The following is a 57671-nucleotide window of genomic DNA, read 5'->3' on the forward strand; positions in this document are numbered from 1 at the left end:
GACCATCAACCGGGAGGTGATCGCCGCGACGGCCGTCAACCACCGTTCCCGCGTCCGTGATTCCTCGAACAGCCGGGAATTCTCCACCGCCACGCCGGCCGACGTGGCGAGCGCGCGCAGAATCACCTCGTCCTCGTCGGTGAACTCCGGTCCGCTGAGTTTCTCGGTCAGATAGATGCTTCCGAAAACTTTGCCCCGCATCATGATCGGCATGCCCAGGAAGCTCTGCATCGGTGGATGGTTGGGCGGGAAGCCGAGCGACCCCGGATGATCGGCCAGGTTGGCGAGGCGCACCGGGCGGGGGTCGTGGACCAGCAGTCCCAGCAGCCCGCGGCCCTCGGGCAGGTGGCCCATGTGCGCGCGATCTTCCGGCGTGATGCCCTCGTAGACGAACTCCGACAGGCCGCCGTCGGGGGCGTGGACACCGAGCGCGCCGTAGCGGGCGTCGAGCAGGGACGTGGCCGAATTGACGATGCGCTGCAGGGTGGAATCCAGCTCGAGCCCCGACCCGACCACCAGGACCGCCTCGAACAGGCGCTGCAGACTCCGGCGGGTGGGAATCACATCGGCGAGCCCCTCCCGGAACTCGCTGATCCTCGCCTCGTGCCCACCGTCCGCTCCCATGTCAGCAGCATAGGTGTGGGGGAGGCGTAACACCGCCAACCACGGCGTCGATAAGAGCTCGAGTGTTTACTCATCCGAACTAATGCTTACCCATTGACGTGACGAGGGAGAAGAAGAATGAATCGACGGCACTTCGCACGACGGGTCGCAGCAGGTCTGACCGCTGCAGTGGCAGCGACGATGATGTTCACCGGTGTCGTGTCGGCGCAGCCCGCGGATTCCGCACCCGTCGTCGACCCGGCGACCGCGATCGCGAAGCTGCGCACCGTGGCCGCCGGAAACCCCGAGGCCGAGGCCGCCATCGAGCGACTTGCCGCATCGCCGACCGACACGGCGGCGGCGACGAACATCGCCCTGCCGGGCCAGATCTTCCAGGTCCCCGCGTACTCCGACACCGGGCAGGGCGGTCCCGTCCTCGGACAGCTGTACGGCGCGGGTGTGGCGACCAACATGAGCAACCAGTTCCGCTTCGGCTTCTTCGGCGGACCGGGCGTCATCGCGAACGACCAGGCCGGCGCCGAACTCGACGTCGTGTACTACAGCTTCGCCACCGGTGCCAGCGGCATCGTCAAGCTGGACCAGAACAACGTCGCGGTTCCCACGGTCGTGTCCACGGCCCCGGTCGCCGGGCTCGGCAGCGGCCTGGTCGTCGCGGCCGTGTACGGCTCGCTGAACCACCAGGTGGGGCCGAACGTCGTCAAGAGCACGATCTGGTGGCCCACCCTGGGCACCGTGCTCGCCTGACCGGTCGAGAACTCAGGTGGCAGGTTCGGCCCCGGGCCGGGCCTGCCACCACTCCGTCCAGCGCTGTTCGAGTTCGGCCCACTCCTCGTCGTCCAGGTCGTAGGCCGCGAGCAGGATCTGCGCACCGCCGTTCGGGCGTGCGGTGTTGACGGGCTGCTCGCCGAACTGCAGCAGTCCCGGGCCGAGGTCGTCGACACTCACCGCGGTCTGGTGCTCGCCGACGAAACACACCACCCCGTGCAGCAGATCGCCCATCTCCGCGACCGCGGTGAAGTGATCGCCCACCTTCATGCCCGTGAGCTTGTCGAGGCCGAGCAGGTGCTGCGCCGAATCGCCGTCCGCGACCGGGCCTTCGAGGAACAGTGTGCGACGCTCGTCGAGCCCGTGCCGTTCGATGCCGAACTTGAGGAACTGCAGGAACGTCGTCCAGCCCTCGGTGACGTCGTCGTACCAATCGTCCGCGGCGGGATCGCCGCCCCGTGGCGGCCGCGTGATCCGCACCAGCGTGGTGCCGTCGTGCTCGTGGAGGCTGAACCGGTCGGCGCCGCCGAGGGTGAGGGTGAAGGCCTCGGAGTCCTCCGTCACGTCGTCGCCGAAGTAGATTTGCCGGATCTCGTCGTCCAGGCCTTCGACATCCCAGCCGTGCCAGCGTCGAAGCAACTCCGGGTCGCGCAGGGCAGGCCACACGACCGACGGCGCCGCAGCCACCGATACCTCGATCACGGGCGGGGTTTCCGTCATGCGCTCTCCTGCGTCTCCGCTGCTACCGGTCCGACCTGCACCGCCGACCGCCAGAGATGCACCACCATGACGACGAACGTCACGCACCACACGGTGAATGCACACCACAGTTCGGCACTACCGACCATACCCACGAGCGGAAGGTGGTCCGCCCGGCCCAGGAGAAGACGGCGACCGCGTACATGCCGAGGGGGAAGATCAGCAGCAGAACCGAGAGCAGGTCGAAGCCGCTCAGTTCGTACCCACCGAGATGATGCCGCCGGCCATGACGATCGCGAAGTAGCCCGGGTTCAGGCTCCGAACAGAATCGGCGAGCCGATCACGCACGACCGTCACATGGCGACGGTGAGCAGGAACGCGACGTCCTCGATGGCCTCGACGCTGTGCCGGTCCGTCGGGAGGACCAGCAGGTCGCCGGTGGAACCCTTCCACGAGTCCTCGCCGGCCACGAGGTTCAGTTTGCCGCTGAGAATGAACAGGGTGGCCTCGCCCGGGCTCTCGTGTTCGGCCATTTTCTGACCCGCGGCCAGGGCGATGACGGTCTGCCTGAGGCTGCGCCGATGCCCGCCGTACACGGTCTGCGAACTGCGGCCGCTGGACGTCCCGCCTGCCAACTTCAGTTGCTGACGGGCAAGGGCGGTCAGTGACTTCTTGTCCATGAGGTGAGTATGAACCACTGCGCGCACCGTCACCCGTCGAATGGGGTAACGGTGCGGTGGCAAACAGGTGGCCGGTCAGCGCTTGATGTAGGTGATCCAGCGGTACCGGGTGCCGTTCTTCGCCGACGTGAGCCACTCACCGGTGTCCTGCGGGTGCCAGGACTCGTCGATCGCGGGTGCCCAGGCGTCGCCGTCGATCGTCACGTCGATCTCGGAGACCAGCAGCTGTGTAGCGAACGGCATTGCCGCCGTGTAGATCTGACCGCCGCCGATGACGCAGACGTCCTCGTCGGTGAGCGCGAGCGCCGAGGCGAGGCCGTCGGCGGACTCGGATCCCTCCGCAGCCCAGCCGGGCTGACGGGTGATCACGATGTTGCGCCGTCCCGGCAGGGGCCGGAATCGCGGGGGCAGCGAGTCCCACGTCCTGCGGCCCATGATCACGGGGTGGCCCTGCGTCACCTTCTTGAAGTACGCCATGTCCTCGGGGACGTGCCACGGGATCGTGTTGTCGCGGCCGATGACGCCGCCGGCACCCTGCGCCCAGACCAGCTTGACCTGCCGGGCCGCCACTAGACGGCCACCGGCGCCTTGATGGCCGGATGGTGCCGGTAGTCGACGATCTCCACGTCCTCGAACGTGTAGTCGAAGATCGAATCCCGTCGGTTCAGTTTCAGCGTCGGATACGGCAACGGCTCCCGGCTCAACTGCTCGGTCACCTGGTCGACGTGGTTGTCGTAGATGTGGCAGTCGCCACCCGTCCAGATGAAGTCGCCCGGTTCGAGCCCTGCCTGCTGCGCCACCATGTGGGTGAGGAGCGCGTAGCTCGCGATGTTGAACGGCACGCCGAGGAACATGTCGGCGCTGCGCTGGTACAGCTGGCACGACAGCTTGCCGTCCGCCACGTAGAACTGGAAGAACGCGTGGCACGGCGCCAGCGCCATCTGCGGGATGTCGCCGACATTCCACGCCGACACGATGATGCGACGCGAATCCGGGTTCGACTTCAGCGTCTCGATGGTCTGGCTGATCTGGTCGATGTGCTCGCCCGACGGGGTCGGCCAGCTGCGCCACTGCACGCCGTAGACCGGGCCCAGTTCGCCGTCCGCGTCCGCCCACTCGTCCCAGATCGTCACGCCGTTGTCCTGGAGCCACTTCACGTTGGAATCGCCGCGCAGGAACCACAGCAGTTCGTAGACGATCGACTTGAGGTGCACCTTCTTCGTGGTGATCAGCGGAAACCCGTCGGCGAGGTTCCAGCGCATCTGATGACCGAAGACGCTCTTCGTGCCGGTCCCGGTGCGGTCGGCCTTCGGGGTGCCCGTGTCCATGACGAGTCGGAGCAGGTCTTCGTACGGGGTCGGCACAGATGTCACGGTACGAGCATAGGCGCTCCGCGCCCGTGCGCCTTTTTGGTAGCTGGAGCAACCACAAAGGCGCACGGGCGTTAGCCTGCCCGCATGCGTGAACTCTTCGTGATCGGCATCGGCGCCGGCGACCCCGACCAGGTGACGGTCCAGGCGATCAAGGCCATGAACAAGGCGGACGTGTTCTTCGTCATCGGCAAGGGCGACGAGAAGCAGGACCTCGTCGATCTCCGCACCGGCATCCTCGAGGAACACGTCACCGGTCCGTATCGCGTCGTGGACATCGTCGATCCGCCGCGCAACCGCACGCCGTCCGACTACGAGGGTGTCGTCGACGACTGGCACGAGCGCCGGGCGGCGCTGTTCGAGGCCGAGTTCGCGTCGGAGCCGGGGGTCGGGGCGATCCTCGTGTGGGGCGACCCGTCGCTGTACGACAGCACGCTGCGGATCGTCGAGCGGGTGCTCGCCCGCGGCAACGTGTCGTTCGACTACTCGGTGATCCCGGGTGTGACCAGCGTGCAGTCGCTGGCGGCCCAGCATCGGATCGTGCTCAACCGGATCGGCGAACCCGTCCACGTCACCACCGGGCGCCGCCTCGCCGAGGGCCTGCCCGACGGCGTCGACAACGCGGTGGTCATGCTCGACGCCCACTGCACGTTCACGCAGGTCCCCGGTGACGACGTCCAGATCTGGTGGGGCGCGTACCTGGGCACCCCCGACGAGGTGCTGATCTCCGGTCGCCTGCGGGAGGTCGAGGACGAGATCCAGCGGGTGCGCGCCGAACTGCGCGAACGCAAGGGCTGGATCATGGACACCTACCTCCTCCGCAGGTGAGTGGGAAAGTGTGGAGGAGCACACTTTCTCGCTCACATGCCGTTAGCCTGGGGACATGCCCGAGCTGCCCGAGGTGGAGGCGTTAGCCGAGTTCCTGCGTGAACACGCCGTGGGAGCGGTCGTCGGCCGGGTGGACGTGGCGGCCCTGAGCGTGCTGAAGACGTTCGACCCCCCGATCACCGCCCTGCAGGGCCGCGACGTCACGGGTGCCGCCCGGTTCGGCAAGCACCTCGCACTCGACTGCTCCGGATTGTGGCTCGTCACCCACCTCTCGCGTGGGGGCTGGCTGCGCTGGACCGACAATCCGTCGGTTGCGCCGCCGAAACCGGGGAAGGGGCCGCTGGCGCTGCGGGTGCACTTCTTCACCCCGGAGGGGGCGACGCCGGCGTTCGACCTGACCGAGGCCGGCACGAAGAAGCGGCTCGCGGTGTGGCTGGTGCACGACCCTCAGGAGGTGGAGGGGATAGCCCGGCTCGGGCCCGACGCCCTGGCCGTCACCGAACCCGAGTTCGCGGCCCTGCTGTCCACCACGTCGGCGCGGATCAAGAACGCGCTCGTCGACCAGTCGCTGCTCGCCGGCGTCGGCAACGCGTACTCCGACGAAATCCTGCACACCGCAAAGATTTCCCCCTTCGCGACGTCGCGCACCCTGCCGGAAGACCAGGTGCACGTGCTGTACGACGCGATGCGGTCCGTGCTCACCGACGCCGTCCAGAGGTCGCTCGGGCAGGACGCGGCGCGGCTGAAGGGGGAGAAGCGATCCGGGATGCGCGTCCACGCCCGGACCGGTCTGCCCTGCCCCGTCTGCGGTGACACCGTCCGGGAAGTGTCGTTCGCGGAGAAGTCTTTTCAGTACTGCGCGACGTGTCAGACCGGAGGCAAGGTGCTCGCCGACCGCCGGATGTCGCGGCTGCTGAAGTAGGCGCGGGCGCGAACGCGTGCCCGCATATAGTTGTGACCATGCGTGAACAGGCACCCGGACGGTTCGGTACCCCTCTGACGGCAGGCGCGACCCGCGTCATGCTGCTCGGGTCGGGTGAGCTGGGCAAGGAAGTGATCATCGCCCTCCAGCGGCTGGGGGTCGAGGTGATCGCCGTCGACCGCTACGACAACGCGCCGGGCCACCAGGTGGCGCACCGCGCGCACACCATCGACATGAGCGACCCGGAGGCGCTGTTGCGGCTCGTCGACGCCGAAAAGCCGCACTTCGTGGTGCCCGAGATCGAGGCCATCGCCACCGATGCGCTGGCCACGGTCGAGGAGCGCGGCGCCGCGGTCGTGGTGCCCACCGCGCGGGCGACGCAGCTGACCATGAACCGTGAGGGAATCCGGCGCCTCGCCGCGGAGGAACTGGGACTGCCCACGTCGCCGTACGAGTTCGCCGAATCGCTCGAGGAGGTCCGGGCGGCCGCCGGACGCATCGGCTTTCCCTGCGTGGTCAAGCCGGTGATGTCTTCGTCCGGCAAGGGCCAGTCGACGGTGCGCGCCGCCGACGACGTCGAGAAGGCCTGGGACTACGCGCTCGCGGGCGGCCGCGTCAATTACGGCCGCGTCATCGTGGAGGGGTTCGTCGACTTCGACTACGAGATCACCCAACTCACTGTCCGGGCGATCGGCGCCGACGGCGCGGTGGGCACGTTCTTCTGCGAGCCGATCGGGCACCTGCAGGATTCGGGTGACTACGTGGAGTCGTGGCAGCCGCAGCCGATGAGTGACACGGCTCTCGCCCGGTCCCGCGAGGTCGCGGAGAAGGTGACGTCGGCGCTGGGCGGCCGCGGGATCTTCGGTGTGGAACTGTTCGTGAAGGGCGACGACGTGTACTTCTCGGAGGTCAGCCCCCGCCCGCACGACACGGGACTGGTCACCCTTCGGACGCAACGACTCTCGGAGTTCGAACTGCATGCCCGCGCGATCCTCGGCCTGCCCGTCGACACGACCCTCACGACACCCGGTGCGTCCGCGGTGATCTACGGCAAACTGGATGCCGCCGGGATCGGCTTCGAGGGTGTCGCCGACGCGATGGCCGTCCCCGAGACCGACCTGCGGCTGTTCGGCAAGCCGGAGAGCTTCGCGCGGAGGCGGATGGGCGTCGCCGTGTCCACGGGGCCGGACGTCGAGACCGCGCGCAGTCGCGCGCGGGAGGCGGCGTCCCGCGTCGAGCCCGTCGCGTGAGTCCCGGCGCAGAAGTTCTTGTCGGCCTGGCCATCGTGGTCGGGCTCGTCGGGATCGTCATCCCGATCCTGCCCGGCACCATCCTCATCTTCGCGGCAATCCTGGTGTGGGCCATCATGACCGGTGGTGCGACGGCGTGGACGGTGTTCGCGGTCGCCACGGTGTTCCTGGTGATCAGCGGCGTCGTCAAATACACGTGGCCGGGCAAGCGGATGCGCACCGCCGGCGTGCCCAACGTGTCGCTAATCGTCGGTGGACTGCTCGGGATCGTCGGGTTCTTCGTCGTTCCCGTGGTGGGGTTGTTCCTCGGGTTCCTCGCGGGAACGTATGTCGCCGAGCTGTACCGGTTGCGTGCCCACAACCGGGCGTGGGCGTCGACGTGGCACGCCTGCAAGGCCGTCGGACTGTCGATGCTGATCGAACTGCTCGGCGCCCTGCTCGCCTCGGGGGTGTGGCTGACCGCGGTGGTCGCGACGTAGGTCGCCGAAATCGTCGCCGGGGGTATCCAGGAGCGACCTCCACCTGCGATGATGAAACGCGGATGTTGATCTTCCCGGCTAGCGGAGGAATGCGCCGTGAACAAGAAGACGACCTGGATCCTGGCCCCGCTCGCTGCCGCGACCCTCGCACTGAGTGGCTGCGGCAACGACTCGTCCGACTCGTCCGCACCGAGCGCCACCAGCGCCGCGGAGGCCACGAGCAGCGGCGCAGCGGCGCCCGCGTCGAACATGATGGAGAAGATTCCGTCACCCTTCGTGATGACCCCGCAGATGGACCCGACGTACGTCGGGTCGGTCGACGGGACCGACGCGTACATCGCGCTGGCCAGGTCGGGCGACGAGATGGTCGCATTCCTGTGCGACGGCGACGAGATGTGGACGTGGATGACCGGCACGATGGACGGCGACAAGGCGTCGATGTCGTCGCCGGACGGAGCGACGCTTACCGCGTCGATGAGCGACGGCACCGTGACGGGGCAGGTCAGCGCGCCGGGCATGCCCGACAAGGCGTTCACGGCCAAACCGGTCGCCGCGGAGGACGGGCTGTTCCGGGCAACCACCAACCACGACGGCACCGACTACACCCTCGGCTGGATCATGACTCCCGACGGCGTCCGCGGGCTCGAACGTCAGGCCAACGGATCGACCACCGGTGGCATCGCCGTCGACCGGAACGGCGACGACATGGACGACCGGCAGCGGGAGCGGCGGCAGGAACGCCGCGAGCAGCTGGACTGTGACGAGATGACCAACTACAACATGTGGCTGGTGGCGCAACCGCAGACACCGCCGGTGGCCGAGATGGTGTCGATGAACAGCGTGCAGATGGAAGGCTGCTGACACGGGGCGCGCGTCTAGCAGCGTCCGCCCGGAGTGTCGCAGCGGTACCACGCACGCGCGTTGCCGCCCATGACCTTGTCGAAGTCGTCGCCGACCGCGTCCGCGACGATGTCGATGTCGCTGTCCTGGAACACTCTTCGGGATCGGCTGCCCGGTAGGTCGGTGCCGAACATCAGCGCGTCGGGGTTGACGGCGTGGATCTTGCGCAGCACGTCGCCGACGTTCTCGATGGTGGTCCGTCCGAACCCGGTGGCCTTCACCCGGACTCCCCGGTCGACGAGGTCGAGGAGGTACGGCAGGCCCCGTGTCGACATCCCCAGGTGGTCGATGCACACGGCGGGCAACTTCGCGAACACCGGCTCGAGCGACAGCAGCAGGGTGGCGTCCACGTAGAACTCGGCGTGCCAGCCGGCCAGCTCGTACGCCCGCAGGGCCTGTTTGGTGAGGAGCTTCACGTCGGTCGCGCTGCGCCGAAGGTTGAACCGGACGGCCCGGACCCCGGCGCGGTCGAGTTCGAGGATGCTCTCGTCGGTGGTGTCGAGCTCCATCTGAGTGACGCCCACCCAGGTTGGACCGAGCTCCTCGAGCGCCGCTTTCAGGTAATTCTGATCGGTGCCCTGGTACGAGGCCGTGACGACGGCGCCGCCGTCCACGCCGAAGCCTTCCGTGCGGGCCCGGTAGTCGGCGACGGTGAACGGCTCCGGAAGGTAGCCGTGGTTCTCGACCACCGGGAACCGGGGATCGATGATGTGAACGTGGGCGTCAAACACGACTCATATCCTGCCTTGTGCGGGCGACGGGCCGGGACATCGCGTCGGCATCCGGACACGCATGGTCCGAGACGACGGAAGGGAACCTCCCGCGGGAGGTTCCCTTCGCACCGAGTCGGAAGATCAGGCCTTGTCGGGCTCGCTGGCCTTGAGCATGTCCTCACGCTCGACGACCTTGATCCGCTCGCGGCCCTCGGGCTCGCCCAGGCTGCGCTCGTGCGCATCGAGGCGGTACCAGCCCTGCCAGGTGGTGTAGGGGACCTGCTTGCCCTCGAGGAACTCGATGATCGCGTCCTCGCCCGGGTTGGCGGGCTCGGGGAAGCCGGTGCGGTCCTCGAGCAGGTTCGCGACGGTCTCGTTCGCGTCGCCCTTGGTGTGGCCGATCAGGCCGACCGGGCCGCGCTTGATCCAGCCGGTGACGTAGGTGGCCGGCATGAACCGGGCGTTGCCCTCGGCGGTGTCGTCGGAGATGACGCGGCCGGCCTCGTTCGGGACCGTGCCCGCCTGCTCGTCGAACGGGAGCTTCGCGATGTTCTGCGACAGGTAACCCACGGCGCGGTACACGGCCTGGACGTCCCAGTCGTTGAACTTGCCGGTGCCCTTGACATTGCCGGTGCCGTCCAGCTGGGTGCGCTCGGTGCGCAGACCGACGACCTTGCCGTCCTCGCCGAGCACCTCGGTGGGCGATTCGAAGAAGTGCAGGAACAGCTTGTGCGGGCGGTTGCCCACGTCGCGGATGGCCCAGTCCTGCAGGGTGTTGGCGACCATGTCGACCTGCTTGGAGTTGCGGCGCGCCTGCTCGGAGCCCTCGTCGTAGTCGATGTCCTCGGGGTCGACGATGACCTCGATCGTCGGCGAGTGATCGAGTTCACGCAGCTCGAGGGGGGTGAACTTGGCCTGCGCCGGTCCGCGGCGGCCGAACACGTGGACCTCGACGGCCTTGTTGGCCTTGAGTCCCTCGTAGACGTTGGCGGGGATCTCCGTCGGCAGCAGTTCGTCGCCGGTCTTGGCGAGCACACGCGCGATGTCGAGGGCGACGTTGCCGACACCGAGGACGGCGACCTTCTCGGCCTCGAGGGGCCAGGTGCGCGGGACGTCGGGGTGGCCGTCGTACCAGGAGACGAAGTCGGCGGCGCCGTAGCTGCCGTCGAGTTCGATGCCCGGGATGTTGAGGGCGCGGTCGGCGTTGGCGCCGGTGGAGAAGATCACCGCGTCGTAGAAGCTGTGCAGGTCTTCGAGGGTGATGTCGCTGCCGTAGTCGATGTTGCCGAGTAGGCGGACCGACGGCTTGTCGAGCACCTTGTGCAGGGCGGTGATGATGCCCTTGATGCGCGGGTGGTCGGGGGCGACGCCGTACCGGATCAGACCGAAGGGGGCAGGCATCCGCTCGAAGAGGTCGATGCTGATCCCGCCGTCAGACGCGGCATCGGATTTCATGAGTGCGTCGGCTGCGTAGATACCGGCGGGGCCGGCACCCACGATTGCAACGCGCAACGGACGTGTCTGATCAGTCATCTGGAGCGAACTACCTTCTGAAGGGCGGACAACGAAACCTCAGCTTAAATTAAGCCCAGCCTAATCGGGTGGCCGAGGTGCAGCAGACAGGGCAAAGCCCATTCTCGGGACTCACGCCTGTAGAGGGTAGTCGCCTCCGCGTTGGGGGGTCACAAACACGATTTGTAGGGGCAGCTCTATACACTCGTGGCCAGCCGAGATCGAAGGGAAGTCATGTCCGGTTCGAGCGAATCGCCTCAGCACGACGCGGGAGGCGCGGAAGATCCGGTGGATCCCCGGCGCATCACGGCGGTGCCGTTCATCGCCGCCGTCACCGTCATCGTCGTCATCCTCGTCGCCATCGTGGTGTCCAGCATGCTCTCGCCCGCGGACGAGAACGTCACGGAAGCGGACCGCATCAACCGTTCGGTCGCCGACTTCATCCAGGCCCGCAACCACGACGACGCCGATCTGCAGAAGACGCTGGTCTGTCCGTCGTGGTCCGACGACCGGTCGGTGCTCCGGGGCCGGGAAGGCGAGGTCACGCTGCAGGGCGTCGAGTCGTCCGAGGTCAACGGCGACCGTGCCCGGGCGGAGGTCCGGGTCAGCGCCGACGACGGCAAGGGTGAGACGACCGACACGTGGCAATTGACTCGGGACGGCGACACATGGGTCGTCTGCAACTGACCGTTGCCCGGAAGGGCGCACAGAACAGGGTTGTGAAAAGCTGACATGGTGAGTTACGCAGGCGACATAACGCCGGAGCATGCCTGGGAGCTGCTCCGCGACCATCCCGACGCTGTGCTGGTGGACGTGCGGACGGACGCCGAGTGGAAATACGTCGGAGTCCCCGACACGACCTCCCTCGGGCGGAAGACCGTGCTGATCGAATGGGTCAGCTACCCGACGGGCAGTCGTAACGACAACTTCGTGGACCAGCTGAAGGAGGCCGGGATCGCGGGCGGCGATAACGCCCCGGTGATCTTCCTGTGTCGCTCCGGCCAGCGGTCCATCGGTGCGGCGGAAGCCGCGACAGCGGCGGGCATCGGCCCGTCGTACAACGTGCTCGACGGTTTCGAAGGCGGCTTGGACGCCGACGGTCATCGTGGGGCGGTCGGCTGGCGGGCTCTGGGCCTGCCGTGGAGGCAGTGGTGAGTGCAATTCCTCAAGGCGGCGCGTTTCAGAAGGCGCTGCCGGACGACATCGGCCAGGGCACGATCAGCGTGCGCGGAGGAACCCTCCGTTCCGGCTTCGAAGAGACGTCCGAAGCGATCTTCCTGAACTCCGGTTTCGTGTTCGAGAGCGCGGGAGCGGCCGAGGCGTCGTTCACCGGCGACATCGACCACTTCGTCTACTCCCGGTACGGCAACCCCACCGTCAAGATGTTCGAGGAGCGGCTGCGCCTGATCGAGGGCGCGGAGGCCTGCTTCGCCACCGCCAGCGGAATGTCCGCGGTGTTCACCGCCCTCGGTGCGCTGCTCAAAGCCGGCGACCGCCTCGTCGCGGCGCGCAGCCTGTTCGGCTCCTGCTTCGTGGTGTGCAACGAGATCCTGCCCCGCTGGGGTGTGGAGACGGTGTTCGTCGACGGTGAAGACCTCGACCAGTGGGAGAAGGCTCTGTCCGAGCCGACCACCGCGGTATTCTTCGAGACGCCGTCGAACCCCATGCAGACACTCGTGGACGTGCCCCGGGTGGCGGAACTCGCACACGCCGCCGGCGCCAAGGTCGTGCTCGACAACGTGTTCGCGACCCCGCTGCTGCAGCGCAGCCTGGACCTGGGCGCCGACATCGTCGTCTACTCCGGCACCAAGCACATCGACGGTCAGGGCCGCGTGCTCGGCGGTGCGATCCTCGGGCCGAAGGACTACATCGAGGGTCCCGTCCAGAACCTCATGCGCCACACCGGTCCGGCACTGAGCCCGTTCAACGCGTGGACGCTCCTCAAGGGACTCGAGACGATGCCGATCCGCGTGCGGCACTCCGTCCGCTCGGCACTGGAGATCGCCCAGTTCCTCGAAGGTCACTCCGCCGTCGACTGGGTCAAGTACCCGTACCTCGAGTCGCACCCCCAGTACGACCTCGCCAAGCGGCAGATGAGCGGCGGCGGCACCGTCGTCACCTTCGCGCTGAACGCGTCCGAGAGCGAAGCGAAGAAGCGGGCATTCGAACTCCTCGATGGCCTGCGTCTGGTCAACATCTCCAACAACCTCGGCGACTCCAAGTCCCTCATCACGCACCCCGCCACCACAACCCACCGCGCAATGGGGCCGGAAGGTCGTGCGGCAGTGGGCATCACCGACGGCGTCGTCCGGCTGTCCGTCGGACTCGAAGACACCGCCGACCTCCTGACCGACCTGGAGCAGGCACTGGGTTAAGCGCTTCGCGCCCGTGCGCCTTTCTGGTTGTTCCAGCAACCAGAAAGGCGCACGAGCCCGGAGGGTCTAGAGGTCGAGGCTCGTGGCGGGCGCGACCGCGTGGAGGCGCTCGGCGGTAGCCGCGTCCTGGATGTCGTAGCGGCGGGCGCACTCGACGAGTGCCGCCGACATCTCGGCCAGGGTGCGCTGCAACGACTCCCGCCTGCCGTCGAGGTAGGACGTGAACCGGTCGAACCCGGCGCCGGCCGCCTCCGGCCACGCTGCCCCCGAGTCGGCGACGGCCGCGTAGATGGGGTTCAGCCGTGAGAGTGCATCGTCGAACAGGGCGTCGAGCTGACCGGCCGCTGCGCGCAGGGCACCGGTGTCGACGTGGGTGGAACCGCTCATTTTCGATCCTTCGTGTCGGTCGAGACGAGATCGGACTCCCGCGGACGCGATCGATCCGCTAGGGTACGGGCATTATGCATCCTGGGGGGGATCGTGAATCTGAGGGACATAGCCGAGTGGGACACCCGCGCGCTGCAGGCCGTGCAACGGTCGCTGTCCGAGCGGGCGGCGACCATCGCGTTCGTGCAGGACGGTCTCACCGACATCGGCCGATTACCGGCGTGGGAGGACGACGCCGCGGACGCCGCACGCCTGCGGTTCCGGATCGCCGCGGATGATCTGAGCACTGAGGCGGCTGCGGTCGCCGTCGTCGAATCGTTGGCCCGCGAGTTGTTCGACGCGGTCACGCACCTGCAGACGGAACTCGACGGCGTCCGGGACACTGCTGTCGCCCACGGCATGGCCCTGTCGGACAACGGGGACGTCGCCGACGCACTGGGACCGCCGGGCGACATCTCGGACGCGGCACGGCGCGAGGAACTCCGCGCCGAACTGCGTGCCGCGGCCCGGGCGTTGATCCTGCAGGCAGAAGACCTCGTCGCCGACGCGGCGGCCGTCCTGAACCGGGCCGCCGACGGCGGAGTCGAACCCGGTGAGGTGGGTCGCGGACTGTCCGCCCCGGCCCCACCATCGGACGGCTCCCCGCTCGCCAACCGCGAGTACTGGGACGCCCTGCCCAAAGCACAGCGGCGCGAGGTGATTGAATTGCATCCCGAATGGGTGGGGAACCGTGACGGCATCCCGTCCGCGGTGCGGCACGAGGCGAACGTGAGCCGATTCGCCGACGAGCGGTTGCGGTGGGAGCTGGAACGTGACCACCTCCGGGAAGCGCTGGACCACAATCTATTCGGTGGCGCATTCACCGACGACGACGCGAGGCTGTGGTACGCCGAGCAGAAGCTGCGCGACCTCGACGACCTCGAGGCGCTCGTCCGCGACCACCCGGACGGCAGGCTGATGCTGCTCGACCTGCAGTCGGGTGAACGGACGATGGCCGCCTTCGCGCTCGGCGACCCCGACACCGCCGACCACATCTCCGTCACCACCCCGGGCATCGACACCACCGTCGGCTCCCTCGCCGGAATGACCGACGAGGCGTCGGCGCTGAAGGCGGAAATCGAACGGCAGCTGGACCTTTCCGGCCGAACCGACGACACGGTGTCGACGATCGCGTGGCTCGGGTATCAGCCGCCGACCACCACCGGTCCGGGCAATTACGACGTCCCGTTCATCGATCAGAACGTCGGGCGTGGATGGCTCCTCGACGCGTGGCAGTCCGACCGCGCGACCGCGGGGGCCCCGAGGCTCGCCTCGTTCTACGAGGGCCTCGACGTCGCCTCGCAGACGCCCGACCCGCACATCACCGCCCTCGGGCATTCGTACGGTTCGTACACCCAGGGCCTGGCCCTGCAGGAAGCCGGACCGCGACAGCCGGTGGACGACGCCGTGTTCTACGGTTCGCCCGGCTTCGATGCGAACGACGAATCGGACCTCGGACTGGCGCCCGGCCACGGGTTCGTGATGCGCGCGCACGACGACCCGATCACCCTGGCGGACGGCTTCGGCCGGCTCGGACCGGATCCGGTGCAGACCGACCTCGAGCAACTGTCGGTGCGGGAGGCGACGACCCCCGACGGCGTGCGGCGGGAAGATGCCAACGGGCACAGCGAGTACCCACGGCCGAGCGACAACGGTGAGCTACGGGCGTCCGGCTACAACATGGCCGTGATCGCGGCGGGTCTGCCGGAACTGGCGCTTCGGTGATGATCCGGTGGTTGACGAAGACATTCGCCGTGATCGGCGCGGCGATCCTGACGAGCGGATGTGGTGGCGTGACGGGCAACCCGTACAACTTCAGCGACGAGGAGATCGCGGCGGCGGCCGAGAGCCTGAGCGCCAGGCCGACGCTCGCCGTCACCGAGAGACACGTCACCGATGCGCTGGTGCGGATCAGCGAAGCCGTCGGTGCGATCGCTCCGGACGTCCGGTGGCGGTGGCATCGCGAACGGAGCCAGGGCGGCGGCTGCCCCGGGCCGTACGCGTACACGGAGGGGCAGTCCGTCACCACGCGAGCGCTGCTGTCCGACACCCCGGTCCGCGACGCCGACTGGCCCGCGGTGCTGGCGGCGGCCCGCTTGGTCGCCACCGACGCCGGGATGGATCGCCTCGACATTCACGTCGACGAACCCGGACGGCACGATGTGACGTTCGCCGGCGAAGACGGGAACCGGATCACGTTCGGGACGTACAAGGCAACCTCCCTCCGGGGCATCACTGGCTGCCGCCACCCGTGAGTACTTGTTAACGTCCCGCGGTTAATAAGTACTCACGGGCGGCGAAGCCGCATTGCCGAACGGATCCGACGTACGGCCGACGAGGTCGGCGACCGATTTGAGCACCGCGGTGGGGCGGTAGGGGAACAGTTCCACCGAATCCCGCGTCGAGATTCCGGTGAGGACGAGGATGGTCTGCAACCCGGCCTCGAGTCCGCAGACGATGTCGGTGTCCATGCGGTCACCGATCATCAGTGTGTTCGCGGAGTGCGCACCGATGGCCCGCAGCGCCGAGCGCATCATCAGCGCATTCGGCTTGCCCACGTAGTACGGGTCGCGGCCGGTGGCCCGGCTGATCAGGGCCGCAACGGATCCGGTGGCCGGAAGCGAACCCTCGCGCGACGGTCCGGTGGGATCCGGGTTGGTGGCGATGAAGCGAGCACCCCTCTCCACCAAACGAATTGCGGTGGTGATGGCCTCGAACGAGTAGGTGCGGGTCTCGCCGAGGACCACGTAGTCGGGATCGTTCTCGGTGAGGACGTATCCGATGTCGTGCAGTGCGGTGGTGAGCCCGGATTCGCCGACGACGTAGGCGCTGCCGCCGGGGCGCTGGTTCGCCAGGAACGTCGCGGTGGCGAGGGCGGACGTCCAGATCGATTCCTCGGGAATGTCCAGCCCGGTGCGGAGCAGCCGGGCGCGGAGATCGCGCGGCGTCCTGATGGAATTGTTGGTCAGGACGATGAACGGGGTACCGGACTCCCGGAGTTCGGCCAGGAACAGGTCGGCCCCGGGGACCAGATGCTCTTCGTGGACGAGAACGCCGTCCATGTCCATGAGATAGGTCCAGCCCGGGTGCTCTACTTCGTTGCTCACCAACTCAGTATGGGGGAGCGGGAGGGTGCATGCGCGACTATGCGAGCAGCCGGAACAGGCCGACGAGGCCGACGACGACGATGGTTCCCCGCAGTGCGGTGGGGGACAGGCGGCGGCCGTAGCGGGACCCGAGGACGCCTCCGATCAGCGAGCCCACCGCGATGAGGCCGGCGGCCGCCCAGCTGATCCGGTCGAAGGCCACGAGCGTGTAGGCGGTCGCCGCGACGACGTTGACGATGAGCGACAGCAGATTCTTCGCGCCGTTCATCCGTTGCAGGCTCTCCGGCAGGATGGCGCCCATCACACCCATCAGTAGAATGCCCTGCGCAGCGGTGAAGTATCCGCCGTACACGCCGACGGCGAACGTGCCGACGGTGAGCAGGGTGAGTCGCGTGGTGCTCAGGCCCGCCTCGTGGCTGCCGCGCTGCTTCGCCCAGGCCTGGATCTTCGGCTGCAGCACCACCAGGATCAGGGCGAGGATCAGCAGCACCGGGACGACGAGTTCGAACACCGTTTCGGGGAGGTGCAGCAACAGCCACGAGCCGAGTACCGCACCGCACAGAGACGCCGGGATCTGCCACCGCAGCCGCGGTCCCTGCCCGGCCAGCTCCCGCCGGTACCCCCACGTGCCGGACACGCCACCGGCGACCAGGCCGATCGCGTTCGACATCGTGGCGGTCACCGGAGGGAACCCGAATGCCACCAGGGTGGGGAAGGTGATGAGCGTGCCGCTGCCGACGATGGCGTTGATCGCGCCCGCGCCGACGCCGGCAACCAGGATCGCGATGACTTCGAGTGGTGTCACCGAGGCGACGTTACAAGGGCCGCGGACGGCCCGGCAGCCGGGTCGCGCGACGGTGGCGATACGTGACTGCGCGTTCCATCCAACCGCATCCCCGGCCACTTGTCAGCACTTCTACGCACGGTGATTCTTGCGTTCGCTCGGCACCATTTCCCCTGTGTTGCAGGGAAATACCCCGTGTTGACGACGTCCGGGAATGCAGCTAGTGTTCGCTTCAACCATCCAGAGCGACCGAGAGACCTGGCTCGTTGACGTCGCAGCAACCCTTCCGAATCATTCGGGTGCGGGTGCTACCGCCGGGATCGATGGAAGGCAGCACATGAATTACCCCGCGCGCCCCGCGTGGCGCAGACGGCACATCGACCTGTGCCGGACCACTTCCTGCCACTGTTGACGAGGTCTCACAGCACGCTCCCCGGGTAAAACGCCAGGTGAGCGCCTGACGCGCGCCCGCATCCCGCGGAAGACGCGCCCGCCTCCCGTCCCGTCCCGTTTCCAGGTGAAAGGCCGCCTCAGTGATGTCTGTTTCCAGTGGTGAGCAAGTGTGAGCGCCCCCGCCCGGGCGCGTTCGGTCGCGCCCCTCGATTCCGAACCCTCCGGCGCCGGTGACCGGCCGGCGGACGCCGCCCTGCAGGTCGCGCGGCGGTGGCACCCGTGGCGCTGGGTGATCAGCGCCGCCGTGCTGGTGCTACTCGCCCAGTTCGTCCACGGCCTCGCCACCAACCCGGGATGGGACTGGGCGACGTTCGCCAAGTACTTCACCGCCGGGTCCGTGCTGCAGGCCCTGTGGATGACGGTGAAGCTGACACTCTGGGGGACGGTCCTCGGATTCGCGCTCGGTGTGGTGCTGGCGGTCAGCAGACTGTCGCACAACCCGGTGCTGCAGGTGATCGCCTGGGTATACATCTGGGCGTTCCGGTCGATCCCACTGATCGTGCAACTCCTGTTCTGGTTCAACATCACGTACCTGTATCAGACTCTGTCGCTGGGCATTCCGTTCGGACCGGACTTCTTCACGTTCGAGGTCAACGGCGTCATCAGCGGCTTCACCGCCGCCGTCATCGGTCTTGCGCTGCACCAGGCCGCGTATTCCGCCGAGATCATCCGCTCCGGCATCATCTCGGTGGACCACGGGCAGATCGAGGCGGCGCAGTCGCTGGGCATTCCGCGTCGTCGCCAGTTCTTCAAGATCGTTCTGCCCCAGGCGATGCGCGGCATCCTGCCGAACGCCGCGAACGAGGTCATCAGCCTGTTCAAGGGCACGTCGATCGTGTCAACGATGGCGATCGCGGAACTGTTCTACCAGGTTCAGGTGATCTTCGGCCGCAACGGTCGCGTCGTGCCGCTGCTGATGGTCGCGACCATCTGGTACATCATCCTGACCACGCTGCTGTCGATCGGCCAGTACTACGTCGAGCGGCACTACGCGCGCGGATCGGCGCGGGCGCTGCCCCCGACTCCGTGGCAGAAGGTCACCCGGAAATTCGCCGAGATCCGCGACGCCGGTGTCTCCGTACCGAGAGGTGCCACGAAATGACCACCGACACCCAGCAGGCGGAGTTCGCGGTGGAGGTTCGCGGAGTCCACAAGTCCTTCGGCGCACTCGAAGTCCTCCAGGGTGTGGACCTGCTGGTCCGCAAGGGTGAGGTGACGGTGATCCTGGGCCCGTCGGGTTCCGGCAAGTCCACGCTGCTGCGCACGCTCAACCACCTGGAGAAGGTCGACCGGGGCACCATCCGGATCGACGGCGACCTCATCGGTTACCGGCGCAAGGGGAACAAACTCCACGAACTGCGGGAACGCGACATCCTGAGGCAGCGGTCCCGGATCGGATTCGTGTTCCAGAACTTCAACCTGTTCCCGCACCTCACGGTGCTGGAGAACGTGGTCGAGGCACCGGTGTCGGCGCAGGGCCGCGACCGGACCGAGGTCGAGGCCGAGGCGATCGCCCTGCTGGAACGGGTCGGCGTGGGTGACAAAGCCCACGAGTACCCGCGGCAACTGTCCGGCGGCCAGCAGCAACGGGTCGCGATCGCCCGAGCCCTCGCGTTGCGTCCGGCCGTGATCCTGTTCGACGAGCCCACGTCGGCCCTCGACCCCGAACTGGTCGGTGAGGTCCTCGCCGTCATCAAACAACTGGCACGCGACGGCGCCACCCTCGTCATCGTCACCCACGAGGTGGGTTTCGCGCGGGAGGTTGCCGACACGGCCGTCTTCATGGACGCCGGCGTCGTCGTGGAGCAGGGCCCGCCCGCGCAGGTCATCGACGACCCGCAGCACGACCGCACCAAAGCATTCCTCTCCCGAGTTCTCTGACCTCCACACCCCGGTGTGGATCCCCGAAAGGCGCACATGTCCACCGCACGGTTCCGTAAGAAGATTCTGGCCTCGGCCCTCACCACCGTCGCGCTGCTCGCCGCCGCGTGCGGTGGCGGCGACGTCGAGGACGAGGGGGCGGGGCCGACCTCCGCCACCGGATACAACCTCACCGCAGATCAGAATCGCATCACCACCGACGAGGTCGAGTCGATCGCCGCGAAGGTTCCCCCGCAGATCCGCGACCGCGGCACGCTCATCGTGACGGGCAGCGCCGGTTCCGCCCCGCCGCTGCGCTTCTACGCCGACGACGACAAGACGCTCATCGGCTCGGAGACCGACTTCGCGTACCTGATCGGCGACGTTCTTGGCCTGAAGGTGGACCTTCAGGCGGCGGACTGGGCGCAGAACTTCGTCCGGATCGATTCGGGGGAGGCCGATGCCTTCATCTCCAACGTCACCGTCACCGAGGAGCGGAAGGAGAAGTACGACTTCTCGACGTACCGCCTCGACACGGTCGCGTTCGAGACGAAGAAGGACAGCGGAATCCAGATCAAGGAACCCAAGGACGTCGCGGGCCTGAAGATCGCGGTCTCCTCCGGCACCAATCAGGAAGCGCTGCTGGTGAAGTGGAGCGAGCAGAACGTCGCGGCCGGCCTCGAACCCACCGACATCACCTATTACCAGAACGCCACCGACTACTACCTGCCCCTCGCGTCGGGCCGCATCGATGCCTACTTCGGGCCCAACCCGTCGTCGTCGTTCCACGTGGCACAGGCCGGGGAGACCGAGATCGCCGGAACGTTCTCGGGCGCGGGCGACGCGCTCCAGGGTGAGATCGCCGTGCTCACCAAGAAGGACAACGGGCTGATCACCGCAGTCAACGAGGCCATCAACCACGTGATCGAGAACGGCACGTACGCAGAGGTTCTCGACCGCTGGAACATCGCGAACGAGGCCGTGAAGACGTCGGTCGTCAACCCGCCCGGGCTCCCGAAGACCAGCTGACAAGGAGGAACCGTGAGCGAGAGGACCGACCCCGTGCAGACCGTCTTCGTCGATCAGACCGATCCACTGGCCGCGCCGCTGCTCGAAGAACTGGCGACCGAATACAGCACTCGGTACGGGCGCTCCCGGGACCAGATGTACGAGGACCTCAGCACGTATCCGGCGGAGGAGTTCGCCGCACCGGGGGGCGCGCTGCTCGTCGTGGTCGAGGACGGGATGTCGGTGGCGGGCGGGGCCTTCCGCCGCTACGACGACACGACCGCGGAACTCAAGCGGATCTGGACCTCGTCCTCGCACCGCAGACGCGGACTCGGCCGCATCGTGCTGCGGGAACTCGAGGCCGAGATCGTCCGGGCCGGTTACTCACGCATCTTCCTCACCACCGGGCCGCGGCAGCCCGAGGCGGTGGCCCTGTACCTGGCCGCGGGGTACACGGCGCTGTTCGACCGCTCCCTCCCACCGCAGGACGTCGGAATCCACGGATTCGAGAAGGTCCTGCACACCGCCCTGCCGTCCGACTGCGCCGCAAAGGAGTACGAGTCCGTATGAAGTTTCTGCTGATGAGCCTGATCACTCACCAACCGGATCCGGTGACCGGGGAGAAGATCGGCACCGCGGCCAGGCTGCGGGAGGTCGTGGACTCCGCCGTCCTCGCGGAGCAACTGGGGTACGACGGTTTCGCGGTGGGCGAGCGCCACGAACATCCCTTCCTCTCCTCGTCGCCGCCCGTGGTGCTCAGCGCCATCGCGGCGCGGACCACCACCCTGCAGTTGTGGACCGCGGTGACCACGCTGAGCCTGCTCGACCCGGTCCGTGCGTTCGAGGACTACTCGACGCTCGACAACCTGTCGGGTGGCCGGCTGCAACTCATCATCGGCAAGGGAAACGGCACCGCGCAGGCACAGCTGTTCCACGTCACACCGGACGACCAGTGGGACCGCAACCGCGAAGGGTACGAGCTGTTCCGGAAGTTGTGGGAGAGCGAGGACGTCACCTGGGAGGGCACGTTCCGCCCGTCACTCGAGCACGCCGTCGCCCTGCCCCGGCCGCTACAGCCGCGGGTCCGGATCTGGCACGGCAGCGCGACGAGCAAGGAGTCGGTGGATCTCGCGGCCCGCTACGGGGATCCGATCTTCTCCGCGAACGTGACGTACCCCATCGACTCGTACGCCGAACTCGTCCGGCACTACCGGGAACGGTGGACCCATTACGGCCACGATCCCGCCGACGCCCTCGTCGGCGCCGGGACCGCCGGGTTCTACGTCACACCGAACTCGCAGGACGCACTCGACGTGTGGCGTCCGATTCACGCCGCCCGGCTCGACTTCGCCCGCAGGGCAGGCCTTCCGGTGGTGTTCGAGACCCTCGAGGACTTCGTCGAACGCAGCTCCGCGTTGATCGGCAGCCCACAGCAGGTGATCGACAAGGTGCAGCGCTACCACGAGCAGTTCGGCCACGAGGTGATCCACCTGAGCGCCGACCGCGTCGGCAGCGACAAGCAGCACCGCGAGAGCCTCGAGCTGTTCCAGGCCGAGGTGGCGCCCGCGCTGCGCGAGACCATTCCGAGCCGCCCGCTCGCGGCCGACACAGAGGAGCGACAGGCATGAGCCTGCATCTGGGCATCGAACTCGACAGTGAGGGAACGCATCCCGAGGCGTGGCGGCGCGCCGCACACACACCCGACCGGTTGCTGACCGGGCGAACGGTGGCGGACCGGGTCGCGGCGGCGGAGAACGCCGGTTTCACGTTCGCCTCCTTCGACGATTCGCTGCTGCCGCCCGGCGCCGACGGGGGACCCGCCGGCCGGATCGACGCGGTGAACCGCGCCGCGTTCGTGGCCGCGACCACCAGCACGATCGGCCTCGTACCGGTGGTCGGCACCACCTACGCCGAGCCGTTTCACACGTCCTCCCAACTCGCGACGCTCGACTATGCGTCGCGGGGCCGCGGCGGCTGGATCGCGGCACGCGACACCGACCCGCGGGTCGCGAGGGCACTGGACCGGACCGAGATCACCGCACCCGCCGACCTCGCGCGGGAGGAGCGGGACGCGATCGCCGTGGTCCGGGACCTGTGGGATTCCTGGGAGGACGACGCGGTGATCCGCGACTACGCCACCGGCCGCTTCGTCGACCGCGACCGGTTGCACTACATCGACTTCCAGGGTGAGACGTACACGGTGAAGGGTCCGGCGATCGTGCCGCGACCGCCGCAGGGGCAACTGGTGGTGTTCGGAATCGACGGGCAGACCGATCCGTCCCAGGTCGACGTGGTGCTGGTGTCCGGGGCGACACCCGGTGACATCGCCGACGCGGCAGGACGGGCGAAGGACGGCGGGGCGACGCTCGTGTTCGCCGAACTCGACGTGGCGCTCGGCGCAGCCACTCCCGCCCCGCCGAGCGGGCGGCTCTCGTTCGCGGGCGAGGCCACCGGACTGGTGGATCTGCTGCGCGCACTGGATTCGCACGTCGACGGGGTGCGCCTGCATCCCGCCGTCGTCGACGAGGACCTTCCGGTGCTGGCGCGGTACGTGATCCCGGCACTCCTGCGCGCCGGTGTCGCCCACCGTCCCGTTCCCGGTTCGACTCTGCGCAGCACGCTCGGCCTCAACCGTCCCGTCAACCGATTCCGGGCCGAGCGCCTCGAAGAATCCTCTCGCTGAAAGGTGGTGGAGATCATGACCGACAACTCGTACGCCCGACCCGGTGCCCAGGTGCATTTCGGTGTCTTCTTCCACGGTGTCAACCACACGACGATCTGGTCCGATCCGACCAGCGGATCGCAGATCGACTTCGAAACGTTCCGACGGGTGGCGCAGACCGCCGAGCGGGGCCTGTTCGACGCCTTCTTCCTGGGTGAGGGTCTGCGCCTGCGGGAACAGGAAGGCAAGATCCTCGATCTCGACATCGTGGGCCGGCCGGACGCGATCACCCAACTCGCGGCGCTGGCAGGCATCACCCGGAACATCGGGCTGGTGGCCACCCAGAACACCACCTACAACGAACCGGCCGACCTCGTCCGGCGGCTGTCCGGGCTGGACCTGCTGTCCGGCGGCCGCGCCGGCTGGAACGCCGTCACCACGGACAACGCGTGGACCGGTGAGAACTTCCGGCGCGGCGGCTTCCTCGATCACGCCGACAGGTACGAGCGGGCCGGGCAGTTCCTCGACACGGCCCGGGCGATCTGGGACGGGTGGGCCGACGACGCCGTCGCGACGAGCACCGACGCGCCGTCCTGGGCAACCACGGGTGGCGTGCAGGAGGTGCCGCGGCGCACGTCGCAATTCGACGTCACGATCACCCCCACCCTGCCGCGCAGCGCCCAGGGTCATCCCGTCATCTTCCAGGCAGGCGACTCACCGGCAGGCCGGGACTTCGCGGCCGCGCACGCCGACGTGATCTTCTCCCGGCACGGAACCCATTTCGACGAGGCCTTCGCCTTCGCCGAGGACATCCGGGCCAGGCTGCGCCGCGCAGGACGCCCCGAGGACGACATCAAGATTCTGCCGGGCACCCAGATCGTGCTCGCGGAGAACGCGTCCGAGGTCGAGGACAAGGTCCGCTGGGTCCTCGAAGGCCAGTACACCGGGCAGACGGCGTTGTCGCTGGTCGGGCAGGTATGGGGTCGTGATCTGTCCGATCGCGACCCGGACGGTCCACTGCCCGAATTCGATCCGGTGCCCGCGCCGATCTCCGTCACCCGCGGGGCCGCGCGCGACGGAAAGGATCCGCTCGCCATCGCCCGCGAGTGGCGGGCCCTGGCGGAGGCACAGAACCTGTCGCTGCGGCAGGTCGCGATCGCGACGACCCAACGGTCGGGATTCGCGGGCACCCCCGGGCAGGTCGCCGACGAACTCACCCGGTGGGTTCGCAGCGGCGCCACCGACGGATTCAATGTTTCTCCGTATCTGGTGCCCACCGGGCTCGACGAGATCGTCGACCTGCTCGTGCCCGAACTGCAGGAGCGCGGTTCGTACCGAACGGAATACGAAGGCTCGACCCTGCGTGAGCATCTCGGTCTCCGCCCGCCGCTGTCGCGACGGGAACTCCCGCCCCGGCAGGCCGTCGGGTAGCGGGGGCCGTGTGGCGCGGCGACCGGCGATCTCTTACACTCGGTAACGACCATCCAGAGCGACCGAGAGACCTGGCTCGTTGACGTCGCAGCAACCCCCCGCCCTGCGGGTGCGGGTGCTACCGCCGGGATCGATGGAGGAACGATGTTGACCGAAGGCTTCGTGAGCGCCTGGGGGCGTTTGCATGTCGATCTCTGCCGGCTGTCCACCTCGATCTGTCACAGCTGACCTGACACCCCGACACCTACCCGGGGTTCCTGCTCTACACACCGCATCCGCGTCGGATCGGTGTCCCTCACCTTTCTGTGCGCGTGAGCGCTGCCCACTCGACGGGCAGCGCGCACGGCACGTCTTCGAGATCACGGAGTTCTCGGTGCCATCAGTGCCTTTGTCCTCGTTCCACCGCGGCCGCATCGCGGCAGGTATCGGCGCCGCCGCCGTGCTGGCCACGACGCTCACCGCGTGCGGTGGCGGTTCCAGCAGTTCCTCCGCGGAGGCGGGCCCGCCGCAGCCCGGCGGCACCCTCCGCTACGGCCTGTCCCAGGCACCCACGTGCGCCGACCCCGCGCAGTCGGGCACCAACCAGACGATCTACGTGGCCCGCCAGGTGGTGGACTCGCTCACCGACCAGGACCCGGAGACGGGCGAACTGAAACCGTGGCTGGCCGAGAGCTGGGACACCGACGCCGACGCGTCGTCCTTCACGTTCCACCTGAAGGAGGGTGTGACGTTCAGCGACGGAACACCTTTCACCGCGGAGTCGGTGAAGAAGAACTTCGACGCCATCGTGAACACCCTCACCGGAGCCAAGGCCGCACTGGGTGCCAGCTACCTCACCGGGTACACCGGCACCACCGTGATCGACCTGCAGACCGCACAGGTCGACTTCGCCGCACCCAACGCGCAGTTCCTCCAGGCGTCGTCCACCCCGCAGCTCGGCATCCTGTCCGACGCGTCCGTCGCGAAGTCCGCCGAAGAGCGGTGCACCGGCAGCATCTCGGGTACCGGGCCGTTCACGTATGCCGACTACCAGCAGGACAAGTCGGTCACCCTCGCCAAGCGCGCCGGATACAACTGGGGTTCCGACGTGTTCGGCCACGACGGTGAGGCCTACCTCGACACCATCGAGTTCACCGTCGTCCCCGAATCGGGTGTCCGCACCGGCAGCCTGTCCTCGGGACAGCTGGACGCGATCAGCGACGCGCTGCCGCAGGACGCCCCGCAGATCGAAGGAGCGGGCGGGCAGGTGCTCACTACGTCGAATCCCGGAACCCCGTTCGGCTTCCAGCCCAACGTGACCCGCGGACCGCTGGTCGACCCCGCCGTGCGCAGCGCGCTGGTCCCGGCGATCAACCGGCAGGAACTGGTCGACACCGTGCTCGGCCCCAACTTCAAGCCAGCCACCAGCACCCTGGCCAGCCGTACCCCGGGCTATGTGGCACTGCCGGACGTGACGTACGACCCGGAGAAGGCGAAGTCGATCCTGGATCAGGCGGGCTGGGTGCCCGGCGCCGACGGCATCCGTGAGAAGGGTGGTCAGAAGCTCGCCTTCCCCGTGCTGTTCAGCTCCGTGTTCGCCGGCAACCAGGCCATCCTGGAATTGGTGCAGCAGCAGCTCAGAGCGGTGGGAGTGGACCTGCAGCTGGACCTCGTGTCGACTCCGGAAGCGACCGCCCGCCAGAATTCCAAGGACTTCGACGCCACCTATTACAACAGCACCCGCGCCGACGGTGACATCCTGCGCACCCAGTTCGGACTCGAAGGCCGCAATCTGAACAGCCGCGGCCAGATTCCCGCACTCGACGACGTGCTGGCGAAGCAGCTCGCCACCACCGATCCCGCTGCGCGGAGCACGCTCGTCGCCGACGCCCAGCAGCAGGTGCTCGACAACGGCCTGTGGATCCCCACGGTGGAGTTGTCGCAGGCGATCGGGGCGGGCCCGAACGTGCAGGACCTGAAGTTCGAGGCCTCGGCCCGGCTCCAGTTCTTCGACACCTGGATCAGCGGACGCTGACCCATGATTCGCTACCTCGGACTCCGCGTGCTGCAGGCGATCGCCGTCCTGTGGGCGACGTTCACCGTGTCGTTCGCCGTGCTGTTCCTCCTGCCGTCCGATCCGGTGAGCATCGCCGTCGACTCGGCGTCCACCGGAACGACGGTCGACGCGGCCGCCGTCGCGGAACTGCAGGCACGGTACGGGCTCGACCAGCCGGTGTGGGTGCAGTACTGGAATTCCCTGAGTCACGCCGTCCGCGGTGACTTCGGGTACTCGATCGCCACCGGCCAGTCGGTCACCGAGGCCATCGGCAACGCGGTGCCCAGCACACTCGCGCTGGCGTCCACGGCGCTGATTCTCGCCGTCGTGTTCGGGGCGGGGGTCGCGTTCCTCGCCACCTACACGCGGATCCACTGGGTGCGGAACCTGCTGTTCTCCCTGCCCCCGCTCGGTGTCGCGGTGCCGACGTTCTGGGTGGGCCTGATCCTGCTGCAGCTGTTCTCGTTCCGGCTGAAGGCGTTCCCCGCGTTCGGCGACCAGGGGGTCGCGACGCTGGTGCTGCCCGCCGTGACACTCGCGCTCCCGACCGGGGCCGTGATCGCCCAGGTGCTCGCGGCGAGTCTGCAGACCACGTGGCGGCAGCCGTTCATCGAAGCTGCGCGGGCGAAGGGGGCGTCCCGCTGGCAGATCCAGACCCGGCACGCGCTGCGCCTGTCGAGCATTCCCGCGTTCACCATCGCCGGCGTGCTCGTGGGCAATCTGCTGGCCGGATCGGTCGTCGTCGAGACGGTGTTCTCCCGCGCCGGGGTGGGGCGGCTCACCCAGACTTCCGTGATGGCCCAGGACATTCCGGTGGTCCAGGGAATCGTGGTGCTGAGCTCCCTCGTCTACGTCCTCGTCAATCTCGCCGTGGATCTGCTCTACCCGCTGATCGACCCCAGGATCGTCGAGGGCAGGCGGAGTTCCGAGCGCACCGACACCGTCGCGCAGGAAGAGGAGAAGGTTCATGTCTGACATCCTCACCAGGGAACTGATCGAGGAGGCCGAGGGTTACGGCCCTCCGCCGGTCGAAGCGCCTCCCGCGACCGCGCCCCGTCCGCACGGTCGCGGCCGCCGCGTGGTGGCGTGGTGGCGTCGCAACCTCGTGCTCGTCGCCTCGGCGGCGGTGCTCCTCGGAGCGGTCGGATTCGCGGTGGCACCGTCGGTGTTCGCGAGCGGTGACCCCCTGGTCGGGGTGCCCGCGCAGAAACTGCAGGCGCCGAGTGCCGCGCATTGGTTCGGCACCGACAACATCGGCCGCGACGTCTACACCCGGGTGGTGCACGGCGCCGGATTGTCGCTGACCGCAACGCTGCTGGCGGTGGGCATCGCGCTGGTGGCCGGCTCGGTGATCGGACTACTGTCCGGCGCTCTCGGCGGCACACTGGACGCCGTCCTGATGCGGATCGTCGACGTCCTGCTGTCCATCCCCGCGCTACTCCTCTCGCTGGCGCTGGTGACCGCACTGGGATTCGGCACGGTCAACGTCGCGATCGCGGTGGGAGTGTCGCTGATCGCGAACTTCGCCCGCGTGATGCGGTCGGAGGTGCTGCGGGTGCGGAGGTCGTTGTACGTCGAGGCCGCGTTCGCCTCGGGTGTCCGCTGGCACACGGTGCTGCGCCGCCACGTGCTGCGGAACTCGTACGCCCCCGTCGTCGCCCTTGCGGCGGTCGAGTTCGGCATGGCGGTCCTCGCGGTGTCTTCACTGAGCTTCCTCGGATTCGGCGCGGTGCCGCCCACCCCGGAATGGGGCTCGCTGATCTCCGAGGGACGGAACTACCTCGCCACTGCGTGGTGGATGACAACCCTGCCCGGACTGGTGATCGTGGCCGTCGTGCTGTCGGCGCACCGGCTCGGGCATGCACTGGAACAGAGGGAAGTGCGATGAGCGCCAACGACACTCCGCTACTACAGGTCTCCGGACTGCGGGTGGCGTACGGGAGCGCGAGCGAACCCGTCGTGGCCGTCAAGGGCGTCGACCTCACGGTCTCGCGCGGGGAAGTGGTGGCCGTGGTCGGCGAGTCCGGCTCCGGAAAATCCACCACGGCGCACGCCATCCTCGGACTGCTCAGCGGATCCGGGCGGGCCGTCGCCGGCACCGTCACGTTCGACGGTGAGCGTCTCGACACCAAGTCGGAACGCGCACTCGAACGCGTCCGCGGCGCACGGATCGGCCTCGTTCCGCAGGACCCGACGACGTCGCTCAACCCCGTCCTGCGGGTCGGCGCTCAGGTGGCGGAGGTGCTCCGGATCCACGGTCTCGCCGACCGGAGGACCGCGGGCATCGAGGCGGTACGCATTCTGGCCGAGGCCGGGATCGACGAACCCGAGGTGCGGTCGCGGCAGTACCCGCAGGACCTGTCCGGCGGGCAACGGCAACGTGTCCTGATCGGGATCGCGCTGGCGTGCAGTCCCGAACTCGTGATCGCCGACGAGCCGACCAGCGCCCTCGACGTCACGGTGCAGCGCCGGATCCTCGATCATCTCGACGCGCGGATCGCCGAATCCGGCACCGCGGTCCTGTTGATCACGCACGATCTGGGTGTCGCGGCCGACCGGGCCGACCGGATCGTGGTGATGAGCCAGGGCGAGGTGGTGGAGGCAGGCCCCACCCGTCAGATCCTCGAGAACCCGCAGCACGAGTACACCCGCACCCTGCTGGCCGCGGCACCGAGCCTGTCGGTGGGGCAGGAACGCACCCGCGACGAGGAGGCGGGCGGCGCCGGCCCCGACTTCCTGCTGCGCGTGTCCGGGGTGTCCAGGACGTTCCGGATCGACCGGCGCACGTCCATCGACGCCGTCCGGGACGTGTCGTTCGAGGTTCCCCGCGGGCGCACCCTGTCGCTGGTGGGGGAGTCCGGGTCGGGCAAGTCCACGGTGGCCCGGATCGCGATCCGGTTGGAGTCTCCCACCGCGGGCCGCGTCGAGTTCGACGGCCGGGACATCACCGCCCTGCGCGGCGGCGCGCTGCGGGCCCTGCGCCGGCGGGTGCAGATCGTGTACCAGAACCCGTACGCCTCCCTCGATCCCAAACTGGCGATCGCGGACATCGTCGCGGAACCGCTCGGTGCGTTCGGTGTCGGAACCCGGGCGGAGCGGGCGGCGCGGGTGGCCGAACTGCTCGAACAGGTCGCGTTGCCGCGCACCTACCTCGAACGTCGGCCGGCCGAGCTGTCCGGCGGGCAACGTCAGCGGGTCGCCATCGCCCGTGCACTCGCTCTGCGCCCCGAACTCGTGGTGCTGGACGAACCGGTGTCGGCCCTGGACGTCTCGGTGCAGGCGCAGATCCTCGGACTGCTCGAGAGCCTGCAGCGCGACCTCGGGCTGAGTTATCTCTTCATCTCGCACGACCTCGCCGTGGTCCGGCAGATCAGTGACACGGTCGCGGTGATGCGGTCCGGCCGCATCGTCGAATCAGGCACCGCGGCAGACATATTCGACAACCCGCGCCACGACTACACCCGGCAGTTGCTCGACGCCATCCCGGGCCGGTCCGTCGGGCGCCCACGTTCTGCACAGCTGGAGGAATCGATTCATGCCTGAGCCACACCGTCCCCTCGTCGCCGTCGATCTGTACGGCACGGGGATTCATCCGCAGTCCTGGCGTCGCCAGGACTCACGCGCCGAAAACCTTTTCACCGCCGCCTACTGGACCGGCCTGATCGGGCAGGCCGACTCGGCCGGAGTCGACCTCGCGTTCGTCGGCGATTCCTTCGCGATCGCCACCACCGGACATGCCGATCAGCGTGGGCAACTGGACGCCGTGGCGATCACCGCCCGTGCCGTCGCGTCCACCGAACGCATCGGCCTCGTCCCCACGGTGACCGTCACGCACACCGAACCGTTCCACGTGTCCAAGGCGATCGCCAGCCTCGACCACGCGTCGGGTGGCCGGGCCGGATGGCAGGTGGACGTGTCCTCCGGTCAGGTCCAGGCGGATCTGTTCGGGCGCAAGGACGCACAGGACACCGAGAGCCTGTGGGCGGAGGCGGCCGACGCGATCGAGGTGGTCGGCCTGCTGTGGGACAGCTGGGAGGACGACGCCGAGATCCGCGACGTGGCCACCGGCCGCTTCATCGACCGGGACAAGCTGCACTACATCGATTTCGAGGGAGACCACTTCTCCGTGAAGGGTCCCTCGATCACGCCGCGGTCCCCGCAGGGGCAGTCGCTGATCGTGATCGCTGCGCAGGACGAGCACTCCACCCGGGTCGCCGCCGCCCGCGCCGACGTGATCCGCGTCGACGCGCCCACGGTCGACGCCGCACGCGACGTCGCGGCCCGGGTGCGACGTGCTGGGGCCGAGGCCGGTCGCGACCCCGCGTCGCTGTGGATCCTGCTCGACGTCGAGGTGGTGATCGCCGAGACCGCCGACGCCGCCGAACGTGACCTCGCGCAACTCGAGAACTGGTCCGGCGCCCGGCACGAGCCGGCGTCGGTTCTCTACCGCGGCGACGCGCCGGGGCTGGCCCGGCTGATCACGGACGTGGCGGCCACCGGGGACGTCGACGGCGTCACGCTCCGGCCGCTGGCGCTGCCGTCCGGCCTGGACGCCATCACCGGCAGCGTCCTGCCCCTGCTGCGCCCGGACGACCCGGCCCCGGGCGGCGGACTGCTCCGGGAACGGCTCGGCTTCACCCGTCCCGCCAACCGCTTCGCCGGACAGGACTGACATCATGAGCAACCAGCGCAAGCAGATTCACCTCGCCGCGCACTTTCCCGGCGTCAACAACACCACCGTGTGGAGCGACCCCGAATCGAGGAGCCAGGTCGACTTCGCGTCGTTCGTCCACCTCGCGGAGACGGCCGAACGCGGCCTGTTCGACTTCTTCTTCCTCGCCGAGGGCCTGCGCCTGCGCGAGCACCGGGGCCGGATCCACGACCTCGACGTGGTGGGCCGCCCCGACACGTTGACGGTGCTCGGCGCGCTCGCCGGCGCGACCACCCGCTTGGGCCTGGCCGGGACGATCAACACCACGTTCAACGAACCGTACGAACTGGCACGGCAATTCGCCTCACTCGATCACCTGTCCGGCGGCCGGGCCGCCTGGAACATGGTGACGTCTTCGGATGCGTTCACGGGGGAGAACTTCCGGCGCGGCGGATATCTCGACAAGGCCGACCGCTACGTCCGCGCCGGCGAAGTGATCCAGGGCGCCCGGAAGTTCTGGGACAGCTGGGATCAGGACGCACTGCACATCGACCGCGCTCGGGGAGTGTTCGCCCCGGACCAGTCGATCCGCGAGGTCACGCACTCCGGTGCACAGTTCGACATCCGGGGACGCTTCAACATTCCCCGCAGCCCGCAGGGACACCCCGTGCTGCTGCAGGCCGGCGACTCCGATGAGGGCCGCGAATTCGGCGCCGCGCAGGCGGACGCGATCTTCACCATCCACGGATCGCTCGAGGACGGCCAGGCGTTCTACGCGGACGTCAAGGGCAGGCTCGCGAAGTACGGGCGCGGCCACAACGACCTCAAGGTGCTGCCCGCCGCGACGTTCGTGCTGGGCGACTCGGCGGCGGACGCGGCCGAACGTGCCGACCACATCCGGCACCAGCAGGTCGGACCGCAGACCGCGATCGCGTTCCTCGAACAGGTCTGGGGCCGTGACCTTTCCGGGTACGACCCGGACGGTCCGCTACCGGACGTCGAACCGGCGGAAGATTCGACCATCACCCGGGGCCGGGTCCGGCACGCGAAGGACCCCCGCGAGATCGCGGGCCAGTGGCGGGCGAAGGCGGAGGCCGAGAAACTCAGTATCCGCGAACTGATCATCGCCGTCACCACCCGCCAGCAGTTCGTGGGAACCCCCACCGAGGTGGCCGAGGAGATCGACCGCTACGTGCAGGCCGACGCGTGCGACGGCTTCATCCTGGTACCGCACCTCACCCCGGCCGGGCTGGACGAGTTCGTCGAGAAGGTGGTCCCGGAGTTGCAGAACCGCGGCAGTTTCCGCTCCGAGTACTCGGGGACGACCCTGCGCAGCCATCTCGGACTGCGCCATCCGCATCATCAGACAGAAGGAGTTCGGGCATCATGACCGCAGTCACCGAAGACGCGACTTTCGAGCAGGGCTGGCAGGACTGGCACTCGGCGCGCGAGGACTACTTCCGCGAACCGCTGGGCTGGCTGAGTCTCACGGCGCTGCACTGGCTCGTCGAGACCGACACCACGTTCCCCGACCTGCCCGGAAAATGGCGGGCCGACGCGGACGGCCTGATCGTCACGGCCCCGGCCGACGCCGGTCTCGAGATCGACGGCGAGACGGTCGACGGCACGGCGACCCTGGCACCGCAGGAGGGCGCACCCGGTCTGCTCGTGCGCCACGGGAACCGCACGATCGAGGTGATCCGCCGGACCGGTGACGTCGCCCTGCGGATCCACGACCCCGAGGCCGCCACCCTCGCCGCGTTCACCGGCATCCCGGCGTTCCTCCCGGCGCGGCAGTGGGAGGTGCCGGCAACGTTCACCCCGTTTCCGCAGTCCCGTGTCGTGACGACGGGTGCCGTCGTCGAAGGGCTCGAGCACCACCACACGGCGCTGGGGTCGCTCGCCTTCGAGTACGACGGCGCCGCACACGAACTCGTCGCGTTCGCAGGCAAGGACGGTGGGTTGCAGGTGCTGTTCACCGACGCCACCAGCGGGGTCAGCACGTACCCCGCGGCACGGTCACTGGCCGTCGACGCTCCCGCCGCGGACGGCCGGGTGATCCTCGACTTCAACCGGGCGTCCAACCTGCCGTGCGCGTTCACCGACTACGCCACCTGCCCGGTCGCGCCCGCCGAGAACCGGCTGACGCTCGCGGTCGAGGCCGGCGAGAAGAACCCGCGGTAGGCATGACCGACAAGCAGGTCGTGCTCGGGGCGGCGGCGCCCGCGGGCCGGACGGATTTCGCCGTCCTCGCGGACGCCGCCCGCCTCGCGGAGCGGGGACGGTTCGACTTCTTCCTCGCCGACGGCGTCACCGCCGCGAACGCGCTGGCCGGATTCACCGACGCGGTGGGGCTCGCGGCGACGCTGGACACGACCTCCGCCGAACCGTTCGACGTGGCCCGCCGGTTCGCCTCGCTCGATCACCTGTCCGGTGGCCGGGCGGCGTGGAACACCGCGGCCCCCGCCGACGGGCGGGCCGGCGAGTTCGTCGACACCGCCCGCACCCTGTGGGACTCCTGGGCCGAGGGCGTCGTGACCGTCGACCGCGGCGCGGGGCGGTTCGTATCGGATCCCACCGCAGGCGCGTTCTATCACCGGGGCAGGCACTTCGACATCGGCGGGCGCTTCACCGTCCCCCGCAGCCCGCAGGCGCAGCCAGTGGTGATCGTGTCCGGTGACGCGCCGGACTCCCGGGATCTCGCCGCCCGGCACGGCGACGTCATCATCGCTCCGCTCGGCACGTTCGAGTCCGCTCGCGCCTTCTACGCCGACCTCGCGCGCCGGACCGTCGACGCAGGCAGACCCGCCGGTGCGGTGAAGGTCCTGTTCACCGCGACGTTCGCCGGCACCGCCGCGTCCGTGGCGGACCGGATCGTCCGGTGGGTCCGCGAGGACGCCGCGGACGGGTTCGTCCTGCCCTCCCTTCCCACCCCGGACGGCCTCGATCCGTTCGTCGACACGGTGGTGCCGTTGCTCCAGGACCGTGGCGTTCTGCGCACCGACTACACCACCGACACCCTGCGACAGCACCTCGGACTCGGTGCACCGCGCAGCCATCGTGCCGTCAATCCCCGCTCTCTCCAGAAAGTGCCGTCATGACCACTCCGTTGTCCGTTCTCGATCTGTCGCCCGTCAGCGAGGGCACCACCGCCCGCGCGGCGCTGCGGAACACCGTCGACCTCGCCCGGCACGCCGAGGCGTGGGGATACAAGCGGTACTGGGTGGCCGAACACCACTTCGTCGGTGTCGCCAGTTCCTCGCCCGCCGTGCTCGTCGGGATCCTCGCCGCGGCGACCAGCACGCTGCGGGTCGGCGCCGCCGCCGTGCAGCTGGGCCACACCACCGCGGCCGCCGTCGTCGAGTCGTTCGGCACCGTCGACGCGCTGTACCCGGGTCGCCTGGACCTCGGGCTCGGACGGTCGGGTCAGCGGCGGGCCGAGGCGTTGAAAGCCGTTGCCGAACGCAACAACCAGCCGGCCCCGCCCCGCCGGGAGACCGAGATCCGCGACGGCGTGGTGATCCCGGCGCCGTTCGACCCGTCCGGGCTGCTGCTGTCCCCGCGGCTCGCGGCGGCGCAGTCGGTCCTGCAGCAGCCCGGCGCGCTGTCGCCCGCCTTCGACCAGCAGGTCGACGACATCCTGGCACTGCTCGGCGGCACGTACCGCACCCCGGACGGGATCGAGCTCCACGCGAGTCCCGGTGAGGGCGCGGACGTCGAGGTGTGGGTGTTCGGCAGCAGCGCGGGGCCGAGCGCCGAACTGGCAGGCCGGCTGGGTCTGCCGTTCGGTGCGAACTATCACGTGAGTCCGTCGACGACCATCGAAGCGGTCGAGGCCTACCGCGCCGCGTTCCGCCCGTCGCCGAGCCTGGCGAAACCGTACGTCGTCGTCTCCGCCGACACGGTGGTGGCGGAGGACGATGCGACCGCGCAGGAACTGGCGTCGACGTTCGGGCATTGGACGCACAGCATCCGCAGCGGGCACGGCGCGATCCCGTACCCCGACCCCGCACACACCGCACCGCTGGGCGAAACGGAACGCGCGCTCGTCGAGGACCGGCTGATCACCCAGTTCGTCGGGGCACCGGCCACCGTCGCGGACAAACTCGACAGTCTGCGAAGGCTCACCGACGCCGACGAACTGGTGATCACCAGCGTCACCCACGATCACTCCGACCGGTTGCGCTCCTACGAACTGCTCGCGTCGGAGTGGGGACTACCGGGGTTGCTCGCCGCCTGAGAGCACGATGATTGAACGCTGGTCCAATTGGGAATCCCAGGCCCATGGACACAGCAAATGCACCTGTGCCCGAGTCCCATGACGAGCTGGTCGAGCAGCTACGGCAGTACCTGAGCTCGATCACGTCGACGGAACTCGGTCCCGAAGACGACTACTTCACCCTGGGACTGGTGAGTTCGTTGCGGGCACTGGAGATCGTCACGTACATCGAAGGCTCCCACGACGTCGTGGTCGAGGTGGAGGACCTCGACCTCGACAACTTCCGCACCGCGACCCGGGTTGCGGGGTTCATACGGAGGAAATGGGGCGAGCAGCTTCGTGCGACGGACGGGGCGTCGCCGTGATCGGAATCGACACACTGGTCGCCTCCGCCGAGACCGACGCAGGCACCTGGGACGAGACCGGGCTGCCGGTCGAGGTCATCGAGGCCGCCGCGAAGGCGGGTGTCCTCGGCCTCGACCGCACGACGGACTGCCGCGGGCTGGGCCTGAACGCCGCCGAACTCGGCTCGGTCGCAGAGAGACTGGGGGCGGTCTGCACGTCGCTGCGGTCGCTGCTGACCGTGCAGGGAATGGTGAACGCCGCCCTCGATCGGTGGGGCACCGCCGAACAGCGGGCACGGTGGGTTCCCGCCCTGGCGACCGGCGAGCTCCTCGCCGGATTCGCCGCCACCGAAACCGGGGCCGGCAGCGACCTCGCCTCTGTGACTACCAGTTTCGAGGAGCACGGCACGGACCACCGGATCACCGGACGGAAACTGTGGGTCACGTTCGGCGAGGTGGCGGACGTACTGCTCGTCCTCGGCCGGTCGCAGGCCGGGCTGACCACCGCGCTCGTCGAAACGGACGCGCCGGGGGTGACCGTCGAACCGGTCCACGGCCAGCTGGGCATGCGCGGCGCCCGGATCGCGCACATCGCGCTGGACGGCGTCGTCGTCCCCGCCGACCACCTGATCGCGCCGCCGGGATTCGGACTGTCCCACGTCGTCGGAACGGCCCTGGACCACGGCCGGTACACCGTGGCGTGGGGGTGCGCCGGGATGGCGCGCGGCTGCCTCGCCGACGCCGTCGCGCACGCGTCCACCCGGGTGCAGGGCAGTGCCGTGCTGTCCGAGCACGACTCGGTCCGCGCGATCCTCGGGCGCAGCTGGGTCGACGCGGCCGGCGCCCGCGCGTTGTGCGAACGGGCCGCCGAACAACGCGATGCGCACGAGCCGAGCGCGCTGTTCACGACGATCGCCGCGAAATACGCTGCGGCGCGCGTCGCCGCGTCGGTGAGCCAGCAGGCGGTCCAGGTGCTCGGCGCCGCCGGTTGTGCCTCCGACAGCAGGGTGGGGCGCTTCTTCCGTGACGCGAAGGTCATGCAGATCATCGAGGGCTCGACGGAGGTCGCCGAACTCCAGATCGGTGACTACGTGCTCGGGGGAGGTGTGCGATGACGGCAGACCCGCCGGTCACGATCGAGTCCGTCGCGCTGTGGTTCCCCGACGACGAGGTGACCGTGGCGGGACTGCCGGAACTCGACGAACTGCCCATCGCGCAGCGCGAGCACGCGCTGGCACTGGGCATCGACACGGTGCGGATCGGAATCGGGTTGTCCGAGGTGGATCTGGCGCAGGCCGCGGCGGAGGAGGCGCTGCGCACGTCCGGTCTCGACGCCACCCAGCTCGACGCGCTGCTGCTCGTGCAGGGCCGGGTTCCGCAGTATCTGCTCGCGTCCGAGGCGACGCGGCTGCAGCATCGCCTCGGCGCGACCCAGGCGTTCACGACCGGGGTGGGGGACCTCGGGTGCGTGTCCGTGTCGGCGGCGTTCACGCTCGCGTCGGCGATGCTCCGCGGCGACCCCCGTTGCCAGAACGTGCTCGTCGTCGCGGCGGCGAAGACACCCACCCGGTCGCGGTACCGGTCGCCGATGACGCTCCTCGGCGACGGCGCCGCCGCGGTCCTGCTGACGACGTCGGGGACCGGGCGGTACGAACTCGTCGACCAGATGATCCGGAGCGACGGAAAATACGCCGACCTGTTCCACATCGATTACCGCGACGTCCGCGAAGCCGAGTGGGTCGAGGAGTGCGCCGACGAACCCACGTACTCGTTTCGACTGGCGGTCGAGAGCCGGAAGCGGTTCACGGAGATCAACGCGGAGCTGCTGGCCCGGAACGGGCTGCAGCAGGACGGGATCGGCGTGTTCCTCATGCAGAACCTGTCGCTCGGGGCGTTCGCGTTCTGGCAGGAGGCGCTCGACGTCGCGATCGATCCCGTCTGCCGCGACAACCTCGCCCGGTACGGCCACCTCGGTTCCGTCGACGTGGTGGCGAACCTCGAGCGCGTGGCGTCCGCGCAGGCGCCCGGGGACTACTGCGTGATCATGAACAGCAGCCCGGTCGCGGCGTGGAGCAGTGCGCTGCTCCGGCGCCTGCCGGACCGGCCCGGGCGCGGGACGTGATCGCGATGGCACAGACGGTCAAGTGCATGGTCTGGGATCTCGACGACACCATCTGGGACGGCGTCGTCCTCGAACAGGATGCTCCCGTGCCGACCGCGGACGCCCTCCGCGCCCTGGACGTGCTCGATCGGCGCGGAATCCTGCACGCCGTGGCGAGCCGCGGCGAATTCGAACCCGCCGCGGCGCACCTGCGGATGCACGGCATCGAGGAACTGTTCTGCGCCATCGACGTGGGGTGGGGCCCGAAGTCGGAGGCCGTGCGCCGCATCGCAGAGACCCTGAACCTGGGTCTCGACACCATCGCTTTCGTCGACAACGATCCCGTCGAGCGCGCCGAGGTGTCCGAGGCGCTGCCCCCGGTGCGGTGTTATCCCGCCGAGCAGATCGCGTCGTTCCCCGACCTTCCCGAGTTGACGCCGCCCGCCGTCACCGCGGAGGCGAGTCAGCGGAGGTCGTTGTACCGGGCGGAACGGATCCGGCAGGTGAGCGAACAGGAGTTCCGCGGCTCGAACACCGAGTTCCTGGCCTCGCTCGACCTGGTGATGACGGTCCGCCGAGCAAACGAGGACGACCTCGAGCGCGCGCACGAACTGACCGTGCGGTCCCATCAACTCAACACGACGGGACGCACTTTCGGCATCGATGAACTGCGCCGGCTCTGCGCGTCCGACGATCACGAGGTGCTCGTCGCGTCGCTCGCCGACCGGTTCGGTGGGTACGGCACGATCGGTCTCGCGGTCTCGGAGATCCGCGGCGAAAATTTCGTCCTGCAACTGCTGCTGATGTCGTGCCGGGTGATGTCACGTGGCGTCGGGACGGCGCTGATCCGGCACGTCGTGGAGCGGGCCCGCGCACGCGGCAGGCGGGCGCTCGCCGAGTTCGTGCCGACCGACGTCAACCGGGTCATGCTGGTGACGCTGCGGTTCGCCGGGTTCGACGTCGTCGACTCGACTCCAGAGCGGATGCTGCTGCTGTGCAACGACGTCCGCAGTGCTGCCGCACCGAACGCCGATCACGTCACGGTCGTCTCGGGAGGCGTGACGCCATGACGGACGTGGTCTCGAGCGGCGGCGTGACGTCCGGGATCCTCCGCCAGTGCCGGCGGGTTCCCGGCCGGATCGCGATCGTGGTCGGCGACCGTGCGCTGACGTACCGCGAACTGGACTCGGCGAGCGAGACACTGGCGCGCAGGCTCGCGGCCCTCGGCGTGCGGCCGGGCCAGGTGGTGCTGATCCATCAGCGGCAGAGCGTCGAGACGGTGGTGGGGATGATCGCGGCGCTGCGGCTGGGCGCGGCGTGGTGCGTGATCGAGCCAGGACATCCGGTGGGGCAGCTGCGCGCACTCCTCGGCGACATCGACTGCGGTGCCATCGTCTTCGGGTCCGCGGATCCGAAGACGTCACCGGAGACGGTCCGGGCACTGGCCCGCAGTGCGGGCGGACGTGTTCCGGCACTTCATGACCGGGACGCAGGCCCCGCGCCCGAAGCCGAACCGGCGGCCGCACTTCCCGGGGACGTCCCCTCCGCCACCCCCGCCTACGTGATCACGACGTCCGGTTCCACCGGCATACCCAAGGCCGTTGTCGCGAGCCGCGCCAACCTCGCGAGCATGGTCGACGGCCGCAACTACGACTACGACGAGGACGACCTGGTCACGTTCTCCGCGTTCCGCCTCACGTGGGACGGCTCCCTGCTGAAGACCCTCTGGGCGCTGTGTACCGGCGGCACCAGCGTGCTCCCGGCCGCGCACGAACTGATGGACGCCGAGGCTGTCGCCGCGCTCGCCCGGACGTGGCGGGCCACCCATCTGGTGGCGACCCCGTCGTTCTACCGGCTGCTGCTACCGCACCTCGCCCCGCTGCGCGAACGCCTGCGGCTGGTGACGCTTGCGGGAGAAGCCCTTCCGGGTGTGCTCGTGACCCAGCACCAGGCGGTGCTGCCCGGGGTTCCGCTGAGCAACGAGTACGGTCCGACCGAGACGACCGTCAGCTGCCTCGCCCATCCGGTGCGCGACGTTCCCGCCTCGATCGCGCCGATCGGCAGACCGCTGGGGGCGAGCACGGCGTACGTCCTCGACGCGAAACTGGTCGAGGTGCCGTTCGGGGCGGTCGGGGACCTGTACGTCGGCGGTCCCCAGATCTCCGAGGGCTACGCATCCCGCCCGGCCGCCACCGCGGCCCGGTTCGTCGCCGACCCCTTCGCCGAGCGGCCGGGCGCCCGGATGTACCACACGGGCGACCTCGCGCGCGTCGACCCGCACGGCGACATCGAATTCTGCGGCCGGTTCGACGGGCAGGTGAAGGTGCGGGGCGCCCGCGTCGAGCGGCACGCGGTGGAGGCCGCGCTGGAGAGTCACCCCGCGATCCATCAGGCCGTGGTCCTCGCGACCGCCGACGAACACGGGGAGACCGCGCTGACCGCGTTCTGGGTGCCCGCGGCCACGGCGACCATGCTGCCCACACCCCGCGACCTCATCGCGCACTGCGCCGAACGACTCGTCGCGCAGGCCGTGCCCGACCGCTTCCTCGCGCTCGGCGCGCTTCCGCTCGCCCCGAGCAGCAAGGTGGACGAGGCGGCGTTGCGCCGGTTGCTCCCCGGCGGAGGTGGTGGCGTTGCCTGAGCACAGTCCCGAGACCGCGGGCAACGCCGAGATACCGTTCCCGCTGTCCTCCGCGCAGTACGAGGCGTGGCTGGCGCAGCAACTGGCCCCCGACGTGCCGCTGTGCATCGCTCAGTACGTCGAGGTCCACGGCGACCTGAATGTCGACGTCCTGCGCGCGGCCACCGTCGCGACCGCAGACGAATTCGGATCGCCGTTCCTCCGGTTGATCGACACGGACGGTCAGCCGTTCCAGATGGTCGACCCCGCCGCGGACCGGTCGATCGGGTTCCTGGACTTCCGGGGGGACGCCGAACCGGTGGACGCCGCCCGCCGGTGGATGCGCGCCGACTGCGAGACCCCGCTCGATCCGACCCGCGACCGGCTCGTCGCATCGTCGATCCTCCGGGTCGGTGACGAGCACTACCTGTGGTACAGCAAGATTCACCACGTCGCCCTGGACGGCTACGGTGCGATGACGATGCTCAACCGCATCGCGGCCCGGTACTCGGCGGACGTGCTCGGCCGGCAGCCGGCACCCAGCGAGGCCGCGGACCCCCGCCATCTGTACGACGCCGACCAGCAGTACCGGTCGTCGAACCGCTTCGCCGCGGACCGGCAGTACTGGGCCGATCGGATCAGCGGACTCGGACCGGGATCGACCCTGGCGCGGCGGACCGGGCCCGCGGTCGCCACGAGCACCGACGCCGCCGGGCCCCTCCCGGACGCCGCGGAGCGCGCGCTCGGCGAAGCAGGCACCCGCGGAACCGCCGCGATCATCGCCGCGTTCGCCTGCTACCTGTCGAGGATGACGGGCCGCCGCGACGTGCTCGTGAAGATCCCGGTGTCGGCGCGCACCACCGCGATCCTGCGACGGTCCGGCGGAATGGTCGCGGGGGTCGTGCCGCTTCCCGTGCGGATCGCCCCCGAGGACACCGTGGGACAACTGGTCGAGCGGGTCCAACTGGACCTGATGGGTGCGCTGCGGCACCAGCGGTTCGGGCTCGGCGACATCCGGCGCGACGCGGGCGCCGCTGCCGCGGATTCGCTGGCGGGACCGATGGTCAATGTGATGCTCTTCCACCAGGAACTCGCCCTCGGGTCGCTCGTCGGCGAGTACCACATCGTCACGTCCGGACCGGTAGAGGACCTGCTCGTCAACGTGTACCAGAGCGGCTCCCCGGTCCGGACCGTCGTCCACTTCCTGGCCAACCCCCACCGGTACGACGCCGGCGAGGTCGGCGCCCATCACCGGCGGTTCGTGGAACTGCTCGGCGACTTCCTCGCGGCAGGCCCGGACGCCGCCGTCGCCACCGTCCACGAGGAGACAGCCCGGCTCGACTTCTGGACGCGCACCCTCGCGGGTGCGCCGCCGCTGCTGGATCTGCCCACCGACCGTCCGCGCCCCGCCCGGCCGTCCCGGCGCAGCGCCGCCGTCGACGTCTCACTGGACCCGGAACTGCGGCGCGGACTGGCAGCGTTCGCCGAGGCACACCGCACGGATGCCGCCACCGTCACGCACGCCGCGCTGGCGCTGGTGCTGGCACGATCGGCCCGCACCGGCGACGTCGTCCTCGGCGCGCGGACGGACACCGGCGTGGCGGCCAGGCGGATCCGGGTGCGCGGCGCCGACCGGTTCGGCGAGTTCGTCGACACGGTCCGGGACGCCGCCGCGCAGGCGAATGCCCACCGCGTACCGGTGGAGGAAATCGTCGAGGCGCTCGACCTGCCGCGGTCCGCGTCCCACGCACCGCTCTTCCAGGTGCTGCTCGAATTTTCGGACTCCGGTGAGGAACTCGGCGACCTCGATCTGCGGGTCACGGTGTCCGGCACGACGGCCCGCTTCACGTACGCAACGGACCTGTTCGACGCCGCCACCGTGGACGGGCTCGCCCAGCGGTTCGTGCGGACCACCGCCGCGGGTGTCGCCGATCCGTCCGTCGCGGTCGGCGACATCGACCCTGCCGATCCGGCCGAACACGCCCTGCTGCGGGACTGGTCGACCCGGCCGGCGGACACAGCCGGCGAGACGACGCTCGGCGCGCTGTTCGCCGACCGGGCCGCGCGGAACCCCGGCGCCACCGCCGTCGTGTCGGGCGGCGAGCGCATGACGTACGGCGACCTCGACGCCCGGTCCAACAGCCTTGCCCGGCAGATCCTCTCGCTGGGGGTGGGCCCGGAGTCGACGGTCGCCGTCGCGATGCCGCGGACGGCAGCGCTCGTCGTCGCACTCGTGGCGGTCGTCAAGACCGGGGCCGCCTACGTGCCCGTCGACGCGGACCACCCCGGTGAGCGTTCGGCGCTCGTCGTCGCCGACGCCCATCCGGTGTGCGTGCTCGCGACCCGCGACACCGCGGCCGCGCTACCCGCGTCGGACGTTCCGGTCCTGCTTCTCGATTCGGCGGACCCCGAACTCGACGGGCGATCCGCGGACCCGCTGACCGGCACCGAACGGGCACCGGCCGATCCGGACTCACTGGCCTACGTCATCTACACGTCGGGGTCGACGGGTCGGCCGAAAGGCGTTGCGGTGTCGCATCGCAACGTGGTCTCCCTCTTCACCGGCACCCGTGACCTGTTCCGGTTCGGCGACACCGACGTGTGGACGATGTTCCACTCCCCGGCGTTCGACTTCTCGGTGTGGGAGTTGTGGGGCGCGCTGCTGCACGGCGGCACCCTCGTCGTCGTCGACCTCGACACGGCCCGGACACCCGCCGCGTTCCTCGCGCTGCTGCGCCGCGAGCGGGTGACGGTGCTGAGCCAGACGCCGACCGCGTTCTCCCAGCTGATCGAGGCCACCGAAATGGACGGCGACGCAGGCCCGACCTCGCTGCGCTACGTCGTGCTCGGCGGCGAGGCACTCGACTTCGGGCAGCTGGAACGCTGGTACTCGCGCCGCGGCGAGGACGCGCCCGTGCTCGTGAACATGTACGGCATCACCGAGACGACGGTGCACGTCACCCACCTCCCGCTCGGACGCGGGCTCGCGGCCGCCGCGTGGACGAGCGTGATCGGGCGCGCGATTCCCGGGCTCCGGGTGTCGGTGCTGGACGCGCGGCTGCATCCGGTGCCGGTCGGTGTGGCCGGCGAACTGTACGTGGCGGGACCACAGGTGGCGCGCGGCTACCTCGGCCGCGCCGGGCTCACCGCGTCCCGCTTCGTCGCGGATGCGTCGGGGGACCGGATGTACCGGACCGGGGACGTGGTGCGGTGGCGGCGGGACGGCAGTCTCGACTACCTCGGGCGCGACGACCTGCAGGTCGAGATCCGCGGCTTCAGGGTGGAACTCGGCGAAATCGAGTGGGTACTGGGCCGGTGCGACGGTGTCGCGCAGGCCGTGGTGACCCTGCACGAGGATCCGGTGACCGGCTCGGCGCCGGCCGCGTACGTGGTGCCCGAGGCGGGTGCGGTCGTCGACCCGGGGGCCGTGCTGGAATTCGCGGCAATCGCACTGCCGTCGTACATGGTCCCGGCGTCGGTGACGATCCTCGCGCGGCTGCCGCTCACCGTCAACGGGAAACTGGACCGGGCGGCACTTCCGGTGCCCGCCATCGACTCCGGTGCCGCATTCGTGGCACCGGGCACCCCCGCCGAGGAGTCGATCGCGGTCGTGTTCGCCGCACTGCTCGGCGTGCCCGCGGTCGGCGTCGACGACGACTTCTTCGCGCTCGGCGGCAACTCGCTGGTCGCGGCGAAGGTCGTGGCGCGGATCCAGGGTGTGCTCGGTGCGGCCGTGGGAGTGCGCGACGTCTTCGAGGCGCGGACGGTGCGCTCGCTCGCCGCCCGTGTGGCCCGGGCAGACTCGGCGAGCAGGCCGCCGCTGGTGGCCACCGACCGGTCCACGGCGGACCCGGTGTCGTTGGCGCAGACGCGGATGTGGTTCCTCGACCAGTTCGACACGACGTCGCCCGCCTACAACATCGCGGCGGCCTTCCGGTTGCGCGGCCCCCTCGACGTCGACGCACTGCACGCGGCCCTGACGGACGTCGTGGACCGGCACGAGGCGTTGCGGACGATCTTCCCGATGCGCGGCGACACGCCCGTGCAGTCGGTGATTCCGGCGGCGGACGCGGTGCGCCGCCTCCGCGCGGTCCCGGTGTCGGGGGAGAGCGAACTCCGGGACCGGCTCGCCGCGGCACTGTCCGCGGGCTTCGAGGTGACCGCGCAGGTTCCGTTGCGGGCGCACCTGTTCGAGCTCGGTCCGCGCGATCACGCCCTGGCCCTGGTGGTCCACCACATCGCGGCGGACGCGCTGTCGCTGGGACCGCTCGCCCGGGACGTCACGTCCGCGTACACCGCGCGGGTGCGGGGGCACGCGCCGGACTGGGTGCCGCTCCCGGTGCAGTACTCCGATTACAGCGTCTGGCAGCGGACGCTGCTCGGAGCGGAGGACGATCCCGGGTCGTTGATGTCCCGCCAGCTCGGGTACTGGCGTTCCACGCTCGCCGACGCGCCGATCGTGACGGACCTGCCGATGGATCGCCCGCGTCCCGAGCACCGGACGCTCGCCGGCGCGTGGGAGTCGTTCGACATCGGGGACCGCCTGCACCGGAAGGTGGTCGCCTTGGCGCGGGAACACGATGCGACGGTGTTCATGGTGACCCACGCGGCGTTCGCGGTCCTGGTGTCCCGCCTGGGGAGCACCGCCGACGTGATGATCGGATCGGCGGTGGCGGGGCGCGGCGAGGCCGTCCTCGACGACGTGGTCGGGATGTTCGTCAACACCCTGGCGCTGCGCACCCCGGTTCACGGCGCCGACTCGTTCGCCACGGTGCTCGCCACCGTGCGGGATCGTGACCTGGAGGCGTTCGCGCACGCGGAGGTTCCGTTCGAGCGGGTCGTCGAGGCGCTCGCGCTGCCGCGCACCACCGCCCACGCGCCGCTGTTCCAGGTGCTGTTCGAATTCCAGGACATCGAGCGGCCCACCCCGAGCCTGCCGGAACTGGACGTGCACGAGATCGACCTCGGTGTCTCCGTCTCCACGTTCGACCTGCAGCTGACCCTGGCCGAGCGGTTCGGAGAGGACGGGGCGCCCGCCGGGATCAGCGCCGGATTCACCTATGCCACTGACATCTTCGACGCCGCGACCGTCCGGAAGTTCGCCGAACGCTACGTGCGGCTCCTCGACACGGTGGTCGCCGACCCGGACGTTCCGCTGGCCCGGTTCGATCTGCTGTCCACCGGCGAACGCGAGGCACTCGTGCCGGTGCGCGGGCGGCCGACCGGCACCGTGCGGCTGCTGCCGGAGATCCTCTCCGCCGCGGCCGCCCGGGACCCGCACGCCGTCGCGCTGTCGTACGGCAACGCGGTGATGTCGTACCGCGAACTCGACGACTGGTCGAACCGCCTGGCGTGGGTGATGATCCGCCGTGGAATCGGGCCGGAGGACCACGTCGCGATCGGGCTCGTCCGATCCGTGGAACTGGTGGTGGCGGTGTGGGCGGTGGCGAAATCGGGTGCGTCGTTCGTGCCGGTGGATCCGAGCCTGCCGTCCGCGAGGATCACCGACATCCTCGCCGACTGCGGGGCTGTGGTGGGACTCACCGTCGCCGAACAGCGCGACCGGATGCCGGACGGCGTGGAATGGCTGCTCCTCGACTACCCGGGTCCGACGCGGAGGTGGGAGTCCCGGTCGATCACCGACGAGGACCGGGTCGTGCCGCTGCGACCGGGCCACCCCGCGTATCTGATGTACACGTCCGGGTCGACGGGCGCCCCGAAGGGCGTCGTGATCCCCCATGCGGGGTTGCAGAACTTCACCATCGATCAGCGCACCCGGTATTCGACGACGAACGCGTCGCGTGTGCTGAATCTCGCGTCGCCCGGGTTCGACGCGACGATGCTCGAATACCTCATGGCGTTCGGCGCGGGCGCGCGACTGGTGATCGCGGCTCCGCACGTGTACGGCGGCGCCGCGCTGACCGAACTGCTGGCGGCAGAACGGATCACGCACGCCTTCGCCACCCCGGCGGTCCTCGCCACGATCGACCCGCGCGGTCTGCGGCTGCTACGCGCCCTCGTCGTCGGCGGCGAACGCTGCCCGCCGGAGTTGCTGGCCCGCTGGGCGGCCGGGCGCACCCTGCTCGTCGGCTACGGCCCGACGGAGACGACGGTGATGTCGAACATCGGCGACCCGATGGCCCCTGGCGACCCCGTGCGGATCGGCCACCCGATGCGCGGCGTCCGCGAACTCGTCCTCGACGAGTGGTTGCGCCCGGTGCCCGTCGGCGTGGTCGGTGAGCTGTACGTGCTGGGGGACGGTCTGGCGCGCGGCTACCACCGGCGGGCCGGAGCGACCGCCGCCGCGTTCGTGGCGAACCCGTTCGACCACCCCGGCTCGCGGATGTACCGCACCGGGGATCTGATGCGGTGGACGAAGGATGGTCGGCTGGAGTATCTGGGCCGCAACGATTTCCAGGTCAAGCTGCGCGGCCAGCGGGTCGAGCCCGGGGAGGTGGAGGCGGCGCTCACCCGCTGCCCCGGTGTCGCGCAGGCGGTGGTCGTGGTGCGCCGCACGCCCGCCGCCGAGGCGGTCCTCGCCGGATACGTCACGGCCGAGGACGGGGCGGATCTCGACACGACGGAGGTGCTGCAGTTCGCCGGATCGGTGCTCGCCCCGTTCATGGTGCCCGCCTCGGTGACCGTCCTCGACCGGCTTCCGCTCGGCGCCAACGGCAAGGTCGACCGGCACGCACTGCCCGAACCCGAATTCGCGCCCCGCATCTTCCGTGCGCCCGGCACCCCGTTCGAGTCCGCGGTGGCCGACGTGTTCGCCGAGGTCCTCGGGACCGGCGTCGTCGGAGCCGACGACGACTTCTTCGCATCCGGGGGCAACTCCCTGACCGCGACGCAGGTGGTCGCGCGGATCAACACCGCGCTCGGCGCCGACGTCGGTGTGCGGGACGTGTTCGAGGCCCCGACCGTGCGGGCGCTCGCGGCGCGGATCGCCCGCGAGACCGCGGGCGGCGAGGCCCGGCCCGCGGTGGCGGTGCCCCGGCGCCCGGACCCGGTGCCGCTGTCGTGGGCGCAGCACCGGATGTGGCTCCTCAATCAGTTCGATCCGTCCTCGCCCGCGTACAACGTCGCGATGATCGTCCGCCTGTCGGGCGACCTCGACGTCGACGCGCTGACCGCCGCCCTCGCCGACGTCGTGGAGCGGCACGAATCGCTCCGCACCCGGTACCCGTACGGCGACACCGGACCCACTCAGGTGATCGTCGGCGCGGGGCACGTCGCGCAACTCACCGTGTCGACGTCCGAAGACCCGGTACCCGGCCAGATCTCGGAACTCGTGTCCGCGGGATTCGACGTCGCGGCCGAAGTCCCGATGCGGGCCCGGCTGTTCGCTCTCGGCGGCCGGGAGCACGTCCTCGTCGTCGTCGTGCACCACATTGCGGCCGACGGGTTCTCGATGGTTCCGCTCGCCCGCGACGTGCTGACGGCCTATACCGCGCGGTCCGAGGGTTGCGCGCCGGGATGGGAGCCGTTGCCGGTGCAGTACCCCGACTACACCGTGTGGCAGCGGGAACTCCTCGGCTCGCAGGACGACCCGCACTCCCTGCTCTCCCGGCAACTCGACTACTGGCGGTCCGCGCTCGCCGGTGCGCCGGCCGTGACCGAGTTACCGACGGACCGCGACCGCCCGCCCCGCCGATCGGCCGCCGGCGACCGGGTGACATTCACGATCGGCGCCGACCTGCACCGCGAGGCGGTGGCGTTGGCGCGGACCCGGCGGTGCACCGTGTTCATGATCGTGCACACCGCCCTCGCCGTGTTGCTGTCCCGCTCGGGTGGTTCCGGCGACGTGGTGATCGGGTCGCCGGTCGCCGGTCGCGGCGAGGCCGTCCTCGACGACGTGGTGGGCATGTTCGTCAACACGCTCGTGCTGCGAACTCACGTGTCGGGGACGTTCGACGATCTGCTCGCACGGGTCCGCGACACCGACCTCGCCGCCTACGCCCATGCCGACGTGCCGTTCGAGCGGGTGGTGGAGGCGCTGAACCCACCCCGCTCCCAGTCTCATTCACCGCTGTTCCAGGTGTTGCTCGAGTTCCGGAACACCGAGCACCCCGATCTCGCCCTCCCGCACCTCGAAGCGGAGGTCCTCGAACCCGAAATCACTGTCTCCCTGTTCGACCTGCACCTGACGGTGCGCGAGCGGTACGACGAGTGCGGAACACCGGAAGGGATGACGGCCGGATTCACCTACACCACCGACCTCTTTGACGAGGTGACCGTGCGGGCCCTTGCCGAGCGGTTCACCAGGATCCTCGCCGCGTTCGTCGCGGATCCGAGTTTCCCCGTCGGCGACGTCGACTTGCTGACCCCGGACGAGCACACCCGGATTCGCGAATGGAGCGCGGCGGCCGGGACGTTCGTGCTCGATCCCCGGCTGCAACTCACCCCCGAGGGTGTGAGCGGCGAGGTGTATGCCGCCGACACGCGGGAGCACCACACCTCGGCGCGCGCGGCGGCCACCACGTTCGTGGCGAATCCGTTCGGAGCCCCGGGCTCCCGGATGGTCCGGACGGGCGCGTTCGCCCGGTGGAACCGCTCCGGGCGACTGCTGACGGTCGACGCCGCCGGATCCCCGGCACGGTCGGTCGCGGACGTCGTCGAGAGTCACGCGGCGGTCCGTGAGGCCGTGGTCCTCACCACCGCGGCCGGGGTCACCGCCTTCTGGGTGCCTGCGGCCGCGGCGGCCGTGCTGCCGATGGCGGAGGACCTGCGGGAGTTCAGTGCCGGACGGCTCGACGCCCGCTCGGTGCCGACCCGGTTCGTCGCACTCGGCGCCGTCCCGCGAACGGCGGGCGGCGAGGTGGACGAGAACGCGCTGCGCGCACTCGTCGCCGACGCGGAGCCAGCGGTGCGGCCACGCTGGACGACGCTGCAACGGTCGGTGGCCGAACACTGGGCGGCCGTGCTGGGGCACGACGACTTCGGCCCCGAAGACGGATTCTTCGACGTCGGCGGCAACTCCCACCGCGTCGTGGAACTGCAGCGGCGTCTCGACGAACAGTGGCCCGGAGCCCTGCGGGTGGGCCAGTTGTTCGACCTCGTCACCGTGGCGGCGCAGGCCGAGGCGCTCTCGCATTCCACCGACAGCGAGGCGCCCGCGCCCGCCACCTACGAGTTCTGACCAGCAGGGAGGAGGCAACCGTGACCGTGCGACATCCCACACCGGACGACGACATCGCCGTGGTCGGTATCGCCGCGCGCTACCCCGAGGCCGCGAACCTGGCGGAATTCCGCGCCAACCTCGCGGCGGGCCGGGATTCGGTGCGTCCACTGTCGCGGTCACGGGCCGAGGCGACCGGGCTGGGGCCGCCGTCCCACTACCACCCGATGGGCTTCGTCGAGGACATCTCCACATTCGACTACTCGTACTTCACCCTGTCGAAACGGGAAGCGTCGCTGATCGATCCGCAGCAGCGGCTCGCGCTGGTCCTCGCGTATCAGGCGGTCGAGGACGCCGGTTACTCGGTGACCGATTTCCGGGACAGCGCCACGGCGGTGGTCTTCAGCGCCGCCGCGTCGACGTATCCGGCGATGTGGGCGGAACCGGGGGTGCTGAGCACCCTGGGCAACGTTCCGTTCGCCGTCCCTGCCCGGATCGCATACCACCTCGGACTCACCGGACCGTGCTACGCCGTCGACTCGGGATGCAACGGATCGCTCATCGCGGTGCACCACGGCTGCCGGGAGCTGCGCTCGGGTGACGCCGATTTTGCCATCGCCGGCGGAGTGAGCCTGCGCGTGAACGGTATCCGCGAGGACATGGCGGAGGGGTCCGCGGAACTGATGTCACCCGGAGCGCGCTGCCGTGCCTTCGACGCGAACGCGGACGGCACCGCCGTCGGGGAGGGCGGGGCGGCGCTCCTCCTCACCACGATGGCGCGCGCCCGCGCCGACCGCCTCCCGATCCACGCCGTGATCCGCGGCACCGCAACGGTGTCCAGCGGCCATTCGTCCGCGACCATCAGCTCCCCGAGCGCCCGCGCACAGGTGGCCGTCATCTCCCGCGCCTGGCGGAACGCGGGCCTCACCCCGGACGACGCCGGCTACCTGGAGGCGCACGGTTCGGGAACCCCGCTGGGCGACGCCGTCGAACTCGAAGGGATCGCGGCCGCGTTCCGGGACCGGCCGGGCGTCCTGCCGATCGGGTCGGTGAAGACCAACATCGGGCACCTCGACCACGCCGCCGGGGTGTCCGGCCTCGTGAAGGCGATCATGGCAGTCGAGCACGGCGAGCTGTACCCGTCGCTGCACTTCGAACACCCCACCGGCGGAGTCGATCTGGCCGGCATCGGCATCGAGGTGGTCACCGGGGCCCGAACGTGGAGCGACGACACCGGGCCGCGGCGGGCGGGGGTGAGTTCGTTCAGCCTCGGCGGCATCAACGCACACTGCGTGGTGGAGCAACCGCCACAGCGTGCCGCCGCCGTCCGATCCCACACCGCCACCCCCCGACTGGTCGCAGTGTCGGCGAAGAGCGTGGGCGCGCTGGCCACGCTGTGCGCCGAACTGGCGACGGCCGTGCGTGCGTACGACCTCGACGACGTCGTGTTCACCCTCAACCGCGGCCGGCCGCACCACGACCACCGGGTGGCAGTGCAGGCACACAGCATTGCCGAATTCTCGCGGTCGCTCGCCGTGCGTGCCGCCGAACTCGGCGCCCGCGGCGAGAACTCCGCACCGGCCACCCGGCGGCGCCCGGCCGTGGCGTTGCTGCTGTCACCCGACCGGATGCCCGCCGCGCTGCGCGGCCGCGACCTGCCGCCGGAGCTGCCCGCCACCGGTGACGAGGCGGACCTCCTCGCCGGCCAGATCGCCGTCCACCGGGAACTCCGCGCCGCCGGAGTCACCGTCGACGCCGTCCTCAGCGGCGGAGTGTCCCGCTACGCCGCCCGGTATCTGCGGGACCCACTGTCGGTGGTGGACGCCGCCGACCTCGCCGCCGCGGCCGCGAACCCCGCGATCGACACGGACAGGCTCGTCGCCGTCGCGAAGGGAATTCTCGCGGACGGACCCGTCGTCTTCGTCGAGCCGAGCCCGGCGGGGCGCCTCGGCGCACTGCTCGCGGACGCGCTCGGAGACGCCGACATACTTCGCGCGCCGGACACGCCCGAGGCGGTCACGGACCTCCTCGCCGGGCTGTACGAGCGTGGCGTCGACCTCGACTGGGCGACCGTCGACGTCAGTGACGACTCCGCCTGGCGGGTGCGCCTGCCCGGTCACCCGTTACGCGGTTCGCGGTGCTGGTACGACCTTCCCGGCAGGCCCGACTGGACCGGAACACCGGAAGTCCCTTCGGCGGAACCGCACCCGCAGCCGGTGACAGCCCCGGAGGACAGCCTCGACTGGCTGCAGACGACACTGCGCGAACTACTCCACACCGAGCGGGACGTCGACGCCGAAGACGACTACTTCGACCTCGGCGGAAACTCGCTCATCGGCATGCAACTCGTCGACCGGGTGTCGGACCGCTACGGGGTCCGGCCCAAACTCATCGACCTCTACGAGCGGCCGAAAGTGGCGGACTTCGCCGCGCTCCTCGCGGACGGCACATCCGCGGCCGGCGGGCTGCCGCCGATCACACCGCGGGGGCGGCACGTGATGTCGTTCGGTCAGATACGCATGTGGTTCCACCACCAGCTCGACGCCGCCACCACCATCTACAACCTCCCGATGGTCAGCGACCTGCACGGTCCGATCGACGAATCCGCCGTCCGCGGAATGTGGGACGACCTCGCCGCCCGGCACCGCGTGCTGCTGTCCAATTACGTCGAGATCGACGGGGAGCCGGAACTGCGGATCCGCGACTCCCTCGGCGACTTCTTCCGCACCGCCGACGTGTCGGGGGAACCGGATCCGGTGGCCGCGGCCCGGGCACTCGTACACGAGGCCGCGGCGGCGCCGTTCGACCTGGCCACCGACCCGCTCGTGCGGGCACTGCTCATCAGGCTCGGCCCGGACGAGCACGTCCTGCAGGTCACCACCCACCACTCCGTCAACGACGGGGGTTCGCCGAGGATCTTCGAGCAGGAACTGCCCGCCCTGTACGCGGCCCGCCGCGCCGGTCGCTCCGCCGACCTCGCGCCGCTTCCCGTCCAGTACTGGGACTACGCCCTGTGGCAGCGGGAGTTGATCGCGAGCGCCGCGCTCGACGGCGAACTCGACTACTGGAAAACAGTTCTCGACGACGTTCCGCTGCTGCGGCTGCCCACCGATTTCCCGCGCCCGGAGCGGAAGAACTTCACCGGGGCGTTCCACACGTTCACCGTCTCCGAAGAACTGACCCGGAGCCTGCGGAACGTGGCGCGCCGAGAGTCCGTGTCGCTGTTCGTGGTACTGCTCTCCGCGTTCTACCTCCTCATGGCGAGCCGCAGCCACCAGCGCGACCTCGTGGTCGGGACACCGACGACCGGACGCAACCGGCCGGAACTGTCCGGCATGATCGGGTACTTCAACAGCACGGTCGCCCTGCGCGCCGACCTGTCCGGGGACCCGAGCGTCTCGGAACTGTGCGCACGGGTCCGGGACGTCGTGCTCGGCGCCCTCGAACACCAGGAGATCCCGTTCGACCGCGTCGTCACCGCCCTCACCGGCGACCGCGACCTCAGCCGGACACCACTGTTCGACGTTTGCCACGTCCACCAGGAACTGCCGGCGCTGCAGTCGCAGCACGGACTCACCGAGACACTGTTCGACCAGGAGGATCCCGCCGCCATCGCGTTCGGCGGGGTGCCGTCCGGCACGGCCAAATTCGACCTCACTCTCGTCACCACGGAACGGGGCGGCGAGGACGACATGGCCGCAGGACTCGAATTCAGCACGGAACTGTTCACCGAACAGACCGCCGCCGCGCTGTGCGACGAGTACGTCCGCATCCTGGAAGGCATTGTGGGATCACCGCGCACGCAGACGATTTCCGTCCTCCTCGCCGGCTCGTCACCCGCGCCGGTGTCCGTGCCGCCACCCGTGGCGCCACCACTGGTTCCGGCAGACCGGCCCCGGCAGCCCTCCGACGGCGCCGGGCCGCCGAACTATTCCGTGGCCCGGGTGACGACGACGCTCGACGGACACCCGGACCTCCCGGAACTGCTCGCCGCCTGGCTCACACTGCTCGCCTGGTACACCGCGCAGGACGAGGTGGCGGTGGCCGCGCCGCAGATCGTGGCCGTGGACCTGTCCGCAGAACCGACCTACCCGGAACTGGTCGAGACCGTGCGGCGGGAGCTGTCCTCGGACCGCCGCGTGGCCGACCCGGCGGCGCAGCACTTCCCGGTGCGCTGCGACGGGGAAGGCGAAGGCGGCGACGAGCCGGCGGACCCGTCACCCGTCGAACTCGGGCTGTCGTGGACCCGCGGTCCCTCGACGCTCACCCTCCGACTCGACTACGCCACCGACCTGTTCGACGCAAGCACCGCCGGGGCGATCCTCACCGACCTCCGCCGGCTACACGCGGGACTGGTGGCTCACCCCGACCTGCCCACCCAGGAGGTGGCGATGGAATACGTGCATCAGGACGACACCGGTTTCACCACCGGTTTCACCTCGGAGGCATCGCGATGAGGATCGGCGTGGTGGGGGCGGGCACCATGGGCGCCGGGGTGGCCGAAAGTGTGGCGCGGGCCGGCCACGACGTGACCGTCGTCGACCCCGACCAGCAGGCCGTCGAACGCGCCCGCTCCCGGATGCGCGACTCACTGCGGCTCGCGATACTCCTCGGCAGGACCGCCCGTCCGAAACCCGCCGAGGTCACCGCGCGGGTGCACTGGAGCGGGCAGATCACCGATCTGCGCGCCGCCGACGTCGTCATCGAATGCGTCCCCGAGCGAATCGAGCTCAAGGAGAAGGTCTTCGCCGAACTCGACCGGGTCTGCGCACCCGGCACCCTCCTCGCGTCGTGCACGTCGGGCATCCCCGTCGCCCGGCTCGCGGCGAGCACCACCAGGCCGGAACAGGTGGTCGGGCTGCACTTCATGAACCCCGCACCGCTCAAGGACACCGTCGAGGTGGTGCGGGGCCCGCGGACGTCGCAGCAGTCGCTGGACCGCGCGCTGGCACTGCTCACCTCGTTGGGCAAGACCGGCATCGTCGTCGGCGACGGACCCGGATTCCTGCTGAACCGGGTCCTCATGCTCTGCATCGCCGAGGCGGCGGCCGCCGTCGGCGACGGAATCGCCGACGCCGAGACCACCGATGCGTTGTTCGAGGGCTGCCTCGGCCACCCGATGGGACCGCTGCGGACCGCCGACCTCATCGGCCTGGACAACGTCCACGACACGATGACCGCGCTGCGCGAGTTGACCGGCGACGACCACTACCGCCCGCCCGCGACGCTCGTCGCCCTCGTCGAGGCCGGCCACCTGGGGCGCAAGACCGGACGGGGATTCCATGAGTACCGGTGAGGTGCTGCCCCTCACCTACGACCAGACCGCGGTACTCCGCGCCCACCAACCCGACAAAACATTCGGCCAGTACCTCGAACTCGAGGGACCGCTCGACGAAGACCGGTTCTTCCGCGCACTGCACCGGACGCTGTCCGAATGCCACGGCCTGCACAGCACTTTCGCACTCGACGGCCCCGAGCCCGGACAGGTCACCGGAACCGCGGTCACCGGTCCCGACGTCCTCGACGTCACCGCCCCCGGCCTGCACGCGGCGACATGGATCGACCGGGAACTGACCCGGCCGATGGACCCCGCCACCGGACCGCTGTACGTGCACGCCCTGTTCCGGCTGCCGGACGGCCGATACGGCTGGTTCCAGCGTTACCACCGCCTGGTCAACGACGAACCGGGCATGGCGGCGATCGTCCGCCGCACCGTCGAGGCCTACGAGTCGGGGGAGGCGGCCCCGACCGCGCCGCCCGAGAGCCAGCCGTTCGCGTCGCCCACCGTCCCGCTGACATCGGACGCCCGCTATCGCGAGAGCGACGCGTGGGCGGACGACCGCCGTTACTGGGAGCAATTGCTGGCCGGAGCGCCGCGACAGGAGATCCCACCCGGTCCGGTCTCCGAAGACGAGGACCAGCGCCACGTCACCATTCCCTCCGACGGCGCCCTCGCGCGGCTCGCGCGCCGCAGCGGCGGCGGCCCGGCAGCCGTCCTGCTCGCCGCGCTGGCGCTCTACGCACACAGCCACACCGGCATCGACGACGTGGTGGTCGGACACCGGGAGCACGGCTCCACCACACCCGTGCGACTCACCCTCACACCGCATCTCACGTTCGAGACCCTGACCCGGCACGTGGGCCTGCAGCTCCGCAGATCCCGCAGACACCGGTTCCTCGTCAGCGAAGACGTTGCGGCGGAACCGTGGTCGGTGACCGGCGGAATGCGCGAACCCCTCGGCGTCGAGCGAATCGGTGAGAGTGCCGTCGCCGTCGTGCAGCGGTGGCACTGCGACAGCGTGCGTGTGGACGTGGAGGACCGGGACGGCACCTGGGTGGTCGACGTGCACGGCTCGGCCGACGCCCAGGAATTCTCTCGAATCCTCACCGCCGCAGCCGCGGATCCGGGTGTTCGGTTGGGTGGGGTGGGTGTGTGGGGGTCGGGTGTGGGGTTGGTGCGGGGTGTGTCGGGTGTGGGGGTGAGGTTGTTGCCGGAGATTTTGGCGGGGGGTGTGGTTGCGGGTGGGGGTGGGGTGGCGGTGTCGTGTGGGGGTGTGGAGTTGTCGTATGGGGAGTTGGATGGGTGGTCGAATCGGTTGGCGCGGGTGTTGATTGGTTGTGGGGTGGGGCCGGAGGTGGTGGTGGGGGTGGTGGTGCCGCGGTCGGTGGAGTTGGTGGTGGCGGTGTGGGCGGTGGTGAAGGCGGGGGGTGTGTTCGTGCCGGTGGATGTGGGGTTGCCGGAGGTGCGGGTGCGGGAGGTGTTGGTGGATTCGGGTGCGGTGGTGGGGTTGTCGGTGTCGGGGGTGGTGGTGCCGGGGGTGGTGGAGTGGTTGCGGGTTGATGATGTGTCGGTGGTGGAGGGGGTGTCGGGTGAGTCGGTGTCGGAGGGGGAGCGGTTGGGTGGGTTGGGGGTGGGGAATGCGGCGTATGTGATGTATACGTCGGGGTCGACGGGGCGGCCGAAGGGGGTGGTGGTGTCGCATGGGGGGTTGGCGAATTTGGTGGAGGAGGTGCGGGTTCGGTTCGGGTTGTGGTCGGGGTGTCGGGTGTCGCATGTGGCGTCGCCGGGTTTTGATGCGGCGGTGTATGAGTGGTTGATGGCGTTTTCGGTGGGGGCGTGTTTGGTGGTGGCGCCGCCGGGGGTGTTCGGGGGTGCGGTGTTGGGGGAGTGGTTGGAGGTGGAGGGGGTGTCGCATTGTTTTGTGACGCCGTCGGTGTTGGGTTCGGTGGAGGGGTCGTTGGGGTCGGTGCGGGTGTTGGTGGTTGCGGGGGAGGTGTGTGGTCCGGAGTTGGTGGAGCGGTGGGGTGTGGGTCGGGAGTTGTTCGATGCGTATGGGCCGACTGAGGTGACGGTGCAGGCGACGGTGAGTGGGGCGTTGGTGCCGGGGGGTGTGGTGACGGTGGGTGGTCCCGGGGTGGGTGTTGAGGTGGTGGTGTTGGATTCGTGGTTGCGGCCGGTGCCGGTGGGGGTGGTGGGGGAGTTGTATGTGGGGGGTGTGGGGTTGGCGCGGGGGTATCGGGGGTTGGTGGGGTTGACGGCGGCGTCGTTTGTGGCGAGTCCGTTCGGGGTGGGGTCGCGGTTGTATCGGACGGGGGATTTGGTGCGGTGGGATGGGTTGGGGTCGTTGGTGTTTGTGGGGCGGGCTGATTTTCAGGTGAAGGTGCGGGGGCAGCGGGTGGAGTTGGGGGAGGTGGAGTCGGTGTTGGTGTCGTGTCCGGGGGTGGGTGCGGCTGT

48 protein-coding genes and 2 riboswitches (2 of these 50 running past the window's edge) are annotated in these 57671 nt (G+C 69.6%); of the genes, 38 read left to right on the forward strand and 10 right to left on the reverse strand.

Features of this window, described 5'->3' with window-relative positions:
* Window positions 1–624, reverse strand: the start of a protein-coding gene (locus MLGJGCBP_RS06635; RefSeq protein WP_160094508.1) for a sensor histidine kinase. The gene continues 1023 nt to the left of window position 1, outside the view; the window shows 624 of its 1647 coding nt (coding positions 1–624); the start codon lies at window positions 622–624; its stop codon lies off the left edge, out of view.
* A gap of 117 nt (window positions 625–741) precedes the next feature.
* On the opposite strand from MLGJGCBP_RS06635, the gene MLGJGCBP_RS06640 reads away from it, so the two are divergent.
* Window positions 742–1368 (forward strand): Tat pathway signal protein, encoded by a 627-nt coding sequence (locus tag MLGJGCBP_RS06640; protein WP_160094509.1) that lies wholly within the window; start codon window positions 742–744, stop codon window positions 1366–1368.
* A 12-nt stretch (window positions 1369–1380) separates the two neighbouring features.
* Here MLGJGCBP_RS06640 and MLGJGCBP_RS06645 read toward each other — a convergent pair whose 3' ends face one another.
* The 4 genes from MLGJGCBP_RS06645 to MLGJGCBP_RS06660 form a co-directional block, all read right to left on the reverse strand.
* Window positions 1381–2109 (reverse strand): SRPBCC family protein, encoded by a 729-nt coding sequence (locus MLGJGCBP_RS06645; protein WP_160094510.1) that lies wholly within the window; start codon window positions 2107–2109, stop codon window positions 1381–1383.
* A 332-nt stretch (window positions 2110–2441) separates the two neighbouring features.
* On the reverse strand, window positions 2442–2768 hold the full coding sequence (locus MLGJGCBP_RS06650) for a cupin domain-containing protein (protein ID WP_087559051.1): 327 nt from the start codon (window positions 2766–2768) through the stop codon (window positions 2442–2444).
* 75 nt (window positions 2769–2843) lie between these two features.
* Window positions 2844–3338 (reverse strand): dihydrofolate reductase, encoded by a 495-nt coding sequence (locus tag MLGJGCBP_RS06655; protein WP_160094511.1) that lies wholly within the window; start codon window positions 3336–3338, stop codon window positions 2844–2846.
* On the reverse strand, window positions 3338–4141 hold the full coding sequence (locus MLGJGCBP_RS06660) for a thymidylate synthase (RefSeq protein ID WP_087559049.1): 804 nt from the start codon (window positions 4139–4141) through the stop codon (window positions 3338–3340). Before MLGJGCBP_RS06660 ends, MLGJGCBP_RS06655 begins: the two co-directional genes overlap by 1 nt.
* An 84-nt stretch (window positions 4142–4225) precedes the next feature.
* On the opposite strand from MLGJGCBP_RS06660, the gene cobF reads away from it, so the two are divergent.
* The 5 genes from cobF to MLGJGCBP_RS06685 all read left to right on the forward strand — a co-directional run bounded on the left by cobF (window position 4226) and on the right by MLGJGCBP_RS06685 (window position 8478).
* Window positions 4226–4966 (forward strand): precorrin-6A synthase (deacetylating), encoded by a 741-nt coding sequence (gene cobF / locus MLGJGCBP_RS06665; protein ID WP_087559048.1) that lies wholly within the window; start codon window positions 4226–4228, stop codon window positions 4964–4966.
* Window positions 4967–5021: 55 nt separating this feature from the next.
* Window positions 5022–5888: an Fpg/Nei family DNA glycosylase gene (locus MLGJGCBP_RS06670; protein ID WP_087559047.1), complete on the forward strand. Its 867-nt coding sequence runs from the start codon at window positions 5022–5024 to the stop codon at window positions 5886–5888.
* 38 nt (window positions 5889–5926) lie between these two features.
* Complete coding sequence (gene purT / locus MLGJGCBP_RS06675) at window positions 5927–7138, forward strand: formate-dependent phosphoribosylglycinamide formyltransferase (protein ID WP_160094512.1); 1212 nt, start codon at window positions 5927–5929, stop codon at window positions 7136–7138.
* The gene (locus MLGJGCBP_RS06680; RefSeq protein ID WP_160094513.1) at window positions 7135–7617 is read left to right on the forward strand and encodes a DUF456 domain-containing protein; all 483 of its coding nucleotides are present in this window, start codon (window positions 7135–7137) and stop codon (window positions 7615–7617) included. Before purT ends, MLGJGCBP_RS06680 begins: the two co-directional genes overlap by 4 nt.
* 96 nt (window positions 7618–7713) lie before the next feature.
* On the forward strand, window positions 7714–8478 hold the full coding sequence (locus MLGJGCBP_RS06685) for a hypothetical protein (RefSeq protein ID WP_160094514.1): 765 nt from the start codon (window positions 7714–7716) through the stop codon (window positions 8476–8478).
* A gap of 14 nt (window positions 8479–8492) precedes the next feature.
* Here the strand turns inward: MLGJGCBP_RS06685 and MLGJGCBP_RS06690 are convergent, their stop codons facing one another.
* Together MLGJGCBP_RS06690 and MLGJGCBP_RS06695 are read right to left on the reverse strand one after the other, a co-directional pair.
* Window positions 8493–9248: an amidohydrolase family protein gene (locus MLGJGCBP_RS06690; RefSeq protein WP_160094515.1), complete on the reverse strand. Its 756-nt coding sequence runs from the start codon at window positions 9246–9248 to the stop codon at window positions 8493–8495.
* Between the two features lie 123 nt (window positions 9249–9371).
* Window positions 9372–10763: an FAD-dependent oxidoreductase gene (locus MLGJGCBP_RS06695; RefSeq protein ID WP_087559042.1), complete on the reverse strand. Its 1392-nt coding sequence runs from the start codon at window positions 10761–10763 to the stop codon at window positions 9372–9374.
* Between the two features lie 213 nt (window positions 10764–10976).
* Between MLGJGCBP_RS06695 and MLGJGCBP_RS06700 the strand changes: the two genes are divergently transcribed.
* The 3 genes from MLGJGCBP_RS06700 to MLGJGCBP_RS06710 are packed head-to-tail and all read left to right on the forward strand — an operon-like array spanning window position 10977 to window position 13117.
* On the forward strand, window positions 10977–11429 hold the full coding sequence (locus MLGJGCBP_RS06700; RefSeq protein ID WP_160094516.1) for an Rv0361 family membrane protein: 453 nt from the start codon (window positions 10977–10979) through the stop codon (window positions 11427–11429).
* A gap of 48 nt (window positions 11430–11477) precedes the next feature.
* On the forward strand, window positions 11478–11897 hold the full coding sequence (locus MLGJGCBP_RS06705; RefSeq protein WP_087559200.1) for a rhodanese-like domain-containing protein: 420 nt from the start codon (window positions 11478–11480) through the stop codon (window positions 11895–11897).
* Complete coding sequence (locus MLGJGCBP_RS06710) at window positions 11894–13117, forward strand: O-succinylhomoserine sulfhydrylase (RefSeq protein ID WP_087559040.1); 1224 nt, start codon at window positions 11894–11896, stop codon at window positions 13115–13117. The genes MLGJGCBP_RS06705 and MLGJGCBP_RS06710 overlap by 4 nt, the downstream gene beginning before the upstream one ends.
* A 66-nt stretch (window positions 13118–13183) precedes the next feature.
* Here the strand turns inward: MLGJGCBP_RS06710 and MLGJGCBP_RS06715 are convergent, their stop codons facing one another.
* Complete coding sequence (locus tag MLGJGCBP_RS06715) at window positions 13184–13504, reverse strand: type VII secretion target (RefSeq protein WP_160094517.1); 321 nt, start codon at window positions 13502–13504, stop codon at window positions 13184–13186.
* A 93-nt stretch (window positions 13505–13597) separates the two neighbouring features.
* Here MLGJGCBP_RS06715 and MLGJGCBP_RS06720 point away from each other — a divergent pair, with 93 nt between their 5' ends.
* Both MLGJGCBP_RS06720 and MLGJGCBP_RS06725 read left to right on the forward strand, forming a co-directional pair.
* Window positions 13598–15268, forward strand: a complete 1671-nt coding sequence (locus MLGJGCBP_RS06720) for an alpha/beta hydrolase (RefSeq protein ID WP_160094518.1) — start codon at window positions 13598–13600, stop codon at window positions 15266–15268.
* Window positions 15269–15279: 11 nt separating this feature from the next.
* Window positions 15280–15798 carry an LppA family lipoprotein gene (locus MLGJGCBP_RS06725; RefSeq protein WP_236580950.1) on the forward strand — a complete coding sequence of 173 codons (519 nt, stop codon included), beginning with the start codon at window positions 15280–15282 and terminating at the stop codon, window positions 15796–15798.
* 21 nt (window positions 15799–15819) lie between these two features.
* Here MLGJGCBP_RS06725 and MLGJGCBP_RS06730 read toward each other — a convergent pair whose 3' ends face one another.
* Both MLGJGCBP_RS06730 and MLGJGCBP_RS06735 read right to left on the reverse strand, forming a co-directional pair.
* Window positions 15820–16611, reverse strand: coding sequence for an HAD-IIA family hydrolase (locus MLGJGCBP_RS06730; protein ID WP_160094551.1), 792 nt, complete (start codon window positions 16609–16611; stop codon window positions 15820–15822).
* A gap of 76 nt (window positions 16612–16687) precedes the next feature.
* Window positions 16688–17455, reverse strand: a complete 768-nt coding sequence (locus MLGJGCBP_RS06735; protein WP_087559023.1) for a sulfite exporter TauE/SafE family protein — start codon at window positions 17453–17455, stop codon at window positions 16688–16690.
* A gap of 212 nt (window positions 17456–17667) precedes the next feature.
* A riboswitch (SAM riboswitch) is annotated at window positions 17668–17764 on the forward strand.
* Window positions 17765–17771: 7 nt separating this feature from the next.
* On the opposite strand from MLGJGCBP_RS06735, the gene MLGJGCBP_RS54215 reads away from it, so the two are divergent.
* From MLGJGCBP_RS54215 to MLGJGCBP_RS06860, 27 genes are all read left to right on the forward strand, one after another.
* Window positions 17772–17846, forward strand: a complete 75-nt coding sequence (locus MLGJGCBP_RS54215; protein WP_369426197.1) for a putative leader peptide — start codon at window positions 17772–17774, stop codon at window positions 17844–17846.
* A 150-nt stretch (window positions 17847–17996) separates the two neighbouring features.
* Window positions 17997–18989: an amino acid ABC transporter permease gene (locus tag MLGJGCBP_RS06740; protein WP_160094520.1), complete on the forward strand. Its 993-nt coding sequence runs from the start codon at window positions 17997–17999 to the stop codon at window positions 18987–18989.
* Window positions 18986–19768: an amino acid ABC transporter ATP-binding protein gene (locus MLGJGCBP_RS06745; RefSeq protein WP_087559021.1), complete on the forward strand. Its 783-nt coding sequence runs from the start codon at window positions 18986–18988 to the stop codon at window positions 19766–19768. Before MLGJGCBP_RS06740 ends, MLGJGCBP_RS06745 begins: the two co-directional genes overlap by 4 nt.
* 36 nt (window positions 19769–19804) lie before the next feature.
* Window positions 19805–20776: an ABC transporter substrate-binding protein gene (locus MLGJGCBP_RS06750; protein WP_160094521.1), complete on the forward strand. Its 972-nt coding sequence runs from the start codon at window positions 19805–19807 to the stop codon at window positions 20774–20776.
* Between the two features lie 12 nt (window positions 20777–20788).
* Window positions 20789–21325: a GNAT family N-acetyltransferase gene (locus MLGJGCBP_RS06755; RefSeq protein ID WP_160094522.1), complete on the forward strand. Its 537-nt coding sequence runs from the start codon at window positions 20789–20791 to the stop codon at window positions 21323–21325.
* Complete coding sequence (locus tag MLGJGCBP_RS06760; RefSeq protein ID WP_160094523.1) at window positions 21322–22383, forward strand: LLM class flavin-dependent oxidoreductase; 1062 nt, start codon at window positions 21322–21324, stop codon at window positions 22381–22383. The genes MLGJGCBP_RS06755 and MLGJGCBP_RS06760 overlap by 4 nt, the downstream gene beginning before the upstream one ends.
* Window positions 22380–23438 carry an LLM class flavin-dependent oxidoreductase gene (locus MLGJGCBP_RS06765; RefSeq protein WP_160094524.1) on the forward strand — a complete coding sequence of 353 codons (1059 nt, stop codon included), beginning with the start codon at window positions 22380–22382 and terminating at the stop codon, window positions 23436–23438. Before MLGJGCBP_RS06760 ends, MLGJGCBP_RS06765 begins: the two co-directional genes overlap by 4 nt.
* A 15-nt stretch (window positions 23439–23453) precedes the next feature.
* The gene (locus MLGJGCBP_RS06770) at window positions 23454–24848 is read left to right on the forward strand and encodes an NtaA/DmoA family FMN-dependent monooxygenase (protein ID WP_160094525.1); all 1395 of its coding nucleotides are present in this window, start codon (window positions 23454–23456) and stop codon (window positions 24846–24848) included.
* 46 nt (window positions 24849–24894) lie between these two features.
* A riboswitch (SAM riboswitch) is annotated at window positions 24895–24988 on the forward strand.
* 4 nt (window positions 24989–24992) lie between these two features.
* Window positions 24993–25076: a putative leader peptide gene (locus tag MLGJGCBP_RS53690; RefSeq protein WP_310794466.1), complete on the forward strand. Its 84-nt coding sequence runs from the start codon at window positions 24993–24995 to the stop codon at window positions 25074–25076.
* 154 nt (window positions 25077–25230) lie between these two features.
* Entirely contained in the window at window positions 25231–26862 is a 1632-nt protein-coding gene (locus MLGJGCBP_RS06775) for an ABC transporter substrate-binding protein (protein ID WP_160094552.1), read from the forward strand.
* A gap of 3 nt (window positions 26863–26865) precedes the next feature.
* Window positions 26866–27858, forward strand: coding sequence for an ABC transporter permease (locus MLGJGCBP_RS06780; protein ID WP_160094526.1), 993 nt, complete (start codon window positions 26866–26868; stop codon window positions 27856–27858).
* The gene (locus tag MLGJGCBP_RS06785; RefSeq protein ID WP_160094527.1) at window positions 27851–28771 is read left to right on the forward strand and encodes an ABC transporter permease; all 921 of its coding nucleotides are present in this window, start codon (window positions 27851–27853) and stop codon (window positions 28769–28771) included. The genes MLGJGCBP_RS06780 and MLGJGCBP_RS06785 overlap by 8 nt, the downstream gene beginning before the upstream one ends.
* Window positions 28768–30426 carry a dipeptide ABC transporter ATP-binding protein gene (locus tag MLGJGCBP_RS06790; RefSeq protein WP_160094528.1) on the forward strand — a complete coding sequence of 553 codons (1659 nt, stop codon included), beginning with the start codon at window positions 28768–28770 and terminating at the stop codon, window positions 30424–30426. The genes MLGJGCBP_RS06785 and MLGJGCBP_RS06790 overlap by 4 nt, the downstream gene beginning before the upstream one ends.
* Complete coding sequence (locus MLGJGCBP_RS06795) at window positions 30419–31555, forward strand: LLM class flavin-dependent oxidoreductase (protein ID WP_160094529.1); 1137 nt, start codon at window positions 30419–30421, stop codon at window positions 31553–31555. The genes MLGJGCBP_RS06790 and MLGJGCBP_RS06795 overlap by 8 nt, the downstream gene beginning before the upstream one ends.
* Before the next feature lie 4 nt (window positions 31556–31559).
* Window positions 31560–32924, forward strand: coding sequence for an NtaA/DmoA family FMN-dependent monooxygenase (locus MLGJGCBP_RS06800; protein WP_160094530.1), 1365 nt, complete (start codon window positions 31560–31562; stop codon window positions 32922–32924).
* Window positions 32921–33718 (forward strand): DUF1684 domain-containing protein, encoded by a 798-nt coding sequence (locus MLGJGCBP_RS06805; RefSeq protein ID WP_087559011.1) that lies wholly within the window; start codon window positions 32921–32923, stop codon window positions 33716–33718. The genes MLGJGCBP_RS06800 and MLGJGCBP_RS06805 overlap by 4 nt, the downstream gene beginning before the upstream one ends.
* A gap of 2 nt (window positions 33719–33720) precedes the next feature.
* Entirely contained in the window at window positions 33721–34635 is a 915-nt protein-coding gene (locus tag MLGJGCBP_RS06810; RefSeq protein ID WP_160094531.1) for an LLM class flavin-dependent oxidoreductase, read from the forward strand.
* Window positions 34632–35774 carry an LLM class flavin-dependent oxidoreductase gene (locus MLGJGCBP_RS06815; protein ID WP_160094532.1) on the forward strand — a complete coding sequence of 381 codons (1143 nt, stop codon included), beginning with the start codon at window positions 34632–34634 and terminating at the stop codon, window positions 35772–35774. The genes MLGJGCBP_RS06810 and MLGJGCBP_RS06815 overlap by 4 nt, the downstream gene beginning before the upstream one ends.
* Before the next feature lie 44 nt (window positions 35775–35818).
* Window positions 35819–36118 carry an acyl carrier protein gene (locus MLGJGCBP_RS06820; RefSeq protein ID WP_160094533.1) on the forward strand — a complete coding sequence of 100 codons (300 nt, stop codon included), beginning with the start codon at window positions 35819–35821 and terminating at the stop codon, window positions 36116–36118.
* Window positions 36115–37212 carry an acyl-CoA dehydrogenase family protein gene (locus MLGJGCBP_RS06825; RefSeq protein WP_160094534.1) on the forward strand — a complete coding sequence of 366 codons (1098 nt, stop codon included), beginning with the start codon at window positions 36115–36117 and terminating at the stop codon, window positions 37210–37212. The genes MLGJGCBP_RS06820 and MLGJGCBP_RS06825 overlap by 4 nt, the downstream gene beginning before the upstream one ends.
* Entirely contained in the window at window positions 37209–38219 is a 1011-nt protein-coding gene (locus MLGJGCBP_RS06830; RefSeq protein WP_160094535.1) for a 3-oxoacyl-ACP synthase, read from the forward strand. Before MLGJGCBP_RS06825 ends, MLGJGCBP_RS06830 begins: the two co-directional genes overlap by 4 nt.
* Entirely contained in the window at window positions 38216–39268 is a 1053-nt protein-coding gene (locus tag MLGJGCBP_RS06835) for an HAD-IIIC family phosphatase (protein ID WP_160094536.1), read from the forward strand. Before MLGJGCBP_RS06830 ends, MLGJGCBP_RS06835 begins: the two co-directional genes overlap by 4 nt.
* Window positions 39265–40839, forward strand: a complete 1575-nt coding sequence (locus MLGJGCBP_RS06840; RefSeq protein ID WP_160094537.1) for an amino acid adenylation domain-containing protein — start codon at window positions 39265–39267, stop codon at window positions 40837–40839. The genes MLGJGCBP_RS06835 and MLGJGCBP_RS06840 overlap by 4 nt, the downstream gene beginning before the upstream one ends.
* The gene (locus MLGJGCBP_RS06845) at window positions 40826–49957 is read left to right on the forward strand and encodes a non-ribosomal peptide synthetase (RefSeq protein ID WP_160094538.1); all 9132 of its coding nucleotides are present in this window, start codon (window positions 40826–40828) and stop codon (window positions 49955–49957) included. Before MLGJGCBP_RS06840 ends, MLGJGCBP_RS06845 begins: the two co-directional genes overlap by 14 nt.
* Window positions 49958–49977: 20 nt before the next feature.
* On the forward strand, window positions 49978–54393 hold the full coding sequence (locus MLGJGCBP_RS06850) for a condensation domain-containing protein (protein ID WP_160094539.1): 4416 nt from the start codon (window positions 49978–49980) through the stop codon (window positions 54391–54393).
* The gene (locus tag MLGJGCBP_RS06855; protein ID WP_160094540.1) at window positions 54390–55232 is read left to right on the forward strand and encodes a 3-hydroxyacyl-CoA dehydrogenase family protein; all 843 of its coding nucleotides are present in this window, start codon (window positions 54390–54392) and stop codon (window positions 55230–55232) included. The genes MLGJGCBP_RS06850 and MLGJGCBP_RS06855 overlap by 4 nt, the downstream gene beginning before the upstream one ends.
* Window positions 55219–57671, forward strand: partial view of a non-ribosomal peptide synthetase gene (locus MLGJGCBP_RS06860; protein WP_160094541.1) — the 5' portion only. 9025 nt of this gene lie beyond the right edge of the window; only the first 2453 of its 11478 coding nucleotides appear in the window; its start codon is at window positions 55219–55221; its stop codon lies beyond the right edge, outside the window. Before MLGJGCBP_RS06855 ends, MLGJGCBP_RS06860 begins: the two co-directional genes overlap by 14 nt.

Origin of the sequence: Rhodococcus sp. T7 (assembly GCF_009872365.1) — a bacterium.
GTDB lineage: Bacteria > Actinomycetota > Actinomycetes > Mycobacteriales > Mycobacteriaceae > Rhodococcus_F.

Coding starts and splice junctions, on each gene's coding strand:
- MLGJGCBP_RS06700 (WP_160094516.1), top strand. CDS start 10,977: ATGTCCGGTTCGAGCGAATCGCCTCAGCACGACGCGGGAGGCGCGGAA.
- cobF (WP_087559048.1), top strand. CDS start 4,226: ATGCGTGAACTCTTCGTGATCGGCATCGGCGCCGGCGACCCCGACCAG.
- MLGJGCBP_RS06790 (WP_160094528.1), top strand. CDS start 28,768: ATGAGCGCCAACGACACTCCGCTACTACAGGTCTCCGGACTGCGGGTG.
- MLGJGCBP_RS06650 (WP_087559051.1), bottom strand. CDS start 2,768: ATGGACAAGAAGTCACTGACCGCCCTTGCCCGTCAGCAACTGAAGTTG.
- MLGJGCBP_RS06805 (WP_087559011.1), top strand. CDS start 32,921: ATGACCGCAGTCACCGAAGACGCGACTTTCGAGCAGGGCTGGCAGGAC.
- MLGJGCBP_RS06670 (WP_087559047.1), top strand. CDS start 5,022: ATGCCCGAGCTGCCCGAGGTGGAGGCGTTAGCCGAGTTCCTGCGTGAA.
- MLGJGCBP_RS53690 (WP_310794466.1), top strand. CDS start 24,993: ATGTTGACCGAAGGCTTCGTGAGCGCCTGGGGGCGTTTGCATGTCGAT.
- MLGJGCBP_RS06855 (WP_160094540.1), top strand. CDS start 54,390: ATGAGGATCGGCGTGGTGGGGGCGGGCACCATGGGCGCCGGGGTGGCC.
- MLGJGCBP_RS06810 (WP_160094531.1), top strand. CDS start 33,721: ATGACCGACAAGCAGGTCGTGCTCGGGGCGGCGGCGCCCGCGGGCCGG.
- MLGJGCBP_RS06750 (WP_160094521.1), top strand. CDS start 19,805: ATGTCCACCGCACGGTTCCGTAAGAAGATTCTGGCCTCGGCCCTCACC.
- MLGJGCBP_RS06695 (WP_087559042.1), bottom strand. CDS start 10,763: ATGACTGATCAGACACGTCCGTTGCGCGTTGCAATCGTGGGTGCCGGC.
- MLGJGCBP_RS06820 (WP_160094533.1), top strand. CDS start 35,819: ATGGACACAGCAAATGCACCTGTGCCCGAGTCCCATGACGAGCTGGTC.
- MLGJGCBP_RS06645 (WP_160094510.1), bottom strand. CDS start 2,109: ATGACGGAAACCCCGCCCGTGATCGAGGTATCGGTGGCTGCGGCGCCG.
- MLGJGCBP_RS06800 (WP_160094530.1), top strand. CDS start 31,560: ATGAGCAACCAGCGCAAGCAGATTCACCTCGCCGCGCACTTTCCCGGC.
- MLGJGCBP_RS06640 (WP_160094509.1), top strand. CDS start 742: ATGAATCGACGGCACTTCGCACGACGGGTCGCAGCAGGTCTGACCGCT.
- MLGJGCBP_RS06760 (WP_160094523.1), top strand. CDS start 21,322: ATGAAGTTTCTGCTGATGAGCCTGATCACTCACCAACCGGATCCGGTG.
- MLGJGCBP_RS06840 (WP_160094537.1), top strand. CDS start 39,265: ATGACGGACGTGGTCTCGAGCGGCGGCGTGACGTCCGGGATCCTCCGC.
- MLGJGCBP_RS06715 (WP_160094517.1), bottom strand. CDS start 13,504: ATGAGCGGTTCCACCCACGTCGACACCGGTGCCCTGCGCGCAGCGGCC.
- MLGJGCBP_RS06815 (WP_160094532.1), top strand. CDS start 34,632: ATGACCACTCCGTTGTCCGTTCTCGATCTGTCGCCCGTCAGCGAGGGC.
- MLGJGCBP_RS06780 (WP_160094526.1), top strand. CDS start 26,866: ATGATTCGCTACCTCGGACTCCGCGTGCTGCAGGCGATCGCCGTCCTG.
- MLGJGCBP_RS06830 (WP_160094535.1), top strand. CDS start 37,209: ATGACGGCAGACCCGCCGGTCACGATCGAGTCCGTCGCGCTGTGGTTC.
- MLGJGCBP_RS06765 (WP_160094524.1), top strand. CDS start 22,380: ATGAGCCTGCATCTGGGCATCGAACTCGACAGTGAGGGAACGCATCCC.
- MLGJGCBP_RS06785 (WP_160094527.1), top strand. CDS start 27,851: ATGTCTGACATCCTCACCAGGGAACTGATCGAGGAGGCCGAGGGTTAC.
- MLGJGCBP_RS06770 (WP_160094525.1), top strand. CDS start 23,454: ATGACCGACAACTCGTACGCCCGACCCGGTGCCCAGGTGCATTTCGGT.
- MLGJGCBP_RS06730 (WP_160094551.1), bottom strand. CDS start 16,611: ATGGACATGGACGGCGTTCTCGTCCACGAAGAGCATCTGGTCCCCGGG.
- purT (WP_160094512.1), top strand. CDS start 5,927: ATGCGTGAACAGGCACCCGGACGGTTCGGTACCCCTCTGACGGCAGGC.
- MLGJGCBP_RS06795 (WP_160094529.1), top strand. CDS start 30,419: ATGCCTGAGCCACACCGTCCCCTCGTCGCCGTCGATCTGTACGGCACG.
- MLGJGCBP_RS06745 (WP_087559021.1), top strand. CDS start 18,986: ATGACCACCGACACCCAGCAGGCGGAGTTCGCGGTGGAGGTTCGCGGA.